Below are 55743 nucleotides of genomic sequence, written 5' to 3'. Positions count from 1 at the left end.
CTCCTGCCACGCCTCCGCAGACCGCCTGCCGTCGGGTTGGAATTCCGGGGAGATATCGAGCGGGGAGTGGAGGACCATCTCTTCCTTCTGCCAGCCGAGCATCTCCAGCGCCCTCTGGTTGCAGTCTGAAAATTGGCCTCTGCGGATGATGGTGATCGCATCAGTGGCCGTCTGGAACAACTGGCAGTATTTCTCCCTCGACTCCTCAAGGATCTGTTTTGCTCTCTCCTTTTCCGCGATGTACTCTTCAAGGAAGGAGAGGAGGTCGTTGACCGATGTGGAGAGCATCATCATCTCGTCGGTCTTTCCGGGGGGGAGGCGGTGGGAGAAGTCCTGATCCTTTCGGATCGCTGTGACCGTTCTGCTGATATCTTCAAAACGGCGGATGACCGTGAAGTAGATCGTACCGATGAGAAGGAGGCCGAAACCCGCACAGACCGCGACGATGACGGCGACGAGGGCGGAGATGATATCACGGTTCCTGAAATATCCATCCCGCGGCGTGTCAAGGCGTGCGAAAAGTGCCGGTTCGCCGGCGATGTCTGTGATACGGGCCACCCCCGAGATCGTCGCGCCGTCAGGAGACCTGACGATCACAGGGGTGTTCTCGCCGTTGGGGAGGTCGGTCCCGGCAATGCCGGCGAGTGCCGCAGGGTCTCCGGGCAGGAAGAAGGTGATGTCGAGGCCGGTGATATCCCGGATCCTGGCAGCCTCGCCCCCGGCAAGATCGCGCCCGAATACGAGCGTGCCCTGTGCGGGGCCTTCCCCCGAACTCCTGAGCACGGGCGCGGCCGAGACCATCATCGGCCCCTGCGGGAGGGGGACCAGTCCTGTGGTGACCTCGCCGGACGACGCAACAGCGGGAGAAATGCCATGTGCACGCAGGTACGTGAGAAGGGCTGGGTCTGCGGGGACGAGGCTCCTGTTTGGACGGTCATACGCGGCTCCGTAGAGGAGGGCGCCTTCGGCGTCGAAGATCAGAATCGTGTCAAGGTGAGATAAGCAGAAGGTCTCCGGGACGAGGTTCGACCGGAGATAGGCCTCGTGCGGGCTCTGGACAAAGGCGTAGGTGTCGTCCCATGTGGCGTAGTCCGTGCAGAGGAGTGTGAGGTCGTCGAGTTGCGCCCTGAGTCCATGTCGCACGAGGGTAAAGTCCTCGCTCATTGTCTCAGTCTCTGACATCTCAAGGTTCTGGTCGAGTATGAGGTGCGCTGCCCCGAAGATGCCGGCGATCAGGGCGAGTGCCGTACAGATGGTGACGATGGCGATGAATGTCAGTATCTTCATGGTGCCTCTGCCGGGGTGCAAGGATCCCAACAGGTGTGCTTTGTGAGGTGTTTGTTGTCTGGAGTGCCGCCCGCTACACTGAATTTGAATGTGTAGACATTCTATTTCAATGATTGTTATTTATATCAGCACAGATCGCCAGTCTTTTTTATACATAGGTATATTATATGGTTTTAATCCATAATGTGTCTGAATCCAACTACGATTCACAGAACCCCCTATCGCCGGCATGGTGTGTGAGAATAAGATTGAAATCAAAGAGGCTTCCGGCCTTGCTGAACGGAGCACAGGGGGCGTGCTCTCGTACGGGATAGGGTCTGGAAAAAACACAGATCGGAAAAACAGGAAGACGCCCCGGCCGGGATTCGAACCCGGGTCGAAAGCTCCGGAGGCTTTCAGGATGTCCACTACCCTACCGGGACAGGCCTGTATATGTTGGCTCGACGGGTATAAAAATGATTGCGCCGCCATCAGAGATGACGGACATGATAGAGGTTCCAGATCTTGCAGGCGCCCTCGTGGCTGACCATGCAGGGGCCGACCGGCGTCCTCGGGGTGCAGACTTTCCCGAAGAGTTTGCAGTCGGTCGGCTGTGCGATCCCCCGCAGGACCCGGTCGCAGATGCAGCCCGAGACCTTCTCGACGTGCTTGATCTCGATATCGAATTTTTTTCTGGCATCGTATTGGGAAAATTTGTCTTTCAGGCAGAGCCCTGATTTCGGGATCACCGGGAAACCCCGCCACTCGACATCGACCGTGTCGAAAACCTCGGAGATGAGTGCCTTCGCCTTTGGGTTCCCCTCCCGGCAGACCGCACGCGGGTAGGCGTTCTCGACCTCGTGCCTTCCTTCCTTCACCTGTTTCACCAGCATCAGGAGGCCGAGGAGGATGTCCTCGGGCTCGAAGCCGCCGACGACCTGCGGTACCGGGAACTGCTCGTATTCTTCGTATCCCGCCACCACGCAGACATGGCCCGGGAGGAGGAAGCCGTCGAGGGAGGCCTCGCCCTGTTCGAGGAGCCACTGCATCGCCGGCGGGACAAGGCGGTGACAGGAGAGGATGGAAAAGTTCTCGGGCGGGTGGGAGAGGATGGTCGCGGCGACCGTCGGGACAGTCGTCTCGAAGCCGACCGATATGAAGACGACCTCCTTATCGGTCTTCTCCGCGATCTCGACGGCCTTGTGGATGCCCTGCACCACGCGCACGTCCCCACCACAGGACTCAAGAGTGCCCTTCGTGCCCGGGACCCGGAGGAGGTCGCCGTAGGTGGCGACGATACACCCTTTCTCGACAAACTCAAGGGCGGCGTCGATTTCTCCCTGCGGTGTGATACAGACAGGACAGCCCGGCCCCATCACGATGTGCAGGCCCTCGGGGAGGACGCTGCGCAGACCGGATCTGGCGATGGCAGCCTCGTGCGTGCCGCAGATGTGCATAAACGTATAGTTACGGTCCACGATCTCGTGGAGCGCAGCCTTCAGTTTGTCTCCTGTTGCCATGGAATCCTCATAGTTAATACGTGTCTCCCTGCATAAGTGTACTCATTATGGGCGACCCCCTCTACGCTGTTCTTCTCCTCTTTGCGGGGCTCATCGGATCGGTGGTCCTGTACTGGGTCTATCACTGGTTGCTGAAACGCGCGGAAAAGACAGAGTCAAAGATCGACGATATCCTCGTTGCGGCGACGGGAAAACCCCTCATCATCACGGTCCTCGTCGTCACCGCATACCTCGCCATCGTCTCGTCGGGCATCATCCCGCCGAAGTACGAGTACATCCTCGACTCGAAGTACCTCAATGCCTTCTACATCATCATCGGGGCATGGGTGGCTTCGAGTTTCTCGTACAACTTCATCCACCTGTACGGCCGGTGGATGGCGTCGCGGACGGAGAGCGAGGTCGACGACCGGATCATCGACGTCCTTGAGATCGCGGTGAAGTACGTCATCTGGTTCATCGCCTTCCTGCTCATCCTGAGCACCCTCGATATCGACATCACGCCTCTCCTTGCCGGGGCGGGCATCGCCGGTGTCGCCGTGGCCCTCGCGGCGCAGGACCTCCTCTCCAACTTCTTCGGCGGGGCGCTGATCGTGATGGACAAGCCCTTCAAGATGGGTGATCGGATCAAGATCGACGACTACCTCGGGGACGTCATCAGCGTCGGCCCGCGGAGCACCCGCATCCAGACCCTCGACTATCAACTCCTCACCATCCCGAACTCCAAGATTGCGAACTCGGTGATCATCAACTACGCCCTCCCCGAGGTGCGGCTGAAGATCAAGATCCCGGTCTCTGTCGCCTATGGCTCGGACGTCAAGAGGGTGAAGGAGATCCTGCTTGAGATCGCCAACGAGGCGGTCGAGCGTTCGGCATGCGTGCTCAGGTACCCGCCACCGACGGTCTATTTCCTGGAATTCGCCGACTCGAGCCTCAACTTCACCCCCATCGTCTGGGCGAAGGCCTTCAACATGGCCTGGGATGTGCAGGACTTCATCAACACGAGGATAGATGAGAGGTTCAGGGAGGAGGGGATCGAGATCCCCTTCCCCCAGATGGACGTGCACATCAAAAAATCATGAGACGGAAAGGAAAAATGTTCCTCTCTCCGCTCTTTTTGCTTCGATGAGATGGTTCTCCAGGAGGTACTGGAGGTACTTCCCGACCTCGTTCCTGTGCATGCCGGTGGCGTGCGCAAGGTCGTCGAGGGTGCAGGGGCGACGCCTGACAAGGGCCAGGATGGTGTCGGCGCTTTCCTGGTGGAAACTGTCGATCTCCCCCCGCGACGGGAGGCCGCCGACGATGTCGACAGGCGTCGCCGTGATCAGGGAGGCGATGTGGTCGAGGGTCTTCCTGTCGGCAGGCCGCACCCAGGCCGCGGCGCCGGGGCGGTCGAGGGTGTTCAACTGGACGCGGTCGGGCATGATCTCCCGCACGGCGTCGGCGATCTTCCCGACCTCCGCGTCGTTGTCGTTGACGCCCGGCACGATGAAGACTTCGAGCCAGATCTCCCCGGAAAAACTTTTGCGAAACGCGATGAGGCCTTCGATCAGGGTTTCCGGTGAAATGCTCCTGTGCGGTCTGCAGATCTTCCTGAAGGGTGCGTCGGAGACGGCGTTCAGGGTCGGGACGACGAGGTCTGCATCGTGGAGGGCGCGCCGCACCTCCGGGTCGGAGAGGAGACTGCCGTTCGTGAGGACGGCGACGCGATATGCGGGAAACTCGGATTTGACCACCCGTATGATCTCGCCGATCCCGCTGTGAAGGGTCGGTTCCCCCGACCCGGCAAGGGTGACGTAGTCGAGACGGGGCGAGGTCGAGAGGTAGGACCGGAGTTCCGCGATCACGTCCCCGGTCGGGACGTACTCCTTCCTCTCTGTGGTGAGCGCCGTCGTCGGCCCGCACTCGCAGTAGACGCAGTTGTAAGAACAGGTCTTCAGGGGCACCAGGTCGATGCCGAGGGATATCCCGAGTCGCCGCGACGGGACCGGGCCAAAGAGATGACGATAGGGCATTGCAGAATCACCGGGGGAGTATGGGCGCGGACGGGCAAGAAACCACCTGTTGCCGCAGGGTGCGGGGAAGCGTTTTATGAACCTCAGGACAATGCTCTCCCATGTATGGCGTCTCCACGTACGCGCTCCACTCCCGCCCTCTCCCCGATGCCCTCGACCAGATCGCCGGGTTGACCGACTATGTCGAGGTGATGGACGACGGTTGCCACTTTATCGAGAGTGCCGAACCCCTCCTCTCCTACGACCTCCGGTACTCCATCCACGCGCCGTCCCGGAGCGTCAATATTGCAAGCACCCTGGAACCTATCAGGGAGGCGAGCGTCAGGGTGATCAATGACTGCTTCGCCATCGCCGCTGAGGTGGACGCCGACGTGGTGGTCCATCCGGGGTACTTTGCATGGCCAGCAGACAGGGAGAGGGCGCGGAGGCAGTTTGCCCGCTCCCTTGCCGACCTCTCCGCGGCGGCAGAAGAACGGTCTGTCAGGTATGCGGTGGAGAACATGGCCTGGGAATTTTTCTTCCTCCAGACACCGGACGAACTCCCCCTCCCCGAGGGCGCGGGCTTCGCCCTCGACGTCGGCCACGCCCATATCAAGGGGTGTCTCCCCGCATTCCTGCAGGTGCCGATCGACCATATCCACATCCATGATAATGACGGGACCGCAGACACCCACTCCGCGGTCGGGTCGGGCACCATCGACGTCGCCGCGGTGATGGAAGCGGTCGGACAGAACGGTCTTGTGCCGGTGATCGAGGTCGAGGGCATTGACGGGGTGAAATCAAGTATTTCTGCACTACGTCCCTATTTATGAGGCATATGTCCGGAATATACATTTTTTATTATTTGATCTCACATCTGGAACTATCAACACTTTTTTATACCGGATATGCTCTATATTGTAATGCATCCGTGCCTCAGTGGCTCAGCTGGTAGAGCGTGTCCTTGGTAAGGACAAGGTCCCGAGTTCAAATCTCGGCTGAGGCTTAAAGAACGTGAGTTCTTAATCCCACATAAAAAATACGCCCAAATTGGGCCTCTTTTCTAAGGGCAAAGTTTTGCAAGGTTTCTGAGTGCGGCGGGGTGTGCGTTTGTCTCCGTTCATCGAATCGCCTGCAAAACTTCATGTTTTTGGGGCCGGTGCGATCATTCCGCTGTTGCCCGGGGTATCTGCACATACCCCCCATGCCCCGGGAGAAATATGTATTTTCCTTCGTTTCTCACGGCCTTCAGATCGTCGTGCCGCAGGGGGCGATGAATCACACCCGACGCCCTGCTTGCGGCCATCTGCGCGCATCTGCTGTCGCGCCGAATGATTTGTATTCAAACCTCAGGCGGCTTGATATGGCGGGTCGCTCTCCCCAGGTGCCCCGATCTGCTCCACCATATCCCAATATTCAGACATCTTCAACTGCCGCGACTCACCGGGGGGTCGATACCCTGCGGCGACATCCGCCTTTGAGATCCAGAGCACATATGAGGTGCCCACCCTCTCGAAGTACGGGGGACGGATGATATCTTCCTCGTCGAGGGTTACAGGACAGTCGATAAATTGAGCCAGATCATCCCGATCGTACAAATGAGATAGCGACTCGATCTCCGTTTTGATCTCTGGATCAGATGGTTCGTAATTCCTGACATTGGAATAATAATATTCATACCCCAAGAACGTCTCCCGGCACGGTTCCCATCCATAAGGAGCAGGTCCGGAGAAACCCAGCCACGATATGCCATTGTGAACTGAAACCGTGGAAGCCCCGAATCGGCCGGCGAACGCGATCCGGTCGGCAAAAGCATCCCGATTATGTACCCACACCATGGTGAGGATTTCCGTGCATTTTCCCCCCGTTACGAGAAACGGGACGTATTCTTCTTTCTTCGTATTAATGGCCAGATTAATACTGATATCGAGATCTAACTCCACCATTGGATTCCCTCATTCCTCCATGTTCGGGAGGGGTAAAAGATTTCGATCTTTGTCGGTGCAGTTGATCCACCGCGTCGACGCGGTTAGCACAACGCGTACGCACGGTATAAGCGCGGTGTCGGCGCCAGAAAAGAGGGGGCGGGGTGCGGTCCCCGCCTCGGTTCCGCAGTATTCCGTATTTATGCCCCGGGACGGGGCAGGGGGTCGGGCAGAGTCGCCGTCGTTCCAGACATTTTCTCACACTTGAGGTTTGGGCAGGTTTGATGCTCCCTCAGACCCCGGGCAGAGTCGTCATCGGGGGCGGTGAGCTCACACCACGATCACAGGGGAGGGCGCGGGCCTTCCTCCTCCTCTCGGTGGGTTGGCCGCATCACCAAAGCCGCGCTTCAGGCGGGACGAGTCCCACGCGTCGGTCCTCTTCGCTGGCTCCTGCTGGTGAGCGGGGCGGTCCTCGGGGGCGCTGACCGGTGCGGTGGTCCGTGCGCCCCTGTGCACCGCTTCCACCGCTGCCCGGCTTGCATACATGGTCGGGACGACCGGCAGGCCGGTCGTGATGTGGAGGGCGATCCCCTTCCCTGTCTTCGTCCCGTACGCGGTCCCGGCCTCCTGCACGATGTCCACGTCGTCGCCCCTGATGATCTGGTAGAGGGGGACCGTTGCGCCAGTGGCGACGAGTTCTCGGGCATCCGACGCGCCGACCACGAGATACTCCCCTGGCCGCGCTTCAAGTTCGATCCTCAGGGCCTCGTGAGCCCGGGTGATTTTTCCTGTCTGTGTCATCATCTGTCTCAATCCTCTGTGTGTTTTACACGTGTACAATACAATGTATGGCAGGCATGCATATATACTTTACGGTGTAATATACAGTGTAATGGTCACCGAAGGAAAGGGCCGCCTGGTTTCGGCGGGTCGCGCAAAGACAAAATATCTCTCGATCCCGTCGGCGGTTGTAGGAGACTCTCAGTTCCCGTTTGAGGAGGGGGAGGAGGTATCAATCGAGATTGACATCGATCACTTCCGTCTGATCGTCTCGAAGATAAAAGACGGGGCGTGAGCCCCTTATCCCTAGATCCTGGAATCCCAAATAGGAATATTTTTCAGCCGTTGTGATGATAAAAGCCTTTTATGAAGGCGCAATTTGTTTTCTGCATTCTCTTAATATCTGCAATCCTTGTCGGGGGGTGCGAGGGGCTCTCCAAGGCAAAATACCACCCCGGAGATGTTATCTCTTTTGAAGATGGATATCAGGACGTAGCATATGTGGTTCTTGACTACGACGAGACGTTAGATCAATATTTTATAACGTTTATTCACCGCGATGGATTGGGTCGGTGGATGAGGGCAGATATAGATACGAAAACGTGGGAGGATAGGAGTTGTGCTGAAATGATTTATAAATACAAATTAGGGCATGTAGATATTGACGATCTCAAAATGATCACCCTTAGATTGTAGGTCTCTCCCTAGGAGCACCGATCCAATTCTTTTTTAGGGGTGTTTCGCCCGGTGAGAAGATGGTCGCACCCCCGCCGATTATCATATATGCCCGAGGAGCACATTCCCCGATATATGAATCGAGCATACCCCGTCCTCGCGATCGTCCTTTGCGCCCTTGTAACCCTCGTTGCGGGGTGGGCGCTTCTGGTTCCGCATCCTCTGTTTCAGACCGACGATCTTATCGTGGCCCACAAGTACCTGAACTCATCCCCGGAAACGCATCTGATGACGGTCCTTGAATACGATGGAGCCCACGACCGATACCGGATCGCCGCCTGCTCCGACCCTGACCCCATAGGGGAGGTCAAGGTTTACTATGAGCTGCAGATGTGGTATGAACGCCCCTGGTTAGAAGAGGATTTCACGCGGTGGGGCCGTCGCTGAGAAATAATCAAATGGAGGAGGGGACCCTCACCCCATTGTACTCTCGCGGTACATATCCCGCATGGTCCTCCGCAGTTCATACACCATCGTGCTTGCATCCGCCTTCGGGGAGTTCACCACAATGCTCTCGATCACGACGTCCCCCTTCTTGCTTACCAACACCGTCTCGTTGTGGGAGGGGGCCGCTGCGGTAGGGGTGGCGACTGGGGCCACCGCGTTTGCACCCTTGGTGTCGGCGTAGGGGTTGCCGAAGTCCGGCATTGTGAAGTTCAAAGCAGGGGCCTCGGGGACGAAGATCTGAACGCTGCCGTCCTCGCCTGCAACCTGAACCCCGACAGTGCGGACGATCGGGTTGTCCTGGTAATACTTGGCGAGTTTCTGCCAGTTCTCCACGGTCGTCTGGAGGGTTGTTTTGTCGAACTCCAGCATAGCGCTGTCATGCTTCAGCCTGAGGTCCTCCCGCTCCTTGTAGGCGGTATCCATCTTGGCGGTCTCGTCTTCGAGGGTCTTTCCGATCTCTTCGAGGCGTTTCTTTGCCCCTTCGACCCCCTCATCGCCGAGCTTCTTTTCCAGGGCCGCTTTCTCTGTGGCAAGGTCCTTTGATCTCTCCTGTGCGTCCTGAAGGGCGTCCTCGGCGTCAGCGAGGTTCAGGGTCGCCTCCCGGTGTCGGAGCTTGAGGTCGGCGAGATCCTCCTCGGCCTTCTCCCTCTCGTCGATGCTGCCATACTCCCCGGTGGCCATCTCCCGTTCTTTTTCGGCGATCTCGTCTTCGAGGTCTTTGAGATCCCGATCCGCCCGGATCTTGCGGATCTCGGTCCTCTCCACGGCGCGGCTCTGGTCGTCGATGTCCTCCTCGATCCCGAGGGCGCGATCGATCGAGGTCTTCAACTCGTCGTACTGACCTCTGAGTTCTTCGACCTTCGTGCGGTGGGTTTCGTAGGTCGCCGTGACATCGCGCATCCTCACCTCTGCCGCCGATGCAAAGTCCAGGAGGTTTGCCCGGTACTCGAGGAGGTCGGCACCAGCATCTCGGGTTTCCTGGCTCGCCTTGTTCATTTCAGGGGTCATCACGCCGAGGGCGGCGTTTACGTTTGCCATCGGGGAGCCTATCGACTTCAGGGCCGACGCGTAAAACTGCGAGGCGTCTGCACCCTCCCGGAGCCTGCGGGCGAGGTCGCGGAGTTCCTCGGACGAGTGGCCGGACGAGTCGGCGAGGGCGTCGATCGCGTCCTTCAAACGCTTCGATTTCTCCTCGGCCTCGTCAATGTAGCGGTTTGTGAGGATTATCCCCGCTGCAAGTCCCGCTGTGGCTGCTGCAAGGACCCCCATCGAGAGGGCGGTCGCGCGGGCCGTGCTGCCGGCGATCTTCATCTGTGCGATCTGCGATTTCAGGCCGGGGATGACCTTCTCATCGAGGAGGACGTGGAACTTCTTGTACGCCACGGATGTGTCGCCGGCGAGGGTGAGCATTTTCCCTCCCACGACGAGAGCAGGACCCGTGGCGGCAGCGAGGGCGGCGACGGAGACGACCATCCTCTTTGTCCCGTCGTCGAGGTTCTTGAAGGTCTCCAGACCCCCACGGGCGAGGGCGATCCCGTCCTGGGCGAGGGGGATCAGCTCGGCCCCGAGTTCCTCGGTCACGTCCTTCAGGTCGCCGGTGAGGGCCTTCATCTGATTTGAGAACGACCCGGCGGTTCGCTCGGCGTCGCCCTGGGCGTTTGTGGTCGCCTGCATGATCAGGTTCAGGCGAGCCTGTGCTTTCTCGGCGTTTGTGGCCTCGGCGGCCCCGCCGGCGACACCCATGTTGAGAAGTTCCTGATTCACGGCGGCTTCGTTGAGGACAACGCCGTACTTCTTCATCGCCTCATATTCGCCGGTTACGGCAGACCTCAGGGAGATCCACGCCTCCTCGTCTGTGGAGTTCGAGAAAGAGGCGATATCGACACCGAGCTGTGTCATGGCCTCCGCGAGTTTCAGGGACTCCTCACGGGTCGCACCCATGCCCTGGAGCATGTCACCGAAGGTGGCGGACGTCGCCTTCAAGTCGGTGCGGGATCGGCCGACGGCACCGCCGAACTTATCTGCCCACGCTTCGGCATCGGCGGCCATCTCTCCGAAGACGGTATTGAACTTGCTCTGCGTCTCTTCTGCGTCCCCGGCCATCTTCAGGGCGGCTGCACCTGCGAGGGCGAGGGGGGCCGTGACCGTAAGAGTGAGGTCCTTTCCGGTCTGGGTGAAACTCGATCCGACCGCTTTCAGACGATCCTCAAAATTCGTGGAAACTTTTGCGGCCTCGTCGAATGCGGAGACAAGGCCGGACGAGTCGCCGACGATCTCCACGACGAGCCTGTTGATTACCTCTTCGGTCATGCTTTGCCTCGCTTCACTTTCAGTCCGGTGATCCGTTCGATCGTCGCGACATCGAATGTTTCTGCGGTTTGCCGCTTGATCATGCTGCCATACCGGGCCTCGATCGCGTCCACGTCCGGTCCATCATCCCCATGCTTCCCGAACGCGTCCGCGTCTGGCCCGTTGTCGATCTTACGAGGGATCAATCCGTCCATCTCCTGGGCATATCGGTGAAGGGTTGCCATCTGTCCGAGACTGAGCTCGGAAAGGATTTGCCGAGGGGTCCACCCGTAGGTGCGCCCCATCCGTGCGACAATCCTCCCAAGCTCGATCACACGTTTTTTGCGGCCTCTCCTGTGGCCGGGGTGGCGCTTTCCTGGGTCGCTGCCCGTTCAAGGACGAAGGTGGCGATCCTCGTGAGATCGCGCAGGCTGTAGTTCTTCCACAGCCACTCTTCAGTGACGCCGGGGTCGATGTCGTGGAGGACGCCGGCGGCAAGGTTCACGACCTCCTCAGAGGTTGCGTCCTTCCCGTCCTTCTCCTCGTAAAAGTGGATGATCCTGAGGCTGGACTTCGCCGGGATAACGGAGAGGTCGAGGTCCTTGACCTGGTTAGCCCTACCGATCCGGAGGGTCACGGGGTCGGGGACGAAGATCGAGAAGTCCTGGATCATCTCCGCACCTCCAGAGGGTTATACATGGGCCGTTCGAGTGGGGGTATACCCTCCCCACCAGGGAAGAGTTCTTTGAGCTGCGATCCGAAACTCTGCGAAGCTCGGTTTACCTGCTCTTCGAGTTCGGGGTGCCAGTCGGCTACGATCTCTCCGATGGACTTCCGGGCAATCTCGAAGTCCGCGGCGGCGTTCTGATACTCTGCTGCGATCGTGGCGGCATTCTCGTCCGTCGTGAGATCAATTATACAGGGGGTCTGTTTCATACTCTCATCTCTTGGTGTGCCGGCGTGACCCTGCCGGCGGGGTGTTCATCGGCCTTCGTTTCGGGGGCGTGCCGGTATCATGTCGGCGAGGTCTTCAGGAACCTCGGGGACTTCCACCCCCGCATCGTCCCACTCGGGGGCATTGATGGTGTCAGTGAGGTCCCGGACGGCTTGATCCAGTCCCCGGGCAAGCGTTTTTCGGGTTTCTTTACCACGGGTCACTGCTTCGGCATGTCCGGCCTCTTCTGCTACTGCCAGAAGGATATCGGCCTTTTCAAGCTGGGCTTTCCAGTACCGAACCCTCCACACGACGACATTCATGTTTGCACAGAAGATCTCGCGTGCTATGGCGGACACCGCGCCGTCAATGAGAATTTCCTTTACTCTGGTGGCCTTCTCCCCCGTCTCGCATCGTGCGACGCGAGATGCTATGCGCCGGAGTGCGGCGGCTTCGGCGGGGTCGTCGGTGTCTGCTACCTGCCGTATCAGAGATTTCAGATACCCGGCGGTCTTTTCGGGGCTTAGGTTGTCCTCCACTTTCTCCATCCTTTTGTTTAACGATCTCATCTTATCACGCTCTGTTTGGCTTTTCTCGTTCTTTTATCGGTTCTTCGAGGGCCGATAACCTCTGCTCTATCTCCTGGAGTTCTGAGTTCTTGATCAGACCGTCAAGGGCCGTGATCGCCTGGACAAACACCCTCGCCATACTCAACATCTCGCTGTCGGCCTTCTTCGTCTTGAAACGCGGGGCTGTCAATCGGCCGTGAAGATTTTTCAGAACATCGGAGAGCATTCGGGCGAGCTCGTCCCGTTCAAGAGCTTTGCCGGGTTCCCTTTCGGACGCGAATGTCCCGGCGGCAGTTCTGGGTGCTGAATCGGTCATTACCACCGCTCCTTGCAATACTCGATCGTCTGCTTGAACGCCTCGCCCCGGAGGGGCATGTCCTCGTCGGGGAGGAATCCCTGCTCCAGGGCGATCAGTTTGAAGATGTTGCCGCCCTTTCCCGTCTCGTTCCCACAATGGAAGGAGGTCCATGTCTCGCCGTCTGTGGATATGGCGAAGTTGTCGCCGTGGGTCGATCCATAGACGGGGTGCGGTCCTCTCTTCCCCGGAGCAACGCCGGTGTAGGCACTGAGGGAAGGCATGCGGCGCTTCAGGTCCTCGATGTCGTCACCGTTCTTCTTCTTCCCGCTCGCCTGCCACCGCTGCCGGGCGAGGGAGGACCGCAGGGCGGCAACACTTGCCTGGATCGCCTTTTTCTTCTCCTCCTTCACCGCCGGGTGCTCGTCGGCCGGGACCGCTTCGGCGAGGACCTGTGCGAGGTCGCCGCCCTCCCTGAGGAAGTCGTTCATATCGATCTTCTCCCTCCCCTCAGGACGCGGGAGGGTGCCGATGTACACCTTCCCGATCCCGTGGGCGAGGAGGGCAAGGGCGGTCTTCGTCGCTCCTTTCAGGCCGGCCCCGCTCTCCTCGTTGTCGTTGATGAGGTAGACGGGGCCGGCCCGCGTGCAGTATGCAGCGGCCTCGTCGATCCGCTCCTGCTTGAAGCTCGTTGTCACCGGGCTGAGGCACGACCGACACGCCTGGTGGACCGCGAGGGCGTCGGCGATCCCCTCGGTGACGATCAGAGGTCCGCCCTCGATCACGGACCATGCACCGAAGATCGGTTCTTTCGGTCCGGCGTCGGTGACGATCTGCTTCTTATACTTCGCTGGCACCTCGTCGCCGTGTGTTGGCGTCTCGTCGGTTGCCCGGGCAATGAAGTAGAGGGGCATCCCCCCCTCGCCCAAATAGGGGAAGACGAGACGGCCGCGGAAGTGATCGGCAACGCCGGTCCTTCCCTCTACCGTCCACCGCTGCACGAGGCCGGACCCGACGATCTCCTCTCCGCTGTATCCCCTGTCCATGAGGTGCTGAAGAAGGGCGTCGCCGTCTGCCGGGGCATATCCGATCCGTGCCCTCTCCGCAAACCATGGCTGGAAACCGTAGCGGGCGAGGAGGAAGGCGCGGTGCTCGTCAGTGAGATGCCGCTCGTAGAACCGGCATGCGTCTTCAAGAAGGGGTGTCCAGTCGATCACGCACCCACCCCTTCAAGGATCGGGCACACCGGCCCCTCGCCATAGTCCAGAAGGAGAAGGGCGTGGCTTGCCCGGGTCGCACTGACAAAGTACACCCTCCTCTCTTCTGCTCGTCGGTCCGGCATCCTGAGGTCGTCCAGGCGGCCCTTCAGATATCCGGTGTGCAGGAGGACCACGGCCGCCTCAAGACCCTTCGCCGCGTGGATCGTGTCCACCTTCACCATTTCGGGCGTGATCTCGTAGCCGCGCCGGGCTTCCCGGGCGAGACATGCCCGAATCTGTCGGACGAGCCACGGCCTCATGTTGAGCCTGTCGAAGATCCGGTCCCCCTGTCGGCCATCGGTCCAGGCATACACGTCGCCCAGGCGGACCGGCCCCTGATTCGCCTTGATCCTCAGGTCAGTGAGGGCGGCGGATCGCTTCTTGCCGACGAGGGCCGCAAGGGCGAGGGCCTCGGCCTCGTTCGCCGGGATCGGGTCGATGTCGCACCCGGCGAGGTAGCGGGCGATCGCCGTCTTCAGGGTCCACGGGCTGATCGTCGTCGGTTCGAGGCTGTCGCGGGACCTGCCGATCCTCGCCGATGTCCAGAACCGCACCCTCCCCGGCTTGATGTCGCCGCAGGGAACCCCGGCCGCACTCAGGGCGCGGGCGAGGCTGCCGGCACCTTTCCTGAATCGACTGAGGACGAAGACCGGCTGCCGCTCTTCTTTAGTCCGGGCGTACTTGACCGCGACCTCCACCTGTCGGGCGAGGGTTTCGGCATTGCCGGGCCGGACATGGTGGACCTGCCCCTTGCGGCTACAAGGGGAGACGTTTGCCGGGTGTCCGAGGATCGTTTCGGCCGTCTCCATGATCCGGGCGGGGCACCGGTGCGAGGTCGGCCGGCTGCCGTCGGGCCGTGCTCCCCGGTCCTCTGCTGCGAGGGAGAGGAAGAGAGAGGGATCACATCCGCGGAAGCCATAGATGCTCTGGTCCTCGTCGCCGGCCACATAGACCCGGCGAGTGTCCGGATGGTTGATCCACTGCTCAATCAGGGCGTTCTGTGCCGGGCTGACATCCTGATACTCATCGACGAACAGGGCCGGGGCGGGGGGCGGGAGTTCGTGATCGAGGGCAAGGCGTACGTAGTCTTCGTGCTCGAAAAGCCCGCGCTCGGCCTTGTATGCTGCCCATGCTCGGAGGAGGTCTTCAACCGACCCCACAAGATTTGAGACACCGAGGCCGAGATCGGCGACCGCCTTGCGCCATTCTTCGGGGCCGCAGAGAGTAGCCTGGAGATAGGCGTTGAGGGTGATCAATGCGTTCCCGGTCGGTAGGTCGGCACGACTGCGGTCCTCGTCCTCGTCGGTACCGAGCAGAGGGTCGTACTCGAGACCGCGCTCATTCATGAAGGCCTGATAGATCGGTGCCTTCCTCCGGTCGCCGGGTTGGATCACCTGCTGACGCGGGTCCTCGATCAGACCGGCGGTCATGCACGCTCTGAGAGCCATGCCGTGAATCGTCGCACACAACCTCAGGACCTCCTTTGCGGGCGCGTCAGGGAAAACCGCATCATGTAGGCGGCTTGCAAGGTCGGCGGCCTGGCTGCGGCTAAAGGTCATTACAACAATGTCACCGATCTTCGTGCCGGCATCCACCTCGGACCGAACATACTCGATCAGGGTCGTGCTTTTCCCGGCGCCAGGTCCTCCCCGCCACCGGATCAGTTCGGCGGTCATGCCCCGATCGCCTCCATTATATCGCGCACGAGGGAAGATCGATCCTCTCTTTCGTACACTACATCGGCTCGTGATCGTGTTAGGATGGGGATCTGTCCCGAGTGACCAGGGTAACACAAGTTGAGGGTGGGACAGAAATTCATCTCAAATGAGTCTCCGATCAGGCTAATACTCACACCACTCTGGGGTGTCCCAACCGTCCCAACCGTCCCGGCTAAAAACAAGTTCGCACGTTTTCGTGCGAATGTGTTCCTCACGCGCAGGACATAAGGGGGTGCCTGGGACGAGGTCATGGCTGATCCCCCTCATCCTCGTCGACAAGAGTCTCAAGGTTGGTGATCCCGACGTCATCCGGCCGGAAATCCGGGTTAAATCCCCACGCGCGGCATCGGAGTTTGCCTATACGAAAGCGGTGTGATCTGACCAGGAGATCCCTATCCCTCTGGAGAAATTCGGGGAAGGTGCTGTCCGTGATAGATTTTCCGTGGTCTTTGAGTACCGACTCGATAATGTTGCTCGCTACCCAGAGGATCGTCGATTTATCGGGCTGCTCTTCGAGGAAAAGGCCATACTTGAGAAGGCTGTCCTTGTCGGTGCCTACAGGGAGAGGTGCGAGTCGGATCTGAAGAGCTTCAGCGACCGGCTCCCACTGCGATCCAACCCCTGTCGGTTCTACCCGCTCCGCTATGCCGAACCAGTAGTTCCGAATTTCTTTGAAGTCCTTGCCGGTCGCATCAAGAGCGTCCCCAGGGTGCGTAGCGAGCCATCGATCATTGAGGTTCCCCGGCCGTGGGTCGGCAAGCTCTCTGTTCTGGAAGATCAGACGTTCCCCGCCGGTAAGTTCGATGATGTAGACGGGTGGGTCTGACATCTCGATCTTTACCCCCGCCGTCTCGCCGATCGCCCGTTCGACCGCCGCGGAGACGAGGGCGGGGCTATCTGGTGAACTCTTGACGGCCTCGAAAATATCCTGAAGACCGCCCTTGATCGCTTTTTGATCGAGGGTGGGGCGGGCTTCATGCAGTTTGGCTGCAAGCCTCCCGGGTCCGCGAGGGTCGATCCACGGCAGGGTGGCGGCGCGGTCTTCGACGAGCGCCTCATTGCCGCGGGAGAGGGTTGTGACCCATCCACCACCACGGGTGGCTGAGATCGTCAGCGAGATCCCTTCAAGAAGCGTGACCGGTCCGAAGCTCGTCGTCTTCCCTGGCACGATGGCAGCAGGGGCGTTTGCCGCGATCACGCAGTGGCCTCCTTGAAGCGGACATCGTCGCGGAGGGCGCACCCAACACACACGAGGAGAGGGCACGCGCCGTCATTCGTCAGGAACGCGCCGCAGATCGTTCCACACGAACGGCATACCACAGGGAGGTCCTTTGTCGCCCGGTGGCATGCGGTATCTCGTCGCGCCGGAACCTTTTTAGATAAAGGGCGCCCAAAGTAAGAGTGGCGAGGGCGGCGAGGGGCGCTGCCTTCATTATGCAATTTTGCTCACCGTCCTTTCAGGCGCTTCGAGACACCATACGCCACGCTTGATCAAAATCTCTGCCGCTGCCCCTTCGATAGGGTGAGTCTTTTTCAGGGCCGCAAGAACGTCGGGTTTTATCGTCCGGGAGGGGATTGTCGTCTCGGCTATCATGTGGACACCTCCTTTGGCAGGACCAAAATCCGGCCCAGCACGCACCCGCATCGAAGAAGGCCTGTACGTTCAAGGGTGACGATCCGGTAGCGAACGAGTGCCTCTCTTTTGGAGGGGCATACTTCTCGATGGATCTGGGAGATGGTCGCGCCCTGCCGGGAGGTCTGCACGAATTTGAGGATAGCCCGATCTACACCATCCGGTCTGCTTTCTCTTTTTTTGGTCATTTAGCACTTCCGCTGCTAAAAAAAGCGAACCCACATCCGAGGATGGTATACCGAAATCCTTTTGTAGACAGTTATCTAATAGATAACTATCCCAGGGTTGGGATAGTTCGGATACATCCCATCGATCGTATCGATGTCGGATGTGGCCCGCTGCTATCGCGGGCACGATAGCAGCGGTCGCTTTGTTTTAGCATATTTAGATATGGTATTCAAAATTATTAAAGGCTAACTGACTGACGAAATTTGAGTAATTTAGTAAATTTATGCCTTCTCCTGCTCTGTTTTGTCGGTGTCGCGCACCTTGTGCGGCCCGAGGTTAAACCCGCGTAGAGTGCTTCTCACGTATGCGCTGGATGGCTTCGATGGCAAAGGCGGGGTCTTCGCTAAGGAGTGCCTGAAGTTCTGACAGAACCCCTTCCGCATTCCTCCGCGCCTCGGGAGTTAGCCCGGCACCGCACCGGTGACAATGTTGAGCTCCGGGGACATTGATTGTGTGGCACTGATCGCACTGGACCGGATCGAGGGCGGTACTCGGCCGTGTCTCCTCTATCTCCACACCGGCGAGGGCAGCGAATGCCCGGTCGGCATCACCATCGACGAGGTGAGCATAGGTCTTGATCATCTCGGTGCCCTCGTTGCCCCAGAATGTTTTCTTTGCGATCGTTTCCTGGAGGCCGCCCCGGAGAGCGTGAGTGATCCGACTGTGTCGGAAGATATGGGGCGTGATGTGCTTCTCGATCCCGGCTTCCTTGGCGAAGATTCCAATTGCCTTGGAAAAACCGCGATATTGCATTGGTAAACCTCGCATATTGACAAAAACAAAATTCTCGCCCTCGGGGGTGCCGGGGTATGACGCCTTCCATTCTGCGAGATATTGCGTATAGGAGATGATCGGGATCGAGCGCTCGAACCCCGTCTTCTCGTCGGTTCTGATCCGCGCGCCCCACGGGAAGAACGAGACGTCCTTCCACCGGAGGCTTGCCACATCGATCGCCCGCAGGCCACCTTCGTACATGACGGCAATCATGGCCCTGTATCTGACAGACCGCGTGGCGTCTATGATCGCCTTCACTTCCTCCTCTGTGAGAATGTCCTCGGCCGTCTTCGTCTGGACATCGAAGTTAGATGTACGGATCTTCTCGATCTTCGCCGCGGGGACGGATATGTGCTGGTTCGCTGCCAGGAAGATCAGGAACCGCTTTGATATCTTCGTCAAGTCCGCCACCGTGTTCTGTTTGTAGGGGTCGCCGTTCGGCTTCCGGGCCTGTCGGATCGCATCGAAGCCGTCGTACACTTCGGTCAAGGAAAGGTCATCCACAGAGGGGAAAAACTGTGACGCTGTGCAGAGGGTGTATGCCAGTTTGTACCGCCTCTGTGGGGAGAGATTTTTGGTGGCGGCCTCCTCTGCAACAAACTCGGAGAGAAGGGCCGCGTCTCCCTTCGTCAAACGACCGTCATCAATTGCTTTCTGGATCGATCGTTTTTCATATTCGCGGTAGGTCTGGGGCAATTCGTGAAAACGACCGTTCGTCATGAGGAGTAATAGGTGCTTCTGCATATAAGGGTAATGTAGGGCTTAGGAACTTCGTTTCCTTAAGCCCGGCTGAGGCTCTTTTACTTTTGTGCAAGTCTTTTTGAAACTGGTGGCTTTTGGTGCCTCAGCTGTCCCTTTGTGGGTGCACAACATTTTTAAACCGACACTGTTGATTATGGTATGCCATGCGAGAGAATGAACCGCACTGTGCGAGGTGTGCCGCCAGGATGTACCGGGCGCATGTCCGGCGACAGGTCGAGGGTAAGCGCGCTTGGGTGCCGGTGGGCTGGTGGTGTCCTGTGTGCGGATCGTTTGTGGGCGATCCGGATATCTGATTATCAACACTCTCTGTTCGCCCCGTCATAATATCCCTTTCGGGTTACTCAAAAAGAAGCAATTTTCAGCGACTATAGATCTCTTGTGGTGGCTCCCTATTCTGTCCCCTATAGTTGCCTTATCTTCGTTACTCATATGCCCTGGGACACCGCCCTCTGTCGTCCCACAGTTGAGATTTCGGATACAGTCGCCCCGCCGTCACCTATGATACCTTCTCTCGATCGACATGCTGAACGGCGGTGGGCGGCAGCGATCGTGTGCGTCTCTCTATTGGTTAACGGGGAGTGGGCACGCGGACCGATATTGTTCATGGGGCCCCCTATATAGTTGAAAAGTTTCCCTTTTCCCCTTTGATCTGACAGGGAGAGGGCTTGCGTGCCTTATGGTGTTTGTTTGGTTTCAATGTCTTTTGTCAGTCGGTGGATCGTCTCTGTGGATCGCTGAAACACATTTGCGATCTGCCTGATCGAATACCCGTCTTCCCGGTATTCTCTGATCTTGTGGGCCTCCTCTTCGCTCACCTGGGGGCCTTTGGGGATGAACATCCTGATCATGATCCTGGTGAACCCTTCGTCAGGGGTGATCGCTCCCTGGCTCACTTCCTTTGCGGCCTGGTTCACCATTTCGGCAATTTTCAGGATCACATATGTCTCGTGGTCTTCGGCCAGGCTCATGATCTCGATTGCGTCTTCTTTGCTGACTCCTGCTTTCTGAAGGTGCCGGAGGATCTCGATCTCTGTTTTCTCCATCTTGTTTTCAATAGCATTGGTGTTTGGTTCTGGTTTCACATGTGTATATCTTTCTCTACTCATTTATCTCCCTTATGTGCAAAACAAATATATGCTTTGGCATCCATTGTCTGATCATCGGAGCGTGATAATGAACAATTGGCTCTTGAATCGGTTCTCCGGGCTTGTGTCTCTCTGAAGGCATGGGCTGAAGCGAAACAGCGTTCTATTCTCCTGAACGACGACGGTTTCGGCATGATCGATGCCGTCACCGGTACTGCAATTGGAATCATCACCCTTGTGGCCGTTTTCTCGATTGCGCCTGTAATCGGGTTCAACATTGATAACAGCGTCAGCATTCCTGCGGGTTCTCAGTGGAATTCCACCACCAACGCCGACATGACGACCGGGGCGGAAATCTGGACTCAGACCTCCAGTCTGCTGATCCTTGCCGTGATGGTCTCGATCCTGTCCCTCGTGATCTTTGCCATCATGAGGATGAGGCCTGCGCAGGGAGGGCAGTAGGGGTCCACTTCTTCTTGTGATGCCGCCGATTACCAGCCAAACCCTCCGACCTGTGGCCGGTCACCCCTTCGGGGGTTCTGGGGGATTGTCCCCCCTTTTTTCCTGGTGTTATCATGACAAAAATAGCCGTAATGTACACCGATCACATCCCTGGCCTGTCCTCTGTTGCCCTGGCTCGTCATCGCCGGGGGCTGGTCCCTGATCTGGTTCGGGACTACCTGGACGCTACCGAGGCCGGTCCTGGTCCTGTGTGGATCACGGGGGCGATGGTTGCGGACCACTTCGGGATCGTCTCCCTCGGTGCGCGACTCTCTATATCGGGTTGGCTCGTGCGCTCTGCCTATCAGACTCCCGCGCGTGGGGTGCGGGTCCGCGTCCTGGCCTCTCGCACGTATTGGGCGAGGGCTGGCCGTCGTCGAGAATTCAGGGTCCAAACGTGGAGATAGGGGCTTATCCTGATGGCGGGGATGGTTAAGGGAAAAAAGCGAGTTGGGGGGGGGGGGGACTGGGGGAAATTACCCGCCCTCTCACATTTTCTGGAGTTTGGGCGACGGTCGGACCCTACCGGACCACGATACGTACCGACCACACCGGAAGCAATACCGACCACCGGGGACGCGTTTGAGGGTGCCACCACAGTCATGGCATTGATGGGGCTGCATTTTATGCCCCTGTGGGATTTATGCGATCCTCCCGCATCCAAGATATCCAACTTTTTCCAAGATATCCCCCCTCTCTATAATATTCTTTATCGCGTATAAGGTTTAGAAAAATGTTGGATATCTTAGATACCTGCATACGAATTTTGGAATAAATCATATGCTCCCGATCCCCTCCGCGCTCTTTTGATATCGACTATTTGCTTTCCAGGTGTACCGGGCCTCATATTTCCACTCCTGCTCATTTTTTGAGCCTCTACGAGTGGTCGTAAAACCAGAGGCATAGATCATCTGAGTGAAGCCGGTGATCGTGCTCGGGAGTTTCCGGGGGTTGATATCGTTCGCCCCACACCATGCCCGGAAGGCGCGGAGGAGTTGCCCCTTCTCAAAGAGAGTAGGGTTCTGGGTGCTCAGCATCTCCTCGCTCACGAACTTTTGGAACGGATTGGCGGCACTCTGCCAGACTGCCCGAACCTCGCCGGGGTCCTGTTCATAGAGAAGGCGACCATTACGACGGATCTCAAACGCGACCTTCAGAACTTCGTTGAAAAGTCCCGCGATCGCCGCAGGGGTGAAGGTGCGGGAGACAAATCCGGGGTCCACCTCGAAGACGTTGTTGAACCGAAGATAGACCCACCGACTCCAGAATGCCGCATCAAAGAGTACGTTGTCTGGAACCGTCGGGGGTGCGTTTGTACTGAAGGCGTGTACGGCGGTCACCCGGCTCCGGTAGGGCGTCTGAAACTTCTTCTCAATGTCATGCGAAAAGGACCCAGTCAGCGCCTTGAACGGCCCGACATTCTCAACAGGCACGTCTGAAAGGTCATCGCATCGGTTGATCACGGCCGATCCGATCGAAGATGTAACAAAACGGTCCCTCCCGATCGCCTGTAGGCTTGCACCTGAGATGTTTTCAGCACCGAAAAGCCGGTTTAAGAGGTCCACCAGATAGGTGGATTTGCCGCCGTTTGAAGGACCCTCAAAGATGTACGACCTTTTGAAAGGACCGAAACCGCAGAAGTGCAGGATCGCCTGCGCAGGGAGTTGAAGAAGGGCAAACACCTCCTCATCATCAACATACTGCCGTAGAACCTCATGAATCGGTTTGGGGTCCGCGCTGGCGTCAAAGGTAGCGGGCCATTTCTGTGTGAAACGGTGTTCCGGGGAGTATGGGCACAGTGTTGCGATTTCCGTATCCCAATTGATTTCAAGAACCCCATTTGCCAGGGGCAAGGCATTTGGGTAATGGTCGAAGGGATATTCGGGGGCAATGTTGTGATCCCGGATGTAAGACATGATTTCACGCTTTGCAGAGGTAATAGACCCATTGAACTCGACCACTTCTGCAATCTCTTGGATCAGGCTACCGACCTGCCCCGCGTCCTCCACGTACAGCCCGGTTGTCCGGTCGTAGATGAAGAGACGCTGGTTAAACGTCAGAGCGTGCAGACGTTCGCGGATATACGCACCAACCGCTGCGTTATCGAGGCGGACACCCTTATCCGACCGCCTCGCAAATGACGGGTAACGGTCTCTCTCGGTGCGCTTCTCCTTCGCCCGCCGTTCTTCTTCTCTGAGGGCCTCGGCTGCTGTGCGTGCCTCTGGACTTCGGGTGATTTGTTTTGCGAGGGCCCGGGCCTTGTCGATGGGAAGAGATTCGAAGTCATCGGGAACATTAAGCCGATTTAACCGAAGCACCGATGCAATAGCATGAGCGTCGGCGCGGTCAATGGCTTCATCGTCGATGATCGGGCGGTTCTCCTCCGTCGCTGCGGGGTGCTCTTCAGATATAGGTTTTTGTTGTTGCTGCACCTCAGCCCGCTCGTGAACCCACTGAATGAAATGGTCGAGGCTGTTTTTTCTGATCGGACTGGCCGGGATCGACTTGCCGGTCTTGATCGTCCGTGTCCACTCGTCTGCCAAGTCGTCGGTGAGAAGGATCTCATCACCTGGGGGTGCGATCTCGATGCCTGGTCCTGGTGCAGCCCGATCGCTTATCGGCGGTGCGACCTGAAGGCCAACCCACAGATGGGGCACATCGTTGATCGTCCCATGGCGTTGGGCAGACCGGGAAGTAAGAACCGACCGGATTTCAGATATCCATGGATCACTGACACTGTTCAGTGCTGCCAAGGTGTCGAAACCCGAACCCCGGATGATAAGGGCCGCCCGATTTTCGGGCAGGAGAAATGCCGTTCCGCTCATTTGATCCCCCCGGCAGGAAGGTTTTTATGGCACGCCCGGGCCTCCCCCACGATTTTGCAGGTCCCGTGAGAGATCATGAGATCGGCAGCGGCCCGGTGGAGGGGTGAAAGATGTTCGTAGACCTCGCGATCGATGGAGACGATCGGATTGATAACTGCCTGAGTGGTATCAGTACTCATCGGCCGTCCCCTCCATGGGTGCGTGTCGGTTACCGGGGGAAGGGGCGGAACAGGTTGGCGCTTGCTTGCCCTCCCCCGTGTTGTGGCCCATTTTTTCGATGAATGCCTCCAGATCGGACTCCCTGATTTTCCAGCGCCGCCCGATTTTTGTTGCTCGGAGTTCGCCGGAGCGAATCCAGCGCCCCACGGTCTGGGGGGACGCACCTAGGATTGCGCCGGCGTCGACCGCGTTGTAATACGGTTCGATTTCCATGAACTGTATTAATACTCCAGAATACACAAAGTGCTTGAAACATAGATTTTACCGAAACATTAATTGTGACATGCGCACAAAAACAAGATAATGGGAAAGAGTCCTCCAAAATTCAGGATAAACCCGAAATTATGCGAAGTCGACACCAATTTTGGGTATGAGAAATTTTTTTGGGCGGCTGCCCTCTCCGCACAGATGGCGTACTGCAATGGAGATGCTATCCCCCCTGAATTCATGTGGGTGTTGAATCCCAGATCGATTGGTGAAAAATACCTCCAATCGCTCGAATACATCGACTATTTGACAGAAACCGCATGTCTATCCGGTCTCAAAGACATCCCAGATGACCAATTATCGATATTTTACCCGGGGATAAACAATTATTTCACCGGAGAAGCCCACCAGAGAGTGATACTCGTGCTTGGGATGATAGCACTAGCCGAGGACTTAATTGAAACAGTATCTCAATTTGGCCCAGGACCCGTCCCGGAAGACCACTTATCAAGGGTATATCCCAGATGTGACCAATATTTCCAAGAACAAGAACACACCCAGTATCAGCGCCGTAAAATATTGCAGGAACTTGAAAAAGGGAGTGATGAGATTCGGAATCACGCACCAGAATCCACAACTCCAGGGTATATCCTCCAACGGGTAAGTGAGGGTTATGTGGGGTGGAATTTCCGGAAAAGTATAGCACCTCCCCTTCCTTCCGAGCGTCCATTCTCCGGTACCTCTCTCCATATAGCGTACTTAAACTGGGAGCGCGTGGATACGGGACCGACGGCACAGTACCCACGTATCAACAAAAGCCTTTGTGAGGTCGTCAAAGCCGATATCGTGGATAAAACCCATTACTACAAGTTGAGGTGTGAATCTTGTGGGAGAGTATTCGCTGCACTCAACAAATCAAGAAAATTTTGTTCGCCAGCGTGTAAACAGAGAAAGTTCATAGAATTACGCAAAGAGAGGAACGCCGTATCGCAAGAAAGAGTGTGCCCAATCTGTGGGGATCTCATCGTTGGTAGGGCTGATAAAATAACCTGCGGCAAATCGGCCTGCCGGCAGGCATTTTACCGAAAATATGGCACCATGAGAAAAAAGATAATTCAGTGATCCCCGCTTCCCGACTCGCTCTTCCCACACAGACAATATTCAGAAAATATTGCAGCGATACATCGGTATCGTGGTCTTCTTTTTGGTCTTCAGCGCCCGGTGAAACCCGAACCTTTCATAAAATGATTCTGCATCGGGTTTGGCATCGACGGTGAGGACACAGCACCCGGAATACCCAGACACGGTTGTCGCTATCGACCGGATCACGGTGAGCATGGACCGCCCGATGTCCCTCCCTTCGTAGTCATGGTGCGTGGCGAGCCGGGCTATCTTGATCGCAGGATAGTAGGAATGGGCATACCACTCTTTGTCCTCCTCGGGATCGATATCCTTCTTGATGATGCTGTCGTTGAGGAGCGAGAAGTACCCCACGCACTTCCCTTCATACATGACGAGGTAGGTAACGGCGACATGGGCCTCCTGATTTTTCAATGCGTCAGAGGCGAGGTAGTCGGTCAGTTCCGAATGTTTGCAGGAAAAGGACAGGATATCGTGGTCCCCCGTGAGACGCTCAAAGGACAGATCAGATAAGGGTATCTTCGGTAGCCTGGCATCCGTGGCGGGATTCTCTGAGGGCATGGTGATCGTGCAAAATGGGCAGAAAAGGGAAGGGAACTTCAGCGGATGGACTTTACCAGTTCCTTTCCGTGGGCGCTTACCCAGCGGGTCATCTCCCGCCCCTCCGGGGTGTCATACCGATCGGGGTCCGCCATATATTTTTCAAAGCGGCGGGCGTCGTCGCCTTCCAGGTAGAGACCTAATTCAATTTTCTGGGCCATATCTCATCATCTCCACACGGGTTAGACGTGTCAAGACATACATACTGTCTCTCGCCGGGTTAATATACGTTCCTCACACCGACTTCGGCGCGCTGTCTGCTGTCGCCTCGCTCGCCATCTCCCGCCTGACCTGCTCTTTCATGGCGGCGAGGAGGGATTCATATTCGGGTGTGGCCTCTATCTTCTTCTCGGCTTCCCTGACTGCGTCGGCGGCCTCGGCGGTCAGCGGTTTGGTGCACATCCGGCAGAACCGCGACCCGGGCGGGTTGACCGCGAGACAGAACATACACTGCTTGGGCTTGTCGTCGTCCGCGTCGATCTCACTCTCTGTCTTTAGCCCCGCCTTCCGGAGAAATTCGTCGTCGATGTCCTTTTCCGACAGTTTCAGGTAGGTCCGAAACATTTGTGTGTCGGGGTTGGCCCAAAACGTTTCCTTGATGACCGACTCCTGATAGTTCTTTTTGACCAGTTCGGTAATCCGTGATTTCCTGAAGAGGTGTGGGTGTATCCGCTTCTTGATGTTTGCCCGATCTGCCGCCCGCTCGATCACCTGCGATATTGCCCGGTATTTCAGCGGCTCGCCGTCCGTGGAAACAAAAACATATGCGTCCCCTTCTGCGGCTGGCCCGTAATACCCGTTCCTCCAGGCAGCGAGATAAGCAGTAGAATTTATCAGGCGGGGATAGCGTTTCTTCCGCTCTTTTGTGTCGTTGATCGTGCACCGCACCCCGTACTTATCGAATTGTATATCAGACCACTTCAGGCGCGCCACCTCTCCGATCCGCGCCCCTGTCTCATAGGTGACGGCGATGATCGCCCGGTCCCGGTGCGTCTTGCACGCCTTGATCATTGCGGCGAGTTCCTCCGCTGTCATGAGGTCGCCGGGGTCGGTGGTCTCGGTGTCGGTCGCTGGAGGTTTGAGTTCGGCGAGTTCATCCGTTCTGATCGTTGAGTAACCCCGGGCGGCCAACCACTTGTAAAAACCTTTCAAAATCCGTATGTGGTCGCTGATGGTGTTCTGCTTGTATGGCCGGCCCCGGGAATTTTTCATCGATGTCAACCGTACCCGGGCAGCAAAAAGATCGTCGATCGTTGCTTCGCTCCACGGGACGGGGAGCACCTGCTTCCATGAAACAAGGATCTGAGATATCTTTGTGGACCGCATGTGGCTGATGCCTCGCCCACCCTGTTTGTAGTTGATGTACCGACGAACCAGAGCGGCGTCCCGGCTGTCAATCCGACCGTCCGCCTCGGCTTTCTTTAACTGCTGATCCCAGTATCCCGGCTCTCCCTGTTCATGGAAATAGTTGGCGCTTGCTTCCATACACTCCTATTAGTGTATGGGGATATGAACATATTGAGTTAAGCCCGGCTGAGGCTTCAAGGATCTGTTTTCTTAATCCCTTTCCCGAAGATGTTTGATGTCTTCGGTTCTTGAAAAGTATGCCTTTGTAGGGCCGCTCGTGAAACGAAATTTCAGGCGGTTCTTTGAAACTCCCTGACATTTTTCATGGAGGTTGTCCCAACACAGATCAGGACCCCCGGTCACGTCGATGGCATAACTCACATTCAGGTCTGAAAAATTCTGTTCCGGTCTCTGTGCCGGGGCGTACAGGGGAGCGTCCCTGCCAGGGAAGGGAAAAAATATTCTGAGAAAAGATCTGTTACTGGATGTCCCCCGGGACGTACTTCTCCGGCACCATGACCTGGAGCGTGTACGACCTGATGCACCGGGTGTTGATCACGAACCAGTAGTCTCTCTGCCCCTCATAGAAAGTTTCTTTCCAGTTCTCGTTTTTCCACTCTGCAGTCGCGTTTTCTGCCGTGACGAGGTCTGCGCGCTGGAGGGTGACGATCCTGACAAACCTGTTGGGGTCCGCGGCGTCCATCACCTGGACATTGAGGTACCCGAATTCGGTGTTGTACGGGTCGGCATCATAGCGCAGTTCCCAGTACGGCACCGGGACATGGATGATCTCGGTTGTCCCGCTCCCCGTGCCGCGGATCGTGGCATAGGGGACCATGGTGTCTTTCCTGACATCCCCGGAGGGAGTCTCTCTCCACCTGACCTGCTCGTCCGTGATATTCAGATGGTATGTCGCCGGGTCGACAAACCCGATATCCCGGACCTTCCCGTCCCACCCTGGCATGAGGGGCGTGGGTGTCGGGGCGAACGTCACCTGCGCGGGATCGCTTCCCGGAAGTGTCTGGTTGACCGGTGCCGCCGCGATCATCGGCTTGATGAAAAGCGCGATGACGATTACAATGACCAGCCCGGCGGCGAGACTGAGGAGATCTGCCCGTTCCATTTTATCACCTTCCTGAAGATGGTACTCCTGGGACGATAATACTTTTTTTGTATATCCTCGTTCATTATGCTGTGTTTAGGGTATAAATCCACAAATCTGTATCTGGCTGAAAACGGAATCTATATATGTCAATACACAAATCAATAGTGTAGGAATGTTGGAAAGGTCCAGCGTTCACTGATCAATCAGGGTGAAGTTATGAGAAAATTCGGAAAGAATGATGAGGCATTCACCGGTCTCGAGGCAGCGATCGTCCTGATCGCCTTCGTCGTCGTGGCCGCTGTGTTCTCGTACATGATGCTCGGCGCTGGTTTCTTCACCTCCCAGAAGAGCCAGGAAGTCGTCCACACGGCGACCTCCCAGACGAGCTCGTCAGTCGACCTGGCGGGCAGCGTCGTCGTGATAGGTGGCGCCAGTGACAAGCTGGCCAATGCGACCTTTTACCTCCAGTTGACCTCCGGCGGTACACCCGTCGACCTCAGCAGGACTGCATATGCGGTGACCACAGACAACGCCTTTGTGTTGCTGAACAGTACGCAGGTAGGATACACCTGGTACAACAACGATACCGACACCGACAGCCTCCTTGAGGCCGGCGAACTGGTGAAAGTTAATGTGCCCCTGGATACTGTTAGCGTCAGCCCGAAGCAGGTCTTCACCATCGATGTGAAGCCGTCGGTCGGTGCCGCGCTGTCCCTCGCACGGACCGCCCCCACGCGCATTGTCGATGACAGATACTATGAAGTGTACTGAGGTGAGACAGAAATGAGATCTTTCAAGCAGGAAGAAGCATTTACCGGCCTTGAGGCTGCAATCGTGCTCATTGCATTTGTTGTGGTCGCAGCGGTCTTCTCGTATGTGATGCTCGGCGCTGGTTTCTTCACCTCCCAGAAGAGCCAGGAAGTCGTCCACAGCAGTATGGCGCAGGCCAGTTCGAGTGTCGAAATCGTCGGCAATGTCGTCGGCCTTGGCAACACGACCACCCATGACAATCTGACGAACGTCCTCTTCACCATCTCGACGACTGCCGGCGGCAGCGCCTATGATGTCGGAGACGTCCTGATGACCTATACCGATAAGGGCGGCCAGTACGTCGTCAACCGGAGTCCCTCTGTGGACAGAAAGACCGGTAAGATTACTCCCGGCGTCCCCGGTGCAGGCAACTGGTCTGTCGAGCAGATCCTGAACGGGAACGACGACACCCTCGTGCAGAGGGGCGAGCAGTTCCTGATTAACGTCTCGATCCCGAAGTCTGCAACTGCAGTCTCCGGCGACCAGTTCGGCATTGAACTCAAGCCTGCGGTCGGTGCGACCCTCCAGCTGAAGAAGTACGTGCCGACACAGGTCGACAACGTTACCCTCCTCTTCGAGTGAGGATTTGAATCTACTAACCCCCTTTTTTTTGAGGTCAAACTCTGAAAAAGGGAATGGTGACGTGGAATGACGGTAAATCAGTCTCAGGTTGACCAGATCCTTGGTGCCGCATCGGCCGACGACCCCGAGGTCAAACTTGCGAACCTGGAGCGTGAGGTTGACCTCGTTAAGATCTCGGTCAAGAAACTCCTCATCGATATCAGGGAGCGGATGAACGAGATGGAGAACCCCTTCGTCTTCGCGGCAGGCGGCATGGGATCGATGCCGGCGGCGAAGAAAGAGGAGGCCGAAGACGACGCCGAGGACGAGGTCGAAGACGAGGCCGTACCCGACACACCCGTGCAGAAACCGAAGGCAAAGGCAGGTGACGACCTTGCCGCCTTCAAGGCCGACGAGAACCTCCTTGCCAACCTCCATGCGCACCTCGCCGCCACCCAGGCCGCAGTCCAGCAGCCCAGGCAGGAGAAACTCCGCCTCCAGAAAGTCCACCGCCTCTTTGAGTGGACCGGCAAGGCCGTCAAGAAATACGGCTACGACCGCCTGGAAATGATGCTCGACTCCTATGCCTCGATGGGCTACCTCTCTCACGAGGAAGTCTCCCAGGTCAAGGAGATCGCACGGCTCATGCCCGCCTCTCTCGGCGAAGTCGACGAGATGAAGGCCGAAGAGTTCGTCTCAGAACTCTATGTCCTGAACCGTATCCTCGACCCGAACGACACCGCACTGGACAGAGACATGATCGAGGTGCTGATGGACCAGAAGCGTGCAAAAGGCGAAAGGGCAAAGACGGAAGAGACCGGGAAAGACTCCGGCGACGACTGGGTGAAATCGCTGGAAAGGATCTGAAAAGGATATGATGGATGTCGAGCGAAACCATTACGACTGCTATATTGCTCATCGGTGCTGTAATAGCGGCCGGCGTGCTCGTCAACGCAATCTTTCCCATAATTTATACCATCTCTGACACGGCAGGATCGACATCCCATGCCGTGGATCGACAGGTCCGCACAGACGTCAAGGTCATCAACACTTTTGCCTCGGCCTCCGGCCAGACCGCAAAGATCTGGCTGAAAAATGTCGGCTCAGTCAGGATCGCGGCGAATGACCTGGAGGGCGCAGATATTTTTATCGGGAAGACCGGCGATTTCGACAGGATCTCCTACGGCACCTGGACCTTCACCATCCTCGACGGCGGCCCCGACTACTGGCAACCCGGTGCGACGGTCCGGATCGACGCCACCACCAATCTTCTCCCTGATACCTCCGGAGATGTCGTCTACTTCCAGATCGTGCTGCCCGGCGGGACGGTGAGGTCCACAGAATTCACGGCAGGTGCATGAAGCATGGGGGCGGGGTCACTGGTCACGGCGGCAATCTCCATCGTTCTTCTCGTGGTCGTCGCGTACGCGATCATCGGCGGCATCCTCGTCACCGCGGACGTGGTCGCCACCGCCCACAAGGACCAGGTCCAGGTGCAGGAGTCCCGTCTCCATACGTCGGTCGCGATCGTCGGCCACACCGTCGATGCCGGGACCATCTATGTGCTCGTGGAAAACACAGGCAGCGAACCTGTCCTGACGTTCGACCGGATGGCGGTCTTCACCGCCGTGGAGAACGGCACCCCGGTCTACTATCCCTACAGTTCCTCGGGCGGCGCCGGCACCTGGTCGTGGACCTCGATCCAGCCCGACATCATCCATCCCCATGAACTCGACCCGGGCGAGACGATGAACATCTCCATCCAGTACGAGGGCAACCAGCCGGACTGGGCCCAGGTAACGACGCCGAACGGCATCTCGGACTCCGCATATCTCAGGTGAGAACATGGCAGACGAATCAAAAGAATCCCTTAGCGACCTCCTTGGCGGCAGTGACAAGAAGATCCTCTCCACCGGGAACAAAGAACTCGACAAGAAGATCGCAGACGGCCTCCCCCTCGAGTCCTTAACCCTCATCGAAGGGGAGAACGATACAGGCAAGAGCGTCCTGACCCAGCAGATCGTCTGGGGCGCCATGAAACAGGGGCTCAATGTCGACCTCTTCACCACCGAGAACACCACCAAGAGTTTCATCAACCAGATGGAGTCGATGAGCCTTGACATCTCGGACTACTTTGCCTGGGGCTACATGCGGATCTACCCCCTCCATACCGTCGGTTTCGAGTGGAACAAGGAGGACATGCAGGGCGTCCTCCAGACGATCATCACTCATATCCAGAGGAGCACGTCCCAGGTCGCGGTCATCGACTCCCTGACGCTCTTCACCGAGTACGCCTCGACCGACATGATCCTCACCTTCTTCACGAACTGCAAGAACCTCGTCGACCACGGCAAGACGATCCTGATCACCCTGCACACCTACGCCTTCGAGGCCGACACCCTGGTGCGCATCAGGTCGATCTGCGACGCCCACCTCTTCATGAAGAAGGCGCTCGTCGGCGACAAGTACGTGATGATGCTCGAAGTGGTGAAGGTGCGGGGGGCGCAGAAGACAACAGGGAACATCATCAGTTTCGAAGTCCACCCCGGCTACGGCATGAAGATCATCCCGATGACCTACGCAAAGGTCTGATATGAGCAGTCTGCCCTTCTCGATCCAACTGCCTTTCAAGACGGAAGCCAACGAAGACCTGAGCGGATGCTATCATGACCTGGAATCGTCGGCACTCTACCGGATGCTCCCGACAAATGCACGGGAATACGTCAAACAGTGCCCGCACCTCCTCGAGTACCTCAACATCTTCCCGGTGAACACCTACGGCATCCCCCTCTTCTTCTCCGAACTGACGCGGGACGTCAGGAAGATTGAGACCCTCAACCTCATCTACCCGGTGGGGGAGGACACCTTCATCCATATCCTCACCGATCCCGAGGACGTCAGGAACTACTATATCCCGATCGAACCCTCGTTCCTGCACAGTGTCAACACACTGATGCCGGTCGTCGAAAAGCGTCTCATCGACCTTCTCGACGCGCTGGAAAAGGACCCCGTGACCGAAGAGGAACGCGTCGCGGTCCTCAAAAATCTTATCAACGAGATCCTGTATGCCCGTGTTCCCGGCGAGGAGATCGGTCCCGGTGCCGCAGACACGGTCGCCGAAAAATCCGTCAAGGACCGGCTCGTCGCGTTCCTCAACACCGACTTTTCGGCAAAGAAAAAAGCCGATGAGGACGACGTCCTTGCCGGGTTGATGCAGACCGCCGACGGGCGGATCGTCGTCTCCCCCCCCGAATACCGTGCCCTGGAATACATGATGATCCGCGACAAGATCGAGATGGGCATCCTCAAACCCTTCCTTTCAGACCCCAATATCGAAGATATCACCTGTGACGGCGTCGGCCCGATCTTCATCGAGCACAAGATGCTCAGGGGTCTGAAGTCTGTCATCGGGTTCACGGAATCCCGTGAACTCGACGCCTTCGTCATCAAGATGGCCGAGCGGATCAAGAGGCCGATCACGTACAGAAACCCGGTGGTGGACGCCACCCTCCCGGACGGTTCCCGTATCAACATCGTGTACGGCACCGAGGTGAGCAAGCACGGGAGCAACTTCACCATCCGTAAAGTGAACGAGATCCCCCTCTCCATTCTCCAGCTCATCGACTCCAACACCTGCGACTACACGGCCGCCGCCTATCTCTGGATCTGCCTGGAGTACGGCATGTCCATGTTCGTGAGCGGGGAGACGGCAAGCGGCAAGACGACGAGCCTCAACGCCCTCACCACCTTCCTCCCGCCGGAGAACAAGATCGTCACCATCGAGGATACTCCTGAACTGACCGTCCCGCACCGGAACTGGACCCGCGAGGTCGCCAAGGCGAAGGGCAAGGGCGAGGGCGACGGGGCCGATGTGACGATGTTCGACCTCCTGAAGGCCGCCCTCCGTCAGCGCCCCAACCAGATCCTGGTCGGTGAGATCCGTGGTGTCGAGGGGAGCGTCGCGTTCTCCGCCATGCAGACCGGCCACCCTGTCATGAGCACCTTCCACGCCGCGTCTGTCGAGAAACTGATCCAGCGTCTCTGCGGCGACCCGATCCTCATCCCGAAGACGCACGTCGACAACCTGAACATCGTCATCATCCAGAGTGCCGTCCGCCGTCCTGGCGGAGGGACGGTGCGGCGGATGCTCAGCATCAACGAACTTGTCGGCTACGACCCGCAGACCCAGGGTTTCTCCTTTGTCGAGATGTTCCACTGGGACCCGGTCACGGACGAGCATGTCTTCTGCGGGAAAGGGAGCAGTTACCTCCTTGAAAACAAGATCGCAACGCTGCTCGGCATCCCTGAGAGCAAGAGGAGCGAGATCTATTTCGAAGTTGAGAAGAGGGCCAATATCCTGCGCAGGCTGAATGCTGCAGGCTGTACGAAGTTCTGGGACCTCTTCCACATGATCTCAAAGATCAAGAAGCAGGGTCTCCTGAATATCGAGGTCTGAGATATGTTCGAGTCGCTCAAGGACAGGATTCTGGAAGTGAACGGGGGCGAGATCCCCTTTTCCGAGTCTGTCGGGTCGATAAAAAATACGTTCGCCGATATCTCCGAGAACAAGATGATGGAAGGCGACCTCGTCTTCATGACCACCTATATGGCCTCGGCGATGACGGCCAATGTCTCTCGCCCCGAACTCTTCGAGTATACGGCGAAGAGGTACGAGTACATCTCGACGAAATATATCCAGCGTGTGGTCTTCTTCGTCAACAGCTGGCATTACAGTTACTCAGAAGGCCTGAGGATAATCGCCGAACGGGTCAACAACAACATGCTCAGGAGCATGTTCAACAGGTACGCCAACGCCATCGAGTCCGGCGTGCCTGACAACGAGTTCCTGGACATGGAACTGAACACGGCCAGGAGCGTCTACCGGAACACCTTCGAACAGGGTTTCGAGATGCTGAAGAAGTGGGGCGACGCGTATATCGCCCTTCTCTTCTCCTCGATGCTTGTCGCGATCATCATCATGATCTCGGTGGCGATCTACGCGCCAAGCGGTATCGACTCGGCCCTCAACACCTCCTATGCCCTGGTGCTCCTCACCTCGGGGTTCGGCGTCGGCCTGATGTACAAGGCCGTGCCTGTCGACGAGAAGACGCTCGACCGGTCGATGAACCGCTGGTGCTCGAAGGAGCAGGTGATGATCGACACGCTGCAAAAGCCGCTCCTCATCATTATGGCAGTAAGTGTGCTCGTCCTCGTTCTTGCCGGTGTGCAGGCCGGGTTGATCTTCCTCCTTGTCGGTGTCATCCTCGCACCCCTCGGGATCATCGGCTACATCGACAACCACAATGTCGTCCTGCGGGACGAGGACTTTCCTGCCTTTATCAGGGGCATCGGGTCGATCATGGAGGGCAAGGGGACGACAGTCGTCGAGGCGATCCGCGAGATCGACAGGAAGTCCCTTGTCAACCTGGAACCTCTCATCAACTCAGTCTACACGAAGTTGAACCTCGGTCTCGACGAGGCGGTCACCTGGGAGAAGTTCATCGGGGAGTGCGGCACAAATCTCATCGCGAAGTACATGAACATCTACCGAGACTCGGTGTCCATGGGCGGCGAACCCGGTGTCGTCGGCAAGATCGTCGGGTCATCGATGCTCTCCCAGGTGCTGTTGCGCAGGAAGCGCGACATGGTGGCGACCAGTTTTATCGTCCTCCTGGTGCCGATGCATATGGCCATGGTCGCGATCTTCCTCGCCCTGTACGAGATCCTGGAGACGATGTCCGAGGCGATCGCGAGCGTCATGGAGAGTCTCGGGGACAATGGCGCTGCATTAAATTCTCCTGACTCGGTTGCAGGGTCGATGACGGGGTCCCTGAACCTCTTCATCAACTTCCCTGCCGACAAGATGGTGCCCTATGTGACGACCATCCTCCTGCTGATCACTCTCTCGAACATTCTGGCCGGCAAGATCGTGGTGGGCGGCGACCGGTATATGTACTACTTCCTCTCTGCCCTTCTCTTCACCCTGACAGGAATCCTGTTCCTCATCGTGCCGCCGATGATCAGATTGTTCTTCCAGATCCCTACCTTTGGAACGGTGTGAAAATGAAGACCTTAAAATTTCCCGAGATAAACCCGAAGATCAGGCGTTTCCTGATCTTTTCCGCGACTGTGGGCGCCGGTTCGGTCCTCATCCTCTACGACCCCCCGATCGAACTGCTGATCGGGGCAACGGTCGCTGTAGGGTGCCTGATGCTCCTCCTCCTTGGCGCCGTCCACCTCTCCGACCTCCGCCCGGCCATGATCCGGGAGAATGTCCGGGCCTGGAGAGAAAAAAGGAAAGAGGTGGCCGAGGTTCAGGCCCTGCCCGTGCAAAAAAAAGAGTCGTCAGGCAGGATCGGTGCGGTCCTCGTTTCCCTGCCGGCCGCTGTCCATGACGGCATCGGTCGGCTGAAGGCCACCCTGCTCCACAGGGACAAGACATTTCAGGAGATCGACGCGAAGCTTGACTCCACGGTGAGGGGGCAGGATGCTGATCCTGTCGGAGCCCTGCCTGTTGCACCTATCGCCGGGGCAGGGGTTGCCGCCGGCGCCGCACCGTCTGATCCTCTCCTCGACGTCAGCATGGAGGACCTTGAGAGTCTCAACCTCGACGATCTTGAGAATGGGTCGGGTGTCTCTCCGTCACTGGATATCTCCCTTGACAATGACCTCCCCATGGCCCCGACAGACGATGCGATTGTTTCCGGGATCCTTGAGGCGAATTCGTCTGATCTGGAAGAATTTTCAGACCTCGGTGACATCGACGAACTGGACGGCGAACTTGCAGGGCTTGACGAGATCAGCCTCGACGAACTGGACCTTCCCGACGAGGCAGACCTTTCGGCAGAGGTGGACGGTCTCTCTCCCGACCCCGTGGCAGACGCGGTTGCGGCGGCGATCGCACCGGCCACGCCTGTCGCGCCTCCCCAGCCCCCTGCCCCCGTCATCGAAGAAGAGCCGGAAGAGGAGAACATGCTGGCATTTGCCATGGGGGGAGGAGATTCCGATGCGCTCATGGACCTCCTCAAGACCGATTCCAAGAAGCAGAGGAAAGAGGACTATAACAGCCTGCTGCGTGATCTGAAAGATGTGAAGGTCTCTGCCGACGACCTTGTTACCGGACTCCAGGACACCCTGGGTATTTTGAAAAATCCCGGGAAAAAGAAGGTGAAGCAACAATGACTGACGTTCCTGTTAAAATCGAGATTGATGGTAAATGGGTGGGTGCAAAGCTGACTCCCGGGCCTGACGAGATCCAGGTCACCGGCCCGAAATCTTTTGCTATCCCGAACAAGTCGATCTTTGACCTTGACGCGAAGGGCAGTGTCCTTAGCATCACCATAAAAGGGCAGGAAAAACAGCCGATAAAGATCGCGTCCGTCGAAAAAGTTCTGAATGTTCTGAAAAGACATATCCTCGCGACATGTAATGCCTACCGCCTTGCCGCCTACTTCATGTCCCCGGCTGTCAGGGGCGGGGTGTTTGTCAAGGATGCACGCTGGGAAAAAGGCGGCATTGATGTATTGAAGTCGGGCATCTGGTTTTTTTCGAATACGGAGCAGATATGCGTCCCTCTTGCCGACGTTGCATCCATCGAACTGACCAAGCGCGAGGTGCAGGGGAAGGACACAGATGTCGTGAAGATCGATCATATCGAGGGGACCGAGGTGGTCACCAGTTTTGTCCTCTGCCCGCTCACCACCCTGCAGATCCTCTATAATTTCCTGAAGGACGCCACAAAGAGCATGGATATGGAGGGGGACCTGGACCCGAAGTCCGCGCAGGTCGCCATGCTCGTCTACAGCGGGATGGATACGGCGTCGATTGAGAATATGCTCGGTGTATCCCTGAAAGAAATCGACCAGATCTATGATGCTCTGATCCGTCTCGGCCTTGCAGAGGTTGTGATGGTCAGGAGAGAGGTTAAACTTACGACAAAAGGTGTCAGGTACATCACAGACGCCACAAAAGTTTAAATAATTAATTATTATACCCTTTTCTAATAACGAAAGTTTTATATTTTTGATACCCCAAATACAATCTGAGAAGACCATGGGAAGAATCCTTATCGTCGATGACACGCTCTTCATGCGAACTCTCCTGAAGAACATTCTCTTCTCCGGAGGGCACACCATTGTTGGCGAAGCAGAAAACGGTGAAGAAGCCATTGCCAGATATCAGGAGCTGAAGCCTGATCTCGTTACGATGGACGTGGTCATGCCGAAGATGAACGGCATCGACGCGTTGAAGAACATCCGCGCGGCCGATCCGAATGCGAAAATTGTGATGTGTACCGCGGTGGGTCAGGAGCAGATGGTAAAACTGGCAGTCAAGACCGGTGCGAAAGGCTATATCGTCAAGCCCTTCCAGGCGCCGAAAGTGCTTGAGGAGGTGAAAAACGTCCTTGGGGCTTGATCATGATTCGGGTGCTTATTGTCGATGATTCAATCTTTATCAGGACGATACTGAAGGATACCCTCAGTGCTTCCCCGGGAATAGAGATCGTCGGCTCCGCTTCAGATGGCGAGGAGGCTCTCAGGATGATCGACGAGCTCAGGCCAGATGCCATGACACTCGATATCGAGATGCCGAAGGTCAGCGGGATCGAGGTATTGAAGAGGCTGAAAGGTGCCGGGTACCGTCCCAAGATCCTGATGCTCAGTTCTCTCACCTCGAAGGACGCCGAACACACCCGCCTGGCCCTGAGCCTTGGCGCCGACGACTTCATGCTGAAACCGCAGGACATCTTCCGGGTACGTGGCCTGAAAGAAGAACTTGTGGCAAAGATCAGACATCTGATAGAGATCAGGCCGGCGCAAAAAGTCAGCTCCGTATCAGACGAGCTTGCCACCCATGTGGTCCTCTTTGGTTCGTCGGCCGGCGGCCTCCAGCAACTGGACCGTGTCCTCTCAGATCTCTCCCCCGACATGACGGCAGCTGTCGTCATCACGCAGCATATGCCCGAAGGGTTTACGGCCGCCCTTGCCGAGCGTTTCAACCGGATCTGTCCTCTTCCCGTACATGAATCCGAGAACGGGCATCTCATAAAAAAAGGCGAGGTCATCGTCTGTAAGGCGGGGTTCCACTCCGTGATCTCCGCATTACTCACCAGAGAGGGGAAAACCGGAGGGAAGATCGTCCACTCCACGGCGCCGCCGGTCCATGCCGTCCGCCCGGCGATTGACAAGACCTTCTCATCGGCGGCAAGGACCTATGGACGCAATACGCTCGCGGTTGTCCTGAGCGGGATGGGGAACGACTGTGGCGAAGGTGCGGTTGATGTCAAGGCTGCCGGAGGGACGGTATTCGTATGCAAAGAGGAAGACTGTCTCGTCTATGGGATGGCCCGCTCTGCATTGAAGAGAAACAGCGTCGATAAAGTCCTCCCTCTCTCGGATATACCTCGTGAGGTACTGAAGACGGTTCGAACAATGGAGATGGGAAATGTCTGATATGGAAGAGTACAGGGGACTGTTTGTAACAGAATCCCGGGAGAACCTTGACACAATCGCCCAGGCCCTCCTGACCCTTGAAGAGTGCGAAGACCGGGAAACGATCGATGAGATCTTCCGGTCGGCCCACACGATCAAGGGCGCCTCGGCCTCGATGGGCTATATGAAGCTCGAAAAGCTCTGTCATTCGATGGAGGACCTCTTCGACCTCATCAGAAACGGGAAGCTGAAGGCGTCTGCCCCTCTCATCGACCTTTTCCTCGCCTGTACCGACCAGATCGATGACATCCTCGAATCCATCGACGGTGGGGGCGATGACACCGGGAACTCCATCGACGACCTGGTCTCGTCTCTTGAGGCCTGGACAAATGGGGGAGATGGCGGCGCGCCGGCTAGCGACGAACCAGAAAACAACGGTGTCGACGAGGCCCACCCCGAAGAAGTACCCTCTCCCTCCGGGTCCGGCGATATGTATGTCGTCGGGGTCGACCTGGTCCCCGAATGTTCGATGAAGGACGTCAGGGCGATGATCGTCCTCTCCAACATCGAAGAGATCGGCCGGATCGTCTCCATGAAACCTGCCCGGGAGGAGGTCGAGAATGGAAACATCGAGGCCCACTTCGAGATCGTCGTCCAGAGCGATGCCGGTGCCGAGGCGCTCAGGGCAGCCGTCTCCGGGACCGACATCGCCGGCGTCACCGTTGACCGGGATGCTCCTCGCCCGGTGCAGAAACCTCAGAAAAAACCGGAAGAGGCGTCCCAGAAATCCGATCACCATGAACGGGGACGGGAGATCAAGAACCTCAGGGTCGATCTTCACCTCCTTGACCAGATGATGAACCTGGTCGAGGACCTTGTCATCAACCGCGGGCGTCTCAAGCAGATCGCCCAGAAGAACCAGATCAAGGAGTTTGACGAGGCCCTGAATATGGTGGGCCGCTCTGTGGCCGACCTGCAGAACCTGATGATGCACATCAGGATGATCCCGTTGAACCACATCTTCAACCGCCTCCCGCGGGTTGTCAGGGACGTGGCGCAACACGACCACAAGGAGGTCGAGTTCGTCATCGAGGGCGGCGACACCGAACTTGACCGGAGTGTCATGGACGGCCTCAACGACCCCCTCCTCCACCTGATCAGGAATGCCGTCGACCATGGTGTCGAACCCCCCGAGGAGAGGAAAGCGGCCGGAAAACCTGAAAAGGGTCTGGTGCGCCTCTCGGCCCGGCGTGACCGCGACAATGTCGTCATCAGGATCGAGGACGACGGTGCCGGGGTCAACTCTGAGAAGGTCCGCCAGAAGGCTGTTTCCCGTGGGCTGTACACCGCCGAAGAGGCGGCAACCCTGACAGACGACCAGATCATCGACGTCCTGTTCAACCCGGGATTCTCGACCGCCGATACGATCACCGATATCAGCGGGAGAGGCGTCGGTCTTGACGTGGTCAGGGCGGCGATCGAGTCCCTGAAGGGGTCTATCAAGGTCGAGTCTGTCCACGGGAAGGGCACCTGTTTCGAACTTGTCCTGCCGCCCACCATGGCCATCGTCGAGGTGATGATGGTCAGGATCAATGGAAAGAGGTGCGCAATCCCGATCTCGAATGTTGTCGAGGTGGCAATGCTCAAGAGCGAGGGGATTCACAGGGTCGGCAACAGCCGGGTGATCCTCCTCAGAGACGAGGTTCTCCCTCTCTACACGCTGGACGACATGTTCGGCAGTTTCCAATCGGGCGAAGTCCTTGTCGTCCTTCAGTATCGTTCAAAGAAATGCGGGATCCTGGCCAATGTCGTAGAAGGGCAGCAGGAAGTCGTCGTAAAGCCGCTCAGCGCCCTTGTCGGAAGTTGTCCCGGGGTCGGGGGTGTCACCATCCCCGGTGACGGCGAAGTGGTGCCGGTCCTTGATGTGAACACCATAGTATGAGGCACATAGTATGCAATTAACAGCGTTACAGACGGATGCACTGGGAGAACTCGGAAACATTGGCGCTGCCCATGCCGCGACCACCCTTTCCCAGATGCTCATGAGCCAGATCGAGATGGATGTACCGGCGGTCTCCATCATCGACATCTCAAAGTTCTACTCGGTTATCGATGACGAATGTGCTGCGCTTGTTGTCTTCCAGATTACCGGCGAAGCCCATGGACAGGGGTATGTCGTTCTCTATATGCCGCAGAAGTCGGCGGTATGCCTGACCAATACGATGCTTGGCATGAACGACATGGATCGGGAGATCAATGACATGGACCAGAGCGCTCTGATCGAGGTGGGGAACATCATGGTTTCGGCGTTCCTGGATGCGACCGCCGAACTGCTCGGCATCGTTATGTTGCCGTCTCCGCCGTCTCTCTGCGTGGATATGGCTCATGCAGGCATTCAGTCGATCCTTGCGGATGTTGCACAGGATACGGACGAAGTGGTCATCTTCAGGACGAACCTTCATAACGGCCAGAACGAGATCGAAGGGACGCTCCTCCTCTTCCCTGACCTGACATTGCTCAAAAACCTTGTCACCCTCCTTGAATCTCTGACTTCGCCAGCTCAGTCTTCCTGAGAGGATTTTGATGGTCGAATTTCAGCCTATCGGTGTGAATGCGCGGGTTATCGGGATTGGGGAGTACTGTGTGGGCAGCGGGCCGATGACCACCATCGGTCTCGGCTCATGCATCGCCCTGATCCTCCACAATGAGCGTCTTTCTATCGGCGGCATGGCGCATGTCATGTTGCCTGAAAGCAAAGGCCACAGGGATCGGCCGGGAAAGTTTGCGGATACGGCTGTTGCCGTCCTTCTCGAAGGAATGGATGCACAGGGATCGAGGAACGGGTCGCTCACGGCAAAACTGGTGGGCGGAGCCAATATGTTCGGGTTCAATGACAATAACCTGAACATCGGCGATCGGAATATCAAGGCTGTCCATATGTCCCTGCAGGAACACCGTATCCCGGTCATCTCCGAGGATGTCGGCGGGAAGGTGGGGCGGTCGGTGCTGTATTTCCCGCAGAACCACGGAAAGATCACGGTCAGAAAGGCGAGCGGGACATGCACCGAGATGTAATTCCCCTCCTGTTTTTTCTTCTTCTCGTGGCACCTGTGTCTGCCGATCTGGTGATCTTCCCGCCCTCATCGTCGACCTATTCGACATATCTGGTGAATGATTATACCAACGGTCCGGAGGGTGAGGTGGTCTTCGCCACGTCCTCGGGCCTGACGTCGTATAATGGCAACTGGACCACCTATCACTATCCTCCTGCGTACAGGAAAGACGCGCTCATCTCCGATTTTATTCTCTCGGTCGCCTACGGGCCTGACGGGATGCTCTGGATAGGGACTCCTGCGGGACTGCAGCGGATGAATGGTCAGGCCTTTGAGGTGGTAGCCGGCCAGGAGCAACTCAAGAACCCTATCGTGATCGGTCTCCAGCGCTGGGACGACGCCCTCTGGATAGAGACGCACAATGCCGGGATGCACAGGCTGGAAAATGGGTCATGGACCTGGTTCAAGCCTTTCCATGGCGGCCCGGGGAGTTATGCCCTAGACGACCTCGTCCTTGACCCTGCCGACGGGGTGCTGTACTGCGTTTCCCATGTGGATGGCGTCTTTGCGGTCGGGGAGAACTGGAGTGCCGGGTTTTATCCGGTCCTTGCCGGTGACCGCCAGGTGACCGGGTTTACGGATGCGGTCACAGATCCCTTCGGCGGGATCTACCTCTTCAACAGGAGTTGTGTCGCCCACCTGGGCGGCGACGGTCTGGAGACGACGATCCGTGCGCCGGGCGACCTTGGCGTCAGTGAGATCAACGACGTCTGCCCCGCCCCAGACGGTTCTCTCTGGGTGGCGACCGACCACGGGCTATTCCAGTGGAAGGACGGCGTCGTCCTCGACCACGTCTACCGGGCCCACGGCATCTGGTCGAACGTCATAAAGACTGTTTTTGTGGACTGCACCGGCAGGTGCTGGTTCTCGACGCCGACGGCGATAGGGTATTATTATCCTGACGATGCCGCCACAGACCGCATCAGATTTTTCTTTGATGGGCCGAGAAAACTTCTGTTTTCGGGGGAGACCTCTCCGGTCTCCTGAATGTGAGCATATTCCGATACTCTCGTTCACTCCCCCACCTCTTCATGCAGGGATCGGGAGAAAAGATCCTGATCGGGTCGATATCTTCCCGAATTCCATGACGACGAATCGTGCGAAACCACTGCCTTCCCCCACCACTCCACCGGGGGACTGACGCCCCCGGACCCCCGAAACAGGATAGGGTCGGGGAAGAGAGATCCTGATGAAGGAGATTGCCCTCCGCCCCCTATCGCAATGATGGGGGGTAGGGGGGAGGGAGCGATAGCGACCGTGAGAAAATCTCTGATTTTCGGGCTCTGTAGAATCGGGCATGAACCCCAGGCTCAAGCATACGGGATGAAAATTGTTCTTTGGGATCTGCTGGTCAACGTGCCTTCCTCTACGCTCGCGCCGGGGGACGCCTCGAAGACCTTCGGTCTTCTCCTTGCCCCCGGACCCCCGCAGTGCGATAGGGCCGGGAAGGCAGAAGGCGGAGATTCCATCTCTGAAAGGGGATGCTCGATGAGAGTCAGAGCCCCGTGCGAACCCGGGGAGTCGTTCCCCGGGATCATTTTCATGGTAAACCCTCCTACTTCGGCCGATGTAACTCCGATCCTATGAAGAGGTACACAGATCCACTGCCTTCCCCACGATCTAGCCGGGGGACTTTTGCCCCCGGACCCCCGCGCGAGGATTGGACCTCAAAGGGGGAAACCTGCATTTTGAAGAGGGGACTGCCCTCCACCCCCTATCCTCGTGGCAGGGGGACCGGGGGCGGCAGCCCCCGGACCAGGCACATCTGAATAGAATTTTTCTCCCTATCGCTTCAGGAAGTACTTTCCCATGATGGTTTCTACAGAGCCGATTTTCGAGTGAAACCCCCCGGACAAGACGCCTGAACTGGATTTTTCAGAACTGAATGTGCGTCCTTTCATCGGCGTGCATGAAGGTTCGGATCAGTTCTGGGATGAACTCTGTGTCAGAATCGGATCGGGAAGGTAGAATAGAGATCCTGACACGGGGGTTTGTCATCCCCACCCCTGGTGGCACGTCAAGAACAAAATCTCGCCACCCGAATGTACCCGGAAGATAGAGATCTCTGGCTGTGGAAAATTATTCTGTACTCCCTCGCGAAAAAAGCGCCGGAGACGACACCCCCCTTCTTCACGTTCTCTCCTCTGTCTTTCCGGCCCCATCGTAATCACAGGGATGCCGGGGAGCGATGAAGATGACCGGGGAGTGGCGATGGATCAGTGTTCCTGCCTGCTCTTCTGGTGTGAGGAGGGTGGTCAAGGGTGCCTGAAGATCCGACATGTGAGGGATGACGTGCCCCTGACTTACCGTGTCTTCAGGGTCTGTCTGCAATAGGCGTCTATGGAATCTATCAGTGCTTTTTTTGCTTTTTTAACCTGCTTATCGTCTTTTGAGAAGAGTTCGTGCGCCAGATAATTTATGAGGGTCAGGTAATAGTCCATCGAGGGATATTTTTTCTTCATGTCCCTGATCTGGATATATGACTCGGCCTCGCGTTCTGAGAGGAGGGAATAGACAATGTCAAGGAGGCCGATAATATAGGGTGGCATACGCTTCTCTATCGCCTGTTTCCTGAATGTCTGGTACCCTGACCGCGTGGTGGTCCGCAGGGAGAGGAGCATCCCGAAGTAGAGGGGTTCGACGCTCGCCGGGAACTGCTGGATCATCTGCTTCACGACACCGGCGGCCCTCCCCCCGTCGCCCTCTTCGATGGCAGAGTAAAAAGCCTCCTGGAGGAACTCTCTGTCATCAAAAAAACGTGTCTGCGCGATTCTCAGAAACTGCTCTTTCATTTCGTGGTTCCGGTCTCGTTTTGCTTTTTGAAGACCGATCTTGATGAAGGCCCGCTCGCCCGGGAACCAGTCGATGGCACAGGAGATCATCAACCAGAACGTGCGCACAAGCCACGGGCTGTTTTTGAAAGGTATGTTTGAATCTGCATCTGTGTGGGTGCGGGTGATCTCGATCATCTGTTCCCGCGCCCGCAGTTCCATCTCCCCGGGTGCACGGGGAATATTTTTGAATCCTGCGACTTCTTTGAGGGACAGGGCATAATAACAGAACGCAAGGGAGGTGTGGACCAGAATGTCCTGGGAGCGGTACTTTCTCAGGTACGGGATGGCATGCTCGAAGTCCCCTGACTTCATCAGTTTCAGGCCTGCGATGATTTCCAGGCCTGCGCGGGGATTTTTCCCTTTTTTCAGTCTGGTGGCACTCTCGATCACTCGTTCGATCCGTCCCTCGTTCGATGCGCGGCCCGGGGTGTCAAGGATCTTGAAACAGATCGAGTCGATGAAGGCGTTGTACCTCTCGTCGTCAAGATCGGGGAAAGAAGATTCCAGTGCAGAAACAGCATACCCATAAAAAACAGGGAGTTTATCGTCGATTTTGGAGATATTCTTCTCGATATATCCGAAAAAATCCAGTCTGAGCATCTCGATCTTCTCGTACTGGATTGCATCAGAGAGTATCTCGCCGCGCATACTAGATGATGCGGATATGTCGTATTAAATTTTAAGAAATGAATTTTTTTGTCCCTGAAAGGGACCTGTCGTCTGTTCAGAGATACCGGGTCTTTGTTTCAAGAGTGATCCTGAAGGGATCTGAATTTTGTGTTTTGATGATCAGGTAAAATGGCTTCCCTGAGACCTCGATATTTTTGATGACCGTGCCCTGCCCTTTGACCTCTGCCCCGTCGACGATCTTATTCTCCTTTGCGTCGACGAGCAGCACGCTGATGCCGGCGGACTCGGGCCTGCTACCCCCCTCGAGGGTGCAGTTGATCCTCCAGAGCGGATAGGGCACGGTGAAAGTGTCGGTGGCGCCGCCCCGCGACTCCTCCAGATATGCGAAGGTGCTGATATTGGACTCCTGCCAGGAAGGATCGGATGCTCCGAGATGGCCCGGACTGTCCTCGGGAATCAGATGGATCTGGTATTGCAGGGCAGGATTTTTAACATATGCCAGTCTCTGGACCTCGACAGAGGGTGCAGGGGTCTGCGGTATCTGCAGGGTCGGGGTGGGCGTCATGACCGCCAGACCCGGGGTCGTCTCCTCTGGTGCCGCAGGGAGGGAAAACCAGCCCGGATGAGTGATACAGGCAAGGAGGATGACAATCCCCACGCCTGCCGCGACACTCAGAAGATCTCCTGATGCCATACATCATAGATCGGCATTTGAGAGAGAAAAATATTCCCCTATTTCTCGCAAATGATTTTGATTATATACTTTATTCCCGTATTGTCTCCATGACCAGAATTGACAAAATCGAAATCTATATACAAAATAACTGTTCTTTATTCTTTATGGAAATCCCCGATCTCAGGACCTGGATCTTTTTGTACCTGATCTCGTCTGTAGCTCTCCTGTGGGCTGCATTCCTCTCTGCACAGGGGGTCCTGCTGGGGATGAGTGTCATCCTTGTCCTTGTCGTCATTGGCACGAATTTTTTCGTTGTTTTTGCAGAGATCCGGAGGGCTGCAACACGCAAGGAGATGATGCAAAGACTCTCAAAGGTTGAGGTCTCATCTCATGATGAGAATGATGGCTGAAGATCAGGGCTCTCCCGACTCTCCTTTTCAGAGGGATTTTTACCGCCAGTGTAAAGCATTACATGAGATCCTTTCAACGATATCCGGACGTGCAGAACTCCTGAAATTGATTCGGGCCGAGGACGAACTCCCACTCTCTGTCCGCGATCTCTCCATGAAGGCCCTGGTCATCAGGAAAGGGAAGGACGAAGCCCATTTTTACGATATGCTCCTGAATTTTCTGAATGTTGCCATGCTTGTCCAGGAGTCGCACCGGGTCGATATCGAGTGCGAGTACCTGCTTCAGCACACCATCGAGACCTCAGAGTGCCGTCTGGTCATTGACGGCAAATGCGTCGACGTCCCTCTTTCCATCGGGTCTCTCCTCTCCGACCATATCCTCAGCAGCGGTGGAGGCGACCCGGTTGCATCCCTGACCGCGTATTATCTTGAAGCGGAGAAGCACTATGACACTGTCTTTGTCGGCGAACTCGATCACTGCTCGCTCAGGATCGTAAAAGAGGTCTACCCGGGCAAGTCCTACACTGTTTTCTTCAGACTGCCGGCCCGCGTCCTGATCGACCAGCACATCCTCCCAAAAAATAGTGGTGGTCAGGCCTTGACATAGATCTTCTGGAGGGAGTCGAACGGCGTGAAGAGGTGTTCGACGTCCCGGCCGAGATACTCAGTCTTGCCCATCACATAATATCCGCCCTGCCCGAGGGAACCGTGGAAGAGGAGGGCGAGGTCGGTCTTCTGTTGTTCGTTGAAGTAGATGGTCACGTTCCTGCAGGAGACGAGGTCCAGGAAGCGTGCGGCCGGGGCGCCCGACATCAGGTCATGGTTTGAAAACCTGACAAGGGCCTTCACCTCTGGCTTCACCTCGTATTTCCCGTCTTCCCTGTGGGTGAAGTGCCGCTTTATCTGCGACTCTGTCATGTTCTTCAGGGACCGTCCCTCGTATATGCCCTGTTTTGCTTTTTCCAGCACGATTTTGTCGATATCCGTGGCGATGATCGTGCAGTCGATCTCATGAGTGAGGGTGAGGTCCCGCACAAGCATCGCATAGGTGTAGGCCTCCTCCCCTGTCGAGCACCCGGCGCACCAGACCCTGATCCGGGTTTTTTTCTTCAGGAGTTCGGGGAGCACCTTCTGCCCGACGGCCGTGAAGACCTCTGTGTCACGGAAGAACTCGGTGACGTTGATGGTGAGGGCGTTTCTCAGGTCCTCCTTTTCTCCTTCGTGTGAGATCAGGTAGCGGTGGTACTCGTCGAAGGTCTCGTTCCCCGAGATCCGCATCCGCGAGAGCACTCTCCTCTTGATGTAGTCTTCCTTGTACTGCGATGTCCGTATGCCGACGATACGTTCGATGGTCCTGTTGAGTGAGGCAAAGTCGTCCATATTAGTTGATCGTAAAGTGGTCCATTTTCTTCTTCAGGTCCGAGGAGAGGCCGGTGAGTGCCTGGGCGGCGCTCCCGACCTCCTGCGTGGAGGCGCTGACCTCCTCTGCAAGGGCGGCCATGTCTTCCACCCGGCTAAGGTTTTCTTTGGTGTTTTCCGAGGCCCTGACGATCATCTCCATGACGGTGTTTGTCGCCTGTGCCTGGGCGTCGGTGGCCCTGGTGATCTCGGTGACCGTCCGCGCGGCGGCATCGATCTCGGCACCGATCTTTGCCAGGGCCGCGATCGCCGCGTTGACGCTCTCGATGCCGTCCTGGATCTCCTTATGTGAAGAGCGCATGGACGCCGCGGTCTTCTCGCTGTCTTTCTGGATCGAGGCGATCAGGTCTTCGATATGCTCGCTTGCATGCTTCGAGTCCCCGGCAAGGTTCCGGATCTCGCCCGCGACAACGGAGAATCCTCTCCCGTGTTCGCCGGCTCTGGCGGCCTCGATGGCGGCGTTGAGGGCGAGGAGGTTGGTCTGGTTGGAGATCTCGTTGATCAACTTGATGATCTTTGTGATCTCATGCATCTTGGTGTTGAGGTCGTTGATCTCGCTGACGCTCTGCTCAGAGATGGCACTGGCAACCTCCATCTTCTTGCACGCGACTTTTCCGATCTCCGCACCTTCGCGGCCTGCCTCTGAGGAAGCAACGGCCTGGTTCATCACTTCCTGCGTTGTCCCGGCGATCTCCTCGATGGAGGCCGACAGGTCGGTGACCTGCTGCCTGATCTCTTCGATCTCCTGGAGGAGCGACCGTGTCGATTCCGAGGACTGCTGGGTGGCGAGGGCGACCTGTTCGGTGGCCTTCCCGATGTCGGCGGCCCCGCGGCTCGTGTCCCTGGAGGTCGACGCCACGATGGCAACGGCGCTGTTGACGTCGCCGAGGATCTCCCTGAACTTTGCAAGAGATCTGTTGTAGTCCTCTTTCACTCTGGCGAGGAGGTCGCCGTCGCCGATCGCGGCTTCCTGCGAGATGTCGCCCCGCGCGACCTTCTCCATAACCTCGCCCAACTCTCTGGCATTCTTCTCGAACTGTTCTGCCCGTTCTTCGGCTTCGGCCATCAGCGCCTTGATCGTTTCCTCCTCTTTGTGGCGCTCGGTGATGTCGTTGTAGACGACGATCAGGTCGGTCAGGTTGCCGTTGCCGCCATAGATCGGGATGCCGTACTGTTCGAGGATGTGCACGCCCGAGGGGAGTTCGACGGTGACTTCACCGTAACACCGCTTTTTCTTTTGAATTGCCCCCTTCAGGCCCTCTCCTTTCTGGTCGAGGATCCGGAACGAGCGAGCGCTCATGCCGATCAGGGTGTCCTTCCTGATCCCTGCCATCGAGGCATATGCCTCGTTTGCAGCGACGACGTCGAATTTCGGGTTGAGGAGAAGGATGGGCATGGGGTTCTCGTCCACGATGGTCTGGGAACGGATCTGGAGGTCCTTGATCTTCGCCATCTCTTCCTTCAGGTTTGCCTCGGCGTTTTTCGTCTCGGTCATGTCGTAGAAGACGAAGAGGGCCTTCTCGGTCCGTCCTGTTTTCCCGGCGATGGGAATGCCGTACTCCTCCACGGTCTTTTTCGCCTCGCCGACCGTGACTTCGAGCATGGAGCGGGTCTTTTTTCCGCGGTAGAAGACGGCGTCGTTATCCTCGCCGGAGAGGCGCTTGATCGCGATCTTTCTCCCTGTCCCCCTGAGGAGGTGGTCGCGGGTGTCGCCCATCAGGGTGCAGTAGGCGTCATTGAGGTCGAGGGCCCTGAGGTCGCGGTCGACGAGGACCATCGGCATCGGGTTCTCGCCGAAGATGACCTTCATCCCGGCCTCAAGGGCATTTTTGCCGTCGAGGATCTCGGCATGTTCTTTTCTGATCGTCTCGATCCTTTCCTCGCGCTCCTTTCCAGCCTTCTCGATCTCTTCCTCGACCTCGTGGAGACGTGCGATCGCCGCTTCGCGCTCCTCTCTCACCTTTTTGATCTCTGCCTCATGCTCCTTCCGGGCCTTTTCTGTCTCTTCCTCGACCGTGTGGAGACGTGCGATCGCCGCTTCGTGCTCCTTCCGGGCCCTCTCGATCTCGGCCTCGCTCTCCTTCCGGGCCCTCTCGATCTCGGCCTCGCTATCGTGTATGTGTGCGATCGCCTCTTCGACGGCCGTCCCGAGTTCAGAGAGGGACTCGGGGACCTCTTTCCCCTGGAGGGAGGCCGACGGGTCTCCGGCCAGTGCACTGTTCAGCGCATCGAGGATGGGGCGGATACTCTCACCAATCTGTTGCCCTGTCTCCTCGATCTGGTCGTTGTCTGTGCCGAGTATCGCCGCCGGAGCGGCAAACAATGCCATTCTTCCTGGTTTACCTGAGATCATCTTCATCACCTTTGAGACAGCCCCTCAGTTCCAGCCTTCGACAAAGGCCGCGATATTCCGGTACACGCGCCCCGCGGGGCAGGCAGGAGCGTAGTGGGAGATGGGGACACCTTCTTTCTGGGCCATCGGGATTTCGGGAGAGTACGGCACTTTCTCGACCCGCAGGAAAGTCTTTGCGACCTCGGCCTCGATCCCGCCATCTTCATCGGCCGGGAACAGGCGGTGAAAGAACGAAGAAAAAAATCCTTTCCGTGGAGCAGACTCTCTGCTTCCCGGGCCGATGATCGCGATCTCCGGGCGGACAGTCCCGCCTGCACAGGTCTGGATGTCCTGGAATATCGTCTTCATGGTACTGACACCCCCGAGAGAGAAGACCCCCGGGTCCAGCGTGACGATCGCGTGGTCCGCCGCGACAAGGCTGTTGATGACGAGCTGGCCCATGCTCGGCGGGGTGTCGATGAGGACCATATCGTACAGGTCTGCGATCTCGTCGAGTGCGTCTTTCAGGACAGACGCCCGGTCATCGATGGTATAGAGGTAGGGTTCCGCGCCGACGAGGTCGAGGGACGAGGGGAGGAGGTCGATGCCCGACGCTGTCTGGACGATGACCTCCGCGGGCGAGACGTCGGGATAGTCGTCGAACCGCCTCATGAAAAGATCGTAGACGGTCTTTTCAGTCGATCCCGGGACGATGCCGAGGCCCGAGGTTGCATTCGCCTGCGGGTCGCAGTCGACGACAAGCACACTCCGGCCCGATGTCTGGAGATACCCGGCTATATTGAGGCATGACGTCGTCTTGCCGGTGCCTCCCTTATGATGGGCAAATGCGATGCGCGAGATCCTTTCACCTCTTATGAGAATTCTCAATCCTCATATATATGTCTGTATATTGTATGAGCCTTGATCCTAGATATTTTTTCAATTAATTGTGGACACCTGTGTGGAAATATCTATTTCTCTCCTCAGATCGGGATTGTTCATACCCTGAACGCCGACACCTTCCCGCAGCCGGGAAGAGAAAATACCCTTGTCTCTCCCTCTCTCCGGCAGAACGCAACCAACTTCAGCATGTAGTCCAGTCCTTCGGCCGTCTCAGGGTCCTGGAAGAGGTCGAACGATGGTTCCAGGAGAGGGCGCGGGAGGAAGACGATGCACTTCGCCTGTGCCCTGGTGACCGATACGTTGAGGCGGTTCCTGCTGTAGATGAACGCGGCCTCGGCGAGGGCGGTCTCGGGGTCGCTCACCCCATATGATACGACCACCGCCTCGCACTGCTGCCCCTGCATCTTGTCCACGGTGTCCACAAAGGGTTCTGACTTCCAGCCCCGTCTCTCTGCAAGGGCTTTTTTGATCGCCGCGATCTGGGCGTGGTGCGGGCTGACGACGAACAAACCCCTGCTCCAGAAGGCGGCGTCGCCGGCCTTCGTGTCGGGGTAGACCTCCTCAGACCCCGGCTGGAGGAGAGACGACCGCAGGGCGGCGGTCAGGTCTGCCACCAGAGCGGCCTCGGCGGTGTTCTCCACGGTGGCCCGCACCTCTTCGAGCACGACGACGGCGAGGGGGTGGGCCGGGTCGAGCGCCCAGGCGACGAAGGGGCCATCGTCCGCCGGCGCACGCATGATCTGCCTGGCCGCTATCTCTGCCGTCGCTGGCGTGTATCCCGGACCATAGATGGTTTCGGCGGGGAAGCGGGAGAGCGTGCTGTTCATGCGCCAGTTCTCCAGGAGTTGCGCGGTGTATCTCCTCCCGGTGTCCCGCCGCCTCAGCCATGCGAAGACCGAGTCCTGATACTCCGATTTTTCGTGGTCGGCGCCCGCCGCCTTCACGATGGGCGGCAACTGGCAGTCGTCGCCCGCGAGCACGAGTCTCCCGCCTTCCCTGATCAGGGGGAGGAGGAGGGCGAGTTCGCCGAATGTCATCTGCGATGCCTCGTCGATGATCAGGAGGTCGAACGCGGGGAGGAGGTCGCGGTGTTTCTGGAAACTCTTCGCCGTCCCGCCGAGGACGAAGCCGTCGGGGACACGGGTCATGGCGGTGAGGACGTCGCGGGTGAGCGCGAGGAGGCCGCGCCCCTTCGGGCTTGTCGTCTTCTCGAGTTTGTTCACCGAGAGCCGCAGGGTGATGTCCCCGGTGACGGCGTTCTGGATCTCGAAGAGGAGGTTCTCGATCGCTGCGTGGGTGAGAGCGCTCACTGCGATGCGGAGGGGCCGGGTGCGTGCCCGCGCGGTTGTCTGGATTGTCTCTGCCAGGAAATGGGTCTTCCCGGTGCCCGGCGGCCCCCAGACCAGGGTCAGGCGGTTTTCCATGATCTGCGCGAAGGCCGCCCTCTGGCTCGGGGTGAGACCTTCGAGGGCCGCGGGGTCGGGTGTGCAGAGGGGCGCCATGGGGACGGCGAAGCGGCGTGGGTCCCTGATGAGGGCGAGGAGGTCGTTGGTGTCCGAGGCGTCGTAGTCCTCGAGTTCGGAGAGGATGGCCGACGAGGTGAAGTCTGTCGCCCGCGGGAAGAGGAGGGCGCGGTCGCCTGCCGAGAAGGTCCCCTGACCGCGTGCCGACCTGATGGCGAGGGTGAGGCCGGTCACCCGGCCCCGTCTCTCCTCTGTCTCGACGATCCCGGCGAAGCGAACATCGCCGCCCGGCGGCACGGTGGTGGCGAGGTAAGGCGTGTCGTCGAAGGCCCGCGCCGCCTCCACCCCCTCCGCGGTGTCGGGGACGAGGAGGTAGCTGGGCATGCCGCCTGTGTCGGGAAGAGTGGCGGCGTCGAGGGAGGAGAGGACGTTCCACCCGCTCCCGTCGCGGCACTCTATCCTGATGCAGAGGCCGAGGTTTTCCGCCTCCTTCAGGGGGAGAGAGCGGACCCGCCGTGCCTCGGCGGCGTCGAGGGCCGTCTCCTCCCTGATGACGGCGGCGAGGTCGGCGAGTTCCGGGTGCCTGAAGGTTGTTGGCGCCGGGAAGGAGAAGTGCTCGGCCCAGCGGTGGGGGGTGGTGCGGTCCCGCACCGCGTCGAGGAGGTCGCCTTCGGCCCGCAGGCGCCGTCTGACCTCGCCCTCGATCCACGATGTCGCCTCGGCCTTCCCCTCGTACCACGCCATATAGACGGCGTCGCTCTTCATGAGGTTCCCCGTCTCCGGCCAGAAGAGGGAGGAGGGCCTGAAGGAGGCCGGGTGGTCGGGGCCGAGGAGTGCGGCGAGGGCGTCGGGGAGGCGGCCGGCGACCGGGACCGGGAGGGCGAAGCACTCGGCGAGGACGCGGGAGAGGACGACGACCGGGTACCTGACGAAGGCCGCCTCCCCCTCGCCAGCATAGCAGGCGAGGAGGCGGGCGGCGTCGGGGCCGTCGCACCCCTTCAGGGCCTCCAGGAGGAGGCGCCGCTCGCTGTCGTCGAGGACATAGGTCTGGAGGGACTTCTGTTCGCGGAAGGGTTTCCCCACGTTGAACCGTGCGACCTCCTCCAGTTCGGTGGCGAGGGCGCGGACGAACTCCTGCACGACCGTTGCACACTCGTCTCCGGTGCGGGCGACGGCGGTCCACTCCCGATACGGCGTCCCGTACACCGCCGTCCCCTTGAAGCGCCTGAAGCCCGCCGCATAGACCCTCTTCCCGGCAGGTTCGCGGGCGAGGGTGAGGACGAGGCCCACCCCTTCGGGCCGCGGCAGGGAGGACGAGGTGCCGCCGAGTTGGATGACTTTCCCGTCCCTGAGGGCGCCGACCTGTGCCCTGAGGCGTTCACCCTTCCCCCGCAGGGACCCGCAGGTCCGGACCACGTCGTCGGCGTCGGGCGAGGTGAGGAAGCGGTCGAGGTCGTCGAGGGTCTCGACCCCCGCCCTCTCGTGGAGGAAGCGGCGTCCCGCGGGTGTCAGGCCGGGGAGGAGGGAGACGGAGTTTTTTTCCTCCACCTCCTTCCGGCAGGAGGCGAAGAAGGGGCACATCTCGCATGCCGGCCTCAGGTGCCAGGGGAGGTCGGCGTGGGGGACAGTGAGGATGGGCCCGAGGTCGCGGGCGAGGAAGGTGGCGAGGACGTCCGTGTCCATCCCGATATCAAGCATCTCGGGCGCATCCGCGTCCTGGAGCCAGATGCCTGCCGCCGCCCCGTCGGCCGCCCTCTCGATGGCGTGCTCCGCGAGGACGCTCTCCAGGATGAGGCTGTACAGGGCGACCTGGATGCGGTGGGAGGTCTTCACCCGGTCTGTCGCCTTCAGGTCGATGACCCTGAGGAGGGGGCGGTCCTCCCCGTCCACGCACCAGAGAAGGTCGGGGCGGCACTCGTTGAAGGTGCAGACCGCGGGGTCGAGGCCGTACCTCGCGTAGAACCTCTTCGGGACGATCAGGGTGGACTGGTAGACCCCTGTCCCTGGCCTCACCGCGGCGAGGATTTTTTTGCTCTCGTCCGCGGAGAACCGGCGTTCATGGATGACCGCTCCCCCTTCGGCGACGAGCACCTTGCCCGGTATCCGCCTGCCGACGACCTCGTCCTCCCAGGCAAAGCCCTTCGTGGTGAGAATGCGGGAGGTGATGCTCTTATCCTCGACGGCGTCGGGGACGCCGTCCGCCCGCCTCCGCGCCGGCGGCGTCGCGCTGTACCGCAGGAACCTCGGACAGTCATGGAAAAAATACCGGGCGATGAGGGAGGGGCTCAGGTTGACGGGGGCCATTGCCTGTACTCTGTGCCTGCCAGATACATAGGTTGAGCGGGCGGGTGACGAAGGTGAGGCGGCATCTCTATCTGGAGGGACGGCATCGTCGGGGATGCTATGGTCGACTATCTTATGGCAGCCCAGTGGTCCCCGTACCTCGCGGGGATCGGCGTGGGCGTGATGGCCGTGCTCTCTTTTCTCCTGGCGAACAGGCCTCTCGGGTGTTCGACGGCCTTCGCCAAGACGAGCGGCATGGTCGAGATGGCGGTGCGGGGCGAGGCGGTGAAGGAGCACCCGTACTACAGGAAGTTCGTCCCGGCCGTCGACGGCACCTGGATGGTCATCCCGGGCATCGTCATCGGGGCGTTCATCGCGGCGACGCTCTCCGGGAGCTTCACCCTCTCCTGGGTGCCGCCGCTCTGGGCGGAGACCTTCGGCGACGATCCCCTCGTCCGCCTCGGTGTCGCCCTCATCGGGGGTTTTCTCCTGGGCTTCGGCTCACGCTGGGCCGGGGGGTGCACGAGCGGCCACGGGATCAGCGGCTCGATCCAGCTCTCGGTGAACAGCATGCTCGCGGCGGCCTTCTTCTTCATCGGCGGCATCGCGGTGGCGATGGTCATCTACGGGGTCGGGTGAGGGGGATGCTCAAAGACCTGCACGCAAACACGAAGGCCCAGGTCGTGATCGGCCTTCTCATCGGTATCGGTTTCGGCTTTTTCCT

The 55743-nt window shown here is 58.0% G+C and carries 56 protein-coding genes and 2 tRNA genes (2 of these 58 only partly in view); 28 read left to right on the top strand and 30 right to left on the bottom strand.

Annotated elements, in window-relative coordinates:
• From MEFOE_RS09100 to hypD, 3 genes are all read right to left on the bottom strand, one after another.
• A protein-coding gene (locus MEFOE_RS09100) for a CHASE4 domain-containing protein (RefSeq protein ID WP_067051332.1) crosses the window boundary here: on the bottom strand, positions 1 to 1287 show its 5' portion. Its footprint begins 423 nt before the window's first position; 1287 of the gene's 1710 nt are visible here — the first part of the coding sequence; the start codon lies at positions 1285 to 1287; the stop codon falls past the left edge of the window.
• Between the two features lie 350 nt (positions 1288 to 1637).
• A tRNA-Arg gene (locus MEFOE_RS09095) sits at positions 1638 to 1709 on the bottom strand.
• 48 nt (positions 1710 to 1757) lie between these two features.
• Positions 1758 to 2786, bottom strand: a complete 1029-nt coding sequence (hypD, locus tag MEFOE_RS09090) for a hydrogenase formation protein HypD (RefSeq protein ID WP_067051331.1) — start codon at positions 2784 to 2786, stop codon at positions 1758 to 1760.
• A gap of 47 nt (positions 2787 to 2833) precedes the next feature.
• On the opposite strand from hypD, the gene MEFOE_RS09085 reads away from it, so the two are divergent.
• Positions 2834 to 3865 carry a mechanosensitive ion channel family protein gene (locus MEFOE_RS09085; protein WP_067051329.1) on the top strand — a complete coding sequence of 344 codons (1032 nt, stop codon included), beginning with the start codon at positions 2834 to 2836 and terminating at the stop codon, positions 3863 to 3865.
• On the opposite strand, the gene MEFOE_RS09080 is transcribed toward MEFOE_RS09085, so the two are convergent.
• Positions 3860 to 4798, bottom strand: coding sequence for a radical SAM protein (locus MEFOE_RS09080; protein ID WP_067051327.1), 939 nt, complete (start codon positions 4796 to 4798; stop codon positions 3860 to 3862). The two genes, MEFOE_RS09085 and MEFOE_RS09080, sit on opposite strands and share 6 nt — an antisense overlap.
• A gap of 101 nt (positions 4799 to 4899) precedes the next feature.
• On the opposite strand from MEFOE_RS09080, the gene MEFOE_RS09075 reads away from it, so the two are divergent.
• Together MEFOE_RS09075 and MEFOE_RS09070 are read left to right on the top strand one after the other, a co-directional pair.
• Entirely contained in the window at positions 4900 to 5610 is a 711-nt protein-coding gene (locus MEFOE_RS09075) for a sugar phosphate isomerase/epimerase family protein (protein WP_067051324.1), read from the top strand.
• Positions 5611 to 5710: 100 nt separating this feature from the next.
• Positions 5711 to 5783, top strand: a tRNA-Thr gene (locus tag MEFOE_RS09070).
• Between the two features lie 343 nt (positions 5784 to 6126).
• Here MEFOE_RS09070 and MEFOE_RS09065 read toward each other — a convergent pair.
• The gene (locus MEFOE_RS09065) at positions 6127 to 6723 is read right to left on the bottom strand and encodes a hypothetical protein (RefSeq protein WP_067051321.1); all 597 of its coding nucleotides are present in this window, start codon (positions 6721 to 6723) and stop codon (positions 6127 to 6129) included.
• A 309-nt stretch (positions 6724 to 7032) separates the two neighbouring features.
• Positions 7033 to 7506 (bottom strand): hypothetical protein, encoded by a 474-nt coding sequence (locus MEFOE_RS09060; RefSeq protein WP_067051319.1) that lies wholly within the window; start codon positions 7504 to 7506, stop codon positions 7033 to 7035.
• Positions 7507 to 7594: 88 nt separating this feature from the next.
• On the opposite strand from MEFOE_RS09060, the gene MEFOE_RS09055 reads away from it, so the two are divergent.
• The 3 genes from MEFOE_RS09055 (at position 7595) to MEFOE_RS09045 (ending at position 8604) form a co-directional block, all read left to right on the top strand.
• The gene (locus tag MEFOE_RS09055; protein ID WP_067051317.1) at positions 7595 to 7777 is read left to right on the top strand and encodes a hypothetical protein; all 183 of its coding nucleotides are present in this window, start codon (positions 7595 to 7597) and stop codon (positions 7775 to 7777) included.
• A 71-nt stretch (positions 7778 to 7848) separates the two neighbouring features.
• Entirely contained in the window at positions 7849 to 8178 is a 330-nt protein-coding gene (locus MEFOE_RS09050) for a hypothetical protein (RefSeq protein ID WP_067051315.1), read from the top strand.
• A gap of 114 nt (positions 8179 to 8292) precedes the next feature.
• Positions 8293 to 8604: a hypothetical protein gene (locus tag MEFOE_RS09045; RefSeq protein ID WP_153015927.1), complete on the top strand. Its 312-nt coding sequence runs from the start codon at positions 8293 to 8295 to the stop codon at positions 8602 to 8604.
• 27 nt (positions 8605 to 8631) lie between these two features.
• Here MEFOE_RS09045 and MEFOE_RS09040 read toward each other — a convergent pair whose 3' ends face one another.
• The 12 genes from MEFOE_RS09040 to MEFOE_RS08990 form a co-directional block, all read right to left on the bottom strand.
• The gene (locus tag MEFOE_RS09040; RefSeq protein ID WP_067051311.1) at positions 8632 to 10974 is read right to left on the bottom strand and encodes a coiled-coil domain-containing protein; all 2343 of its coding nucleotides are present in this window, start codon (positions 10972 to 10974) and stop codon (positions 8632 to 8634) included.
• On the bottom strand, positions 10971 to 11168 hold the full coding sequence (locus tag MEFOE_RS09035) for a hypothetical protein (RefSeq protein WP_235809598.1): 198 nt from the start codon (positions 11166 to 11168) through the stop codon (positions 10971 to 10973). The genes MEFOE_RS09040 and MEFOE_RS09035 overlap by 4 nt, the downstream gene beginning before the upstream one ends.
• A gap of 116 nt (positions 11169 to 11284) precedes the next feature.
• Positions 11285 to 11626 carry a hypothetical protein gene (locus MEFOE_RS09030; protein ID WP_067051307.1) on the bottom strand — a complete coding sequence of 114 codons (342 nt, stop codon included), beginning with the start codon at positions 11624 to 11626 and terminating at the stop codon, positions 11285 to 11287.
• On the bottom strand, positions 11623 to 11889 hold the full coding sequence (locus MEFOE_RS09025) for a hypothetical protein (protein WP_067051305.1): 267 nt from the start codon (positions 11887 to 11889) through the stop codon (positions 11623 to 11625). The genes MEFOE_RS09030 and MEFOE_RS09025 overlap by 4 nt, the downstream gene beginning before the upstream one ends.
• A gap of 45 nt (positions 11890 to 11934) precedes the next feature.
• Positions 11935 to 12435 carry a hypothetical protein gene (locus MEFOE_RS09020; protein ID WP_067051303.1) on the bottom strand — a complete coding sequence of 167 codons (501 nt, stop codon included), beginning with the start codon at positions 12433 to 12435 and terminating at the stop codon, positions 11935 to 11937.
• Between the two features lie 25 nt (positions 12436 to 12460).
• The gene (locus tag MEFOE_RS09015) at positions 12461 to 12772 is read right to left on the bottom strand and encodes a hypothetical protein (RefSeq protein WP_067051301.1); all 312 of its coding nucleotides are present in this window, start codon (positions 12770 to 12772) and stop codon (positions 12461 to 12463) included.
• Complete coding sequence (locus MEFOE_RS09010) at positions 12772 to 13968, bottom strand: toprim domain-containing protein (protein ID WP_067051299.1); 1197 nt, start codon at positions 13966 to 13968, stop codon at positions 12772 to 12774. Before MEFOE_RS09010 ends, MEFOE_RS09015 begins: the two co-directional genes overlap by 1 nt.
• Entirely contained in the window at positions 13965 to 15686 is a 1722-nt protein-coding gene (locus MEFOE_RS09005; protein WP_067051297.1) for a UvrD-helicase domain-containing protein, read from the bottom strand. The genes MEFOE_RS09010 and MEFOE_RS09005 overlap by 4 nt, the downstream gene beginning before the upstream one ends.
• 289 nt (positions 15687 to 15975) lie before the next feature.
• The gene (locus MEFOE_RS09000) at positions 15976 to 16926 is read right to left on the bottom strand and encodes a hypothetical protein (protein ID WP_067051295.1); all 951 of its coding nucleotides are present in this window, start codon (positions 16924 to 16926) and stop codon (positions 15976 to 15978) included.
• A 234-nt stretch (positions 16927 to 17160) separates the two neighbouring features.
• On the bottom strand, positions 17161 to 17322 hold the full coding sequence (locus tag MEFOE_RS14025; protein ID WP_160329524.1) for a hypothetical protein: 162 nt from the start codon (positions 17320 to 17322) through the stop codon (positions 17161 to 17163).
• Positions 17323 to 17865: 543 nt separating this feature from the next.
• Positions 17866 to 18996: a tyrosine-type recombinase/integrase gene (locus tag MEFOE_RS08995; protein ID WP_160329523.1), complete on the bottom strand. Its 1131-nt coding sequence runs from the start codon at positions 18994 to 18996 to the stop codon at positions 17866 to 17868.
• A gap of 803 nt (positions 18997 to 19799) precedes the next feature.
• A complete protein-coding gene (locus MEFOE_RS08990; protein ID WP_160329522.1) occupies positions 19800 to 20207 on the bottom strand; it encodes a helix-turn-helix domain-containing protein in 408 nt (135 codons plus the stop codon).
• Positions 20208 to 20402: 195 nt separating this feature from the next.
• Here MEFOE_RS08990 and MEFOE_RS08985 point away from each other — a divergent pair, with 195 nt between their 5' ends.
• Positions 20403 to 20672 carry a hypothetical protein gene (locus MEFOE_RS08985; RefSeq protein ID WP_067051290.1) on the top strand — a complete coding sequence of 90 codons (270 nt, stop codon included), beginning with the start codon at positions 20403 to 20405 and terminating at the stop codon, positions 20670 to 20672.
• A gap of 815 nt (positions 20673 to 21487) precedes the next feature.
• Here the strand turns inward: MEFOE_RS08985 and MEFOE_RS08970 are convergent.
• Positions 21488 to 23536: a DUF5906 domain-containing protein gene (locus tag MEFOE_RS08970; protein WP_067051284.1), complete on the bottom strand. Its 2049-nt coding sequence runs from the start codon at positions 23534 to 23536 to the stop codon at positions 21488 to 21490.
• 168 nt (positions 23537 to 23704) lie between these two features.
• Complete coding sequence (locus MEFOE_RS08965; RefSeq protein ID WP_067051283.1) at positions 23705 to 23968, bottom strand: helix-turn-helix domain-containing protein; 264 nt, start codon at positions 23966 to 23968, stop codon at positions 23705 to 23707.
• A gap of 90 nt (positions 23969 to 24058) precedes the next feature.
• On the opposite strand from MEFOE_RS08965, the gene MEFOE_RS13765 reads away from it, so the two are divergent.
• On the top strand, positions 24059 to 25084 hold the full coding sequence (locus MEFOE_RS13765) for a hypothetical protein (RefSeq protein WP_153015924.1): 1026 nt from the start codon (positions 24059 to 24061) through the stop codon (positions 25082 to 25084).
• Positions 25085 to 25123: 39 nt separating this feature from the next.
• Here the strand turns inward: MEFOE_RS13765 and MEFOE_RS08960 are convergent, their stop codons facing one another.
• From MEFOE_RS08960 to MEFOE_RS08950, 4 genes are all read right to left on the bottom strand, one after another.
• A complete protein-coding gene (locus MEFOE_RS08960; RefSeq protein WP_067051281.1) occupies positions 25124 to 25663 on the bottom strand; it encodes a GNAT family N-acetyltransferase in 540 nt (179 codons plus the stop codon).
• Positions 25664 to 25701: 38 nt separating this feature from the next.
• On the bottom strand, positions 25702 to 25863 hold the full coding sequence (locus tag MEFOE_RS14115; RefSeq protein WP_162839751.1) for a hypothetical protein: 162 nt from the start codon (positions 25861 to 25863) through the stop codon (positions 25702 to 25704).
• Between the two features lie 73 nt (positions 25864 to 25936).
• Positions 25937 to 27187, bottom strand: a complete 1251-nt coding sequence (locus MEFOE_RS08955; protein WP_067051279.1) for a tyrosine-type recombinase/integrase — start codon at positions 27185 to 27187, stop codon at positions 25937 to 25939.
• Positions 27188 to 27527: 340 nt separating this feature from the next.
• Positions 27528 to 28172 (bottom strand): hypothetical protein, encoded by a 645-nt coding sequence (locus MEFOE_RS08950; protein WP_067051277.1) that lies wholly within the window; start codon positions 28170 to 28172, stop codon positions 27528 to 27530.
• A gap of 198 nt (positions 28173 to 28370) precedes the next feature.
• On the opposite strand from MEFOE_RS08950, the gene MEFOE_RS08945 reads away from it, so the two are divergent.
• The 16 genes from MEFOE_RS08945 to MEFOE_RS08870 all read left to right on the top strand — a co-directional run bounded on the left by MEFOE_RS08945 (position 28371) and on the right by MEFOE_RS08870 (position 43056).
• Positions 28371 to 28925 (top strand): archaellin/type IV pilin N-terminal domain-containing protein, encoded by a 555-nt coding sequence (locus MEFOE_RS08945; protein ID WP_067051275.1) that lies wholly within the window; start codon positions 28371 to 28373, stop codon positions 28923 to 28925.
• Between the two features lie 12 nt (positions 28926 to 28937).
• Positions 28938 to 29546 (top strand): archaellin/type IV pilin N-terminal domain-containing protein, encoded by a 609-nt coding sequence (locus MEFOE_RS08940; protein ID WP_067051273.1) that lies wholly within the window; start codon positions 28938 to 28940, stop codon positions 29544 to 29546.
• 66 nt (positions 29547 to 29612) lie between these two features.
• Positions 29613 to 30392, top strand: a complete 780-nt coding sequence (locus MEFOE_RS08935) for a hypothetical protein (protein WP_067051270.1) — start codon at positions 29613 to 29615, stop codon at positions 30390 to 30392.
• A gap of 14 nt (positions 30393 to 30406) precedes the next feature.
• Positions 30407 to 30886 (top strand): flagellin, encoded by a 480-nt coding sequence (locus MEFOE_RS08930; protein WP_067051268.1) that lies wholly within the window; start codon positions 30407 to 30409, stop codon positions 30884 to 30886.
• Between the two features lie 3 nt (positions 30887 to 30889).
• A complete protein-coding gene (locus tag MEFOE_RS08925) occupies positions 30890 to 31366 on the top strand; it encodes a hypothetical protein (RefSeq protein ID WP_067051266.1) in 477 nt (158 codons plus the stop codon).
• A gap of 4 nt (positions 31367 to 31370) precedes the next feature.
• The gene (locus MEFOE_RS08920) at positions 31371 to 32117 is read left to right on the top strand and encodes an ATPase domain-containing protein (protein WP_067051264.1); all 747 of its coding nucleotides are present in this window, start codon (positions 31371 to 31373) and stop codon (positions 32115 to 32117) included.
• A gap of 1 nt (position 32118) precedes the next feature.
• Positions 32119 to 33981 carry a type II/IV secretion system ATPase subunit gene (locus MEFOE_RS08915; protein WP_067051261.1) on the top strand — a complete coding sequence of 621 codons (1863 nt, stop codon included), beginning with the start codon at positions 32119 to 32121 and terminating at the stop codon, positions 33979 to 33981.
• Positions 33982 to 33984: 3 nt separating this feature from the next.
• Positions 33985 to 35586: an archaellar assembly protein FlaJ gene (gene flaJ, locus MEFOE_RS08910; protein ID WP_067051258.1), complete on the top strand. Its 1602-nt coding sequence runs from the start codon at positions 33985 to 33987 to the stop codon at positions 35584 to 35586.
• Positions 35587 to 35588: 2 nt separating this feature from the next.
• Positions 35589 to 36707 (top strand): hypothetical protein, encoded by a 1119-nt coding sequence (locus MEFOE_RS08905; RefSeq protein ID WP_067051255.1) that lies wholly within the window; start codon positions 35589 to 35591, stop codon positions 36705 to 36707.
• Positions 36704 to 37501: a CheF family chemotaxis protein gene (locus MEFOE_RS08900; RefSeq protein ID WP_067051253.1), complete on the top strand. Its 798-nt coding sequence runs from the start codon at positions 36704 to 36706 to the stop codon at positions 37499 to 37501. Before MEFOE_RS08905 ends, MEFOE_RS08900 begins: the two co-directional genes overlap by 4 nt.
• A 76-nt stretch (positions 37502 to 37577) precedes the next feature.
• Positions 37578 to 37940, top strand: coding sequence for a response regulator (locus MEFOE_RS08895; protein WP_067051250.1), 363 nt, complete (start codon positions 37578 to 37580; stop codon positions 37938 to 37940).
• 2 nt (positions 37941 to 37942) lie between these two features.
• Complete coding sequence (cheB, locus tag MEFOE_RS08890) at positions 37943 to 38977, top strand: chemotaxis-specific protein-glutamate methyltransferase CheB (protein WP_067051248.1); 1035 nt, start codon at positions 37943 to 37945, stop codon at positions 38975 to 38977.
• The gene (locus MEFOE_RS08885) at positions 38970 to 40898 is read left to right on the top strand and encodes a chemotaxis protein CheA (RefSeq protein WP_067051245.1); all 1929 of its coding nucleotides are present in this window, start codon (positions 38970 to 38972) and stop codon (positions 40896 to 40898) included. Before cheB ends, MEFOE_RS08885 begins: the two co-directional genes overlap by 8 nt.
• A gap of 10 nt (positions 40899 to 40908) precedes the next feature.
• Entirely contained in the window at positions 40909 to 41529 is a 621-nt protein-coding gene (locus tag MEFOE_RS08880; protein ID WP_067051243.1) for a chemotaxis protein CheC, read from the top strand.
• Positions 41530 to 41539: 10 nt separating this feature from the next.
• Positions 41540 to 42031: a chemotaxis protein CheD gene (locus tag MEFOE_RS08875; RefSeq protein WP_067051240.1), complete on the top strand. Its 492-nt coding sequence runs from the start codon at positions 41540 to 41542 to the stop codon at positions 42029 to 42031.
• A 26-nt stretch (positions 42032 to 42057) separates the two neighbouring features.
• Positions 42058 to 43056 (top strand): ligand-binding sensor domain-containing protein, encoded by a 999-nt coding sequence (locus MEFOE_RS08870; protein ID WP_153015923.1) that lies wholly within the window; start codon positions 42058 to 42060, stop codon positions 43054 to 43056.
• 1316 nt (positions 43057 to 44372) lie between these two features.
• Here the strand turns inward: MEFOE_RS08870 and MEFOE_RS08860 are convergent.
• Both MEFOE_RS08860 and MEFOE_RS08855 read right to left on the bottom strand, forming a co-directional pair.
• A complete protein-coding gene (locus MEFOE_RS08860; protein WP_067051231.1) occupies positions 44373 to 45551 on the bottom strand; it encodes a hypothetical protein in 1179 nt (392 codons plus the stop codon).
• A 76-nt stretch (positions 45552 to 45627) separates the two neighbouring features.
• On the bottom strand, positions 45628 to 46227 hold the full coding sequence (locus MEFOE_RS08855) for a hypothetical protein (RefSeq protein WP_067051228.1): 600 nt from the start codon (positions 46225 to 46227) through the stop codon (positions 45628 to 45630).
• On the opposite strand from MEFOE_RS08855, the gene MEFOE_RS14485 reads away from it, so the two are divergent.
• The gene (locus tag MEFOE_RS14485) at positions 46221 to 46619 is read left to right on the top strand and encodes a hypothetical protein (protein WP_235809597.1); all 399 of its coding nucleotides are present in this window, start codon (positions 46221 to 46223) and stop codon (positions 46617 to 46619) included. The genes MEFOE_RS08855 and MEFOE_RS14485 overlap by 7 nt on opposite strands.
• 106 nt (positions 46620 to 46725) lie before the next feature.
• Positions 46726 to 47226 (top strand): hypothetical protein, encoded by a 501-nt coding sequence (locus MEFOE_RS08845; RefSeq protein WP_067051225.1) that lies wholly within the window; start codon positions 46726 to 46728, stop codon positions 47224 to 47226.
• On the opposite strand, the gene MEFOE_RS08840 is transcribed toward MEFOE_RS08845, so the two are convergent.
• The 4 genes from MEFOE_RS08840 to MEFOE_RS08825 all read right to left on the bottom strand — a co-directional run bounded on the left by MEFOE_RS08840 (position 47211) and on the right by MEFOE_RS08825 (position 55040).
• The gene (locus tag MEFOE_RS08840) at positions 47211 to 47999 is read right to left on the bottom strand and encodes a CheR family methyltransferase (RefSeq protein WP_067051222.1); all 789 of its coding nucleotides are present in this window, start codon (positions 47997 to 47999) and stop codon (positions 47211 to 47213) included. The genes MEFOE_RS08845 and MEFOE_RS08840 overlap by 16 nt on opposite strands.
• Position 48000: 1 nt before the next feature.
• Entirely contained in the window at positions 48001 to 50397 is a 2397-nt protein-coding gene (locus MEFOE_RS08835) for a methyl-accepting chemotaxis protein (RefSeq protein WP_083523403.1), read from the bottom strand.
• An 18-nt stretch (positions 50398 to 50415) separates the two neighbouring features.
• Positions 50416 to 51258: a ParA family protein gene (locus tag MEFOE_RS08830; protein WP_328585450.1), complete on the bottom strand. Its 843-nt coding sequence runs from the start codon at positions 51256 to 51258 to the stop codon at positions 50416 to 50418.
• 110 nt (positions 51259 to 51368) lie between these two features.
• Entirely contained in the window at positions 51369 to 55040 is a 3672-nt protein-coding gene (locus MEFOE_RS08825; RefSeq protein WP_067051216.1) for a bifunctional RecB family nuclease/DEAD/DEAH box helicase, read from the bottom strand.
• 99 nt (positions 55041 to 55139) lie between these two features.
• On the opposite strand from MEFOE_RS08825, the gene MEFOE_RS08820 reads away from it, so the two are divergent.
• Both MEFOE_RS08820 and MEFOE_RS08815 read left to right on the top strand, forming a co-directional pair.
• On the top strand, positions 55140 to 55658 hold the full coding sequence (locus tag MEFOE_RS08820) for a YeeE/YedE thiosulfate transporter family protein (RefSeq protein ID WP_067051213.1): 519 nt from the start codon (positions 55140 to 55142) through the stop codon (positions 55656 to 55658).
• Between the two features lie 5 nt (positions 55659 to 55663).
• Positions 55664 to 55743, top strand: partial view of a YeeE/YedE thiosulfate transporter family protein gene (locus tag MEFOE_RS08815; RefSeq protein WP_067051210.1) — the start only. It continues 478 nt past the right edge of the window; the window shows 80 of its 558 coding nt (coding positions 1–80); the start codon lies at positions 55664 to 55666; the stop codon falls past the right edge of the window.

Origin of the sequence: Methanofollis ethanolicus (genome assembly GCF_001571385.1) — an archaeon.
Lineage (GTDB): Archaea > Halobacteriota > Methanomicrobia > Methanomicrobiales > Methanofollaceae > Methanofollis > Methanofollis ethanolicus.
Note: the sequence above shows the minus strand (reverse complement) of the source record. Positions and strands in the feature narration are given on the sequence as shown.

Excerpts from the sequence above, each read along its gene's own strand:
- MEFOE_RS08855 (WP_067051228.1), bottom strand. The coding sequence starts at position 46,227 with ATGGCATCAGGAGATCTTCTGAGTGTCGCGGCAGGCGTGGGGATTGTC.
- MEFOE_RS09030 (WP_067051307.1), bottom strand. The coding sequence starts at position 11,626 with ATGATCCAGGACTTCTCGATCTTCGTCCCCGACCCCGTGACCCTCCGG.
- MEFOE_RS09065 (WP_067051321.1), bottom strand. The coding sequence starts at position 6,723 with ATGGTGGAGTTAGATCTCGATATCAGTATTAATCTGGCCATTAATACG.
- MEFOE_RS09075 (WP_067051324.1), top strand. The coding sequence starts at position 4,900 with ATGTATGGCGTCTCCACGTACGCGCTCCACTCCCGCCCTCTCCCCGAT.
- MEFOE_RS09085 (WP_067051329.1), top strand. The coding sequence starts at position 2,834 with ATGGGCGACCCCCTCTACGCTGTTCTTCTCCTCTTTGCGGGGCTCATC.
- MEFOE_RS09035 (WP_235809598.1), bottom strand. The coding sequence starts at position 11,168 with ATGGACGGATTGATCCCTCGTAAGATCGACAACGGGCCAGACGCGGAC.
- MEFOE_RS08960 (WP_067051281.1), bottom strand. The coding sequence starts at position 25,663 with ATGCCCTCAGAGAATCCCGCCACGGATGCCAGGCTACCGAAGATACCC.
- MEFOE_RS08840 (WP_067051222.1), bottom strand. The coding sequence starts at position 47,999 with ATGGACGACTTTGCCTCACTCAACAGGACCATCGAACGTATCGTCGGC.
- MEFOE_RS14485 (WP_235809597.1), top strand. The coding sequence starts at position 46,221 with ATGCCATACATCATAGATCGGCATTTGAGAGAGAAAAATATTCCCCTA.
- MEFOE_RS09005 (WP_067051297.1), bottom strand. The coding sequence starts at position 15,686 with ATGACCGCCGAACTGATCCGGTGGCGGGGAGGACCTGGCGCCGGGAAA.
- cheB (WP_067051248.1), top strand. The coding sequence starts at position 37,943 with ATGATTCGGGTGCTTATTGTCGATGATTCAATCTTTATCAGGACGATA.
- MEFOE_RS08905 (WP_067051255.1), top strand. The coding sequence starts at position 35,589 with ATGAAGACCTTAAAATTTCCCGAGATAAACCCGAAGATCAGGCGTTTC.
- MEFOE_RS08820 (WP_067051213.1), top strand. The coding sequence starts at position 55,140 with ATGGTCGACTATCTTATGGCAGCCCAGTGGTCCCCGTACCTCGCGGGG.
- MEFOE_RS14115 (WP_162839751.1), bottom strand. The coding sequence starts at position 25,863 with ATGGCCCAGAAAATTGAATTAGGTCTCTACCTGGAAGGCGACGACGCC.
- hypD (WP_067051331.1), bottom strand. The coding sequence starts at position 2,786 with ATGGCAACAGGAGACAAACTGAAGGCTGCGCTCCACGAGATCGTGGAC.
- MEFOE_RS08875 (WP_067051240.1), top strand. The coding sequence starts at position 41,540 with ATGGTCGAATTTCAGCCTATCGGTGTGAATGCGCGGGTTATCGGGATT.
- MEFOE_RS08900 (WP_067051253.1), top strand. The coding sequence starts at position 36,704 with ATGACTGACGTTCCTGTTAAAATCGAGATTGATGGTAAATGGGTGGGT.
- MEFOE_RS14025 (WP_160329524.1), bottom strand. The coding sequence starts at position 17,322 with ATGATAGCCGAGACGACAATCCCCTCCCGGACGATAAAACCCGACGTT.
- MEFOE_RS08925 (WP_067051266.1), top strand. The coding sequence starts at position 30,890 with ATGGGGGCGGGGTCACTGGTCACGGCGGCAATCTCCATCGTTCTTCTC.
- MEFOE_RS08945 (WP_067051275.1), top strand. The coding sequence starts at position 28,371 with ATGAGAAAATTCGGAAAGAATGATGAGGCATTCACCGGTCTCGAGGCA.
- MEFOE_RS08955 (WP_067051279.1), bottom strand. The coding sequence starts at position 27,187 with ATGGAAGCAAGCGCCAACTATTTCCATGAACAGGGAGAGCCGGGATAC.
- MEFOE_RS08860 (WP_067051231.1), bottom strand. The coding sequence starts at position 45,551 with ATGCGCGGCGAGATACTCTCTGATGCAATCCAGTACGAGAAGATCGAG.
- MEFOE_RS08825 (WP_067051216.1), bottom strand. The coding sequence starts at position 55,040 with ATGGCCCCCGTCAACCTGAGCCCCTCCCTCATCGCCCGGTATTTTTTC.
- MEFOE_RS13765 (WP_153015924.1), top strand. The coding sequence starts at position 24,059 with ATGGGAAAGAGTCCTCCAAAATTCAGGATAAACCCGAAATTATGCGAA.
- MEFOE_RS09040 (WP_067051311.1), bottom strand. The coding sequence starts at position 10,974 with ATGACCGAAGAGGTAATCAACAGGCTCGTCGTGGAGATCGTCGGCGAC.
- MEFOE_RS08915 (WP_067051261.1), top strand. The coding sequence starts at position 32,119 with ATGAGCAGTCTGCCCTTCTCGATCCAACTGCCTTTCAAGACGGAAGCC.
- MEFOE_RS08885 (WP_067051245.1), top strand. The coding sequence starts at position 38,970 with ATGTCTGATATGGAAGAGTACAGGGGACTGTTTGTAACAGAATCCCGG.
- MEFOE_RS08970 (WP_067051284.1), bottom strand. The coding sequence starts at position 23,536 with ATGAGCGGAACGGCATTTCTCCTGCCCGAAAATCGGGCGGCCCTTATC.
- MEFOE_RS09060 (WP_067051319.1), bottom strand. The coding sequence starts at position 7,506 with ATGATGACACAGACAGGAAAAATCACCCGGGCTCACGAGGCCCTGAGG.
- MEFOE_RS09015 (WP_067051301.1), bottom strand. The coding sequence starts at position 12,772 with ATGACCGATTCAGCACCCAGAACTGCCGCCGGGACATTCGCGTCCGAA.
- MEFOE_RS08985 (WP_067051290.1), top strand. The coding sequence starts at position 20,403 with ATGATCGATGCCGTCACCGGTACTGCAATTGGAATCATCACCCTTGTG.
- MEFOE_RS08930 (WP_067051268.1), top strand. The coding sequence starts at position 30,407 with ATGTCGAGCGAAACCATTACGACTGCTATATTGCTCATCGGTGCTGTA.
- MEFOE_RS09050 (WP_067051315.1), top strand. The coding sequence starts at position 7,849 with ATGAAGGCGCAATTTGTTTTCTGCATTCTCTTAATATCTGCAATCCTT.
- MEFOE_RS09025 (WP_067051305.1), bottom strand. The coding sequence starts at position 11,889 with ATGAAACAGACCCCCTGTATAATTGATCTCACGACGGACGAGAATGCC.
- MEFOE_RS08965 (WP_067051283.1), bottom strand. The coding sequence starts at position 23,968 with ATGGAAATCGAACCGTATTACAACGCGGTCGACGCCGGCGCAATCCTA.
- MEFOE_RS09080 (WP_067051327.1), bottom strand. The coding sequence starts at position 4,798 with ATGCCCTATCGTCATCTCTTTGGCCCGGTCCCGTCGCGGCGACTCGGG.
- MEFOE_RS08895 (WP_067051250.1), top strand. The coding sequence starts at position 37,578 with ATGGGAAGAATCCTTATCGTCGATGACACGCTCTTCATGCGAACTCTC.
- MEFOE_RS08835 (WP_083523403.1), bottom strand. The coding sequence starts at position 50,397 with ATGAAGATGATCTCAGGTAAACCAGGAAGAATGGCATTGTTTGCCGCT.
- MEFOE_RS08940 (WP_067051273.1), top strand. The coding sequence starts at position 28,938 with ATGAGATCTTTCAAGCAGGAAGAAGCATTTACCGGCCTTGAGGCTGCA.
- MEFOE_RS08920 (WP_067051264.1), top strand. The coding sequence starts at position 31,371 with ATGGCAGACGAATCAAAAGAATCCCTTAGCGACCTCCTTGGCGGCAGT.
- MEFOE_RS09055 (WP_067051317.1), top strand. The coding sequence starts at position 7,595 with ATGGTCACCGAAGGAAAGGGCCGCCTGGTTTCGGCGGGTCGCGCAAAG.
- MEFOE_RS08935 (WP_067051270.1), top strand. The coding sequence starts at position 29,613 with ATGACGGTAAATCAGTCTCAGGTTGACCAGATCCTTGGTGCCGCATCG.
- MEFOE_RS08880 (WP_067051243.1), top strand. The coding sequence starts at position 40,909 with ATGCAATTAACAGCGTTACAGACGGATGCACTGGGAGAACTCGGAAAC.
- MEFOE_RS08950 (WP_067051277.1), bottom strand. The coding sequence starts at position 28,172 with ATGGAACGGGCAGATCTCCTCAGTCTCGCCGCCGGGCTGGTCATTGTA.
- MEFOE_RS09045 (WP_153015927.1), top strand. The coding sequence starts at position 8,293 with ATGAATCGAGCATACCCCGTCCTCGCGATCGTCCTTTGCGCCCTTGTA.
- MEFOE_RS09020 (WP_067051303.1), bottom strand. The coding sequence starts at position 12,435 with ATGGAGAAAGTGGAGGACAACCTAAGCCCCGAAAAGACCGCCGGGTAT.
- flaJ (WP_067051258.1), top strand. The coding sequence starts at position 33,985 with ATGTTCGAGTCGCTCAAGGACAGGATTCTGGAAGTGAACGGGGGCGAG.